Genomic DNA, 55,858 nt, shown 5'->3' on the forward strand with positions numbered 1-55,858 from the left:
CCGGCACGGTCATCGCCTACTCGGGCAACACCGGCAACACCACGGGCCCGCACCTCCACCTCGAGGTGCGCCCGCACGGAGGGTCACCGATCGACCCGCTGCCCTGGCTGCTCTCCCACGGGCTGGACCCGCGCTAGGAGTACTGACCCGCAGGGTCGTTGACGCGGGTCAGTACGGCTGGGACCTCAGAGCTTCTCGACCGGGGCGTAGCGCAGCAGGAGTTGCTTGGGGCGCTCGTCACCGAAGTCGATGGTGGCCTTCTCGTCGCCCGGGCGGCCGGTGACCGCGACCACGGTGCCGAGGCCGAACTGGTCGTGGGTGACCCGGTCGCCGACGGCGAGCGAGATCACCGGACGGTCCCCGGTGGAGCGCCGGGTGGCGAACCCGCCGGTCCCCGAGCGCCCGCGCGCGGCGATCGACGAGGAGAGCGAGGCCGCGGCCTTGGATCCCGAGCCACCGCCGGGCTGCCCGGTCCGCTTCCACTCTATGAGCGCGTCGGGGATCTCCTCCAGGAACCGGGAGGGCGGGTTGTAGGCGGGCTGTCCCCAGGCGCTGCGCATCATCGACCGGGTGACGTAGAGCCGCTGGCGGGCACGGGTGATGCCCACGTAGGCGAGCCGGCGCTCCTCCTCCAGCTCCTTGACCTGGCCGAGGGCCCGCATGTGCGGGAAGACGCCGTCCTCCATGCCGGTGAGGAACACCACGGGGAACTCCAGGCCCTTGGCGGTGTGCAGCGTCATCAGGGTGATCACGCCCCCGGTGTCCTCCTCGCCGTCGGGCGAGTCGGGGATCTGGTCGGAGTCGGCGACGAGGGCGACGCGCTCCAGGAACTCGGCGAGCGAACCGGTCTCCTCCCCTTCCCGCTCCTGCTCGAACTCCAGGGCGACGGCTGCGAGTTCCTGGAGGTTCTCGACCCGGGTCTCGTCCTGCGGGTCGGTGGACGCCTGCAACTCCGCGAGGTAGCCGGTGCGTTCGAGCACCGCCTCCAGGACGACGGCGGGTCCCGCGCCGGACTCCACGACGGTGCGCAGGTCGTCCATGAGCGTGTTGAAGCGCTTGACCGCGTTCGCCGAACGCGCCGCCATGCCGTACGCCTCGTCGACGCGGCGCAGGGCCTGCGGGAAGGAGATCCGCTCGCGCTGGCCGAGGGCGTCGATCATCGCCTCGGCGCGCTCACCGATGCCGCGCTTGGGCACGTTGAGGATGCGGCGCAGCGGCACGGCGTCCTCGGGGTTGGCCAGGACGCGCAGGTAGGCGAGGACGTCACGGACCTCGCGACGCTCGTAGAAGCGGACGCCGCCGACGACCTTGTAGGGCAGGCCGACCCGGATGAAGACCTCTTCGAAGACACGGGACTGGGCGTTGGTGCGGTAGAAGACCGCGACGTCACCGGGACGGGCGTCGCCGGCGTCGGTGAGCCGGTCGATCTCGTCGGCGACGAACTGCGCCTCGTCGTGCTCCTGGTCGGCGACGTAGCCGGTGATGACCGGGCCCTGGCCGGACTCGGTCCACAGGTTCTTCGCGCGGCGGCCGGCGTTGCGCTCGATGACGGCGTTGGCGGCGTTGAGGATGTTCTGGGTGGAGCGGTAGTTCTGCTCCAGCAGGATGGTGCGGGCCTGCGGGTAGTCCTCCTCGAACTGGAGGATGTTGCGGATCGTCGCGCCGCGGAAGGCGTAGATCGACTGGTCGGCGTCGCCGACGACGCAGAGTTCGGCGGTGGGGACGGCGTCCGGGGCGGATTCCTCGGAGGGGTCCGCGGCGGGGTCCTCGGTGCCGACCAGCTCGCGCACCAGGGTGTACTGGGCGTGGTTGGTGTCCTGGTACTCGTCGACCAGGACGTGCCGGAAGCGCCGCCGGTAGTGCGCGGCGACCTCGGGGAACGCCTGCAGCAGGTTGACCGTGGTCATGATGATGTCGTCGAAGTCCAGCGCGTTGGCGTCGCGCAGCCGGGCCTGGTAGAGCGCGTACGCCTCGGCGAGCTTCTTCTCGAAGCCGTTCTCCGCCTTCGCGGCGAACGTCTCGTGGTCGACCAGCTCGTTCTTGAGGTTGGAGACCTGGGCGCTGAACGACTTCGGCGGGTACTGCTTGGGGTCGAGGTCCAGGTCGCGGCAGACCAGGGCCATCAGCCGGCGCGAGTCGGTCGCGTCGTAGATCGAGAACGACGAGGTGAAGCCGAGCGTCTTGGACTCGCGGCGCAGGATGCGCACGCACGCGCTGTGGAAGGTCGACACCCACATCACGTTGGCCCGCGGCCCGACCAGCTCCTCGACGCGCTCCTTCATCTCGCCCGCGGCCTTGTTGGTGAAGGTGATGGCGAGGATGGAGCCCGGGTGGACGTCGCGGGCGCCGAGCAGGTAGGCGATGCGGTGGGTGAGCACGCGGGTCTTGCCGGAGCCGGCGCCCGCGACGATGAGCAGCGGCCCGCCGTGGTGCTCGACGGCGGCGCGCTGCTGCTCGTTGAGACCCACGAGGAGCTGGGCGGGGTCGGCGACGGGACGCGCCGCGCCGTTGCGGTACTGCGCGTCGTGGGCCGGCGGGCCGTCGTACCGGCCGTGGAACAGGTCGTGCGGGACGTCCTCGCCGCCGGGGCCGTCCTCCGGGGGCGGGGGCTGCTCACCGTCGGAGGGGCCGTGGGCCGCGTCCATACCGGCCAGGAAGCTGTCGTCAAAGAGGCTGCTCATCGCCTCCCGAGTCTAGGCGCCCGCGGGGACACTCCACCGCCGTCCGCGGAAGTCGCCGCGTGGGTAGCCCGGATACCACGCTGGGTGACGATGCGGCCGCTTCGGCAAAACATTACGAAAAGGTATCGGGCCTATCGGACATCGCCCTTCCCAGCCGTACCAGGCATTGGCTAGCGTGCCGCACCAGCCGGATCCGGCAGCGTCCGAGAGGAGTCCGTCCGCCATGGCGACGCACCGTAAGGCCCGTACCGCGATACTCAGCACGCCCGGCCCCCGCGCGGCCGTCGGGATCACCACGGCCGCGCTGGCGACCGTGACACTGCTCAGCGAGAGCGCGAGCGCCACTCCCGCCTCCCCCAAGCCCAAGCAGCCGTCGATCAGCACGGTCAAGAAGCAGGTCGACTCCCTCAACCAGCAGGCCGAGGCGGCGACGCAGCGGTTCGACCAGGCGCAGGAGCAGACCGACCAGCAGAACACCAAGGTCAACAAGCTGCTCACGCAGGTCGCCCAGAAGACGCAGAAGCTCAACGACTCGCGGCGCGTGCTCGGCGAGTTCGCGGCGGCGCAGTACCGCAGCGGCGGCGACCTCACCACCAGCCGCTACCTGCTGTCGAACAACCCGCAGGACCTCGCCGACGAGGTGCACCTCACCGACGTGATGGGCAAGCGGGAGCAGGCGGCGGTCGAGAGCTACCGGACCCAGCAGGCCGCGGTCACCCAGCAGCGGATCGAGGCGGCCAAGAGCCTGGCCACGCTGACCACCAAGCAGGGCGAGCTCAAGTCCGCCAAGCAGGACGTCCAGACCAAGCTCGGCGCCGCGCAGAAGCTGCTCAACGGCCTCAACGCGCAGGAGAAGAAGCGGCTGGCGGAACTCCAGGCCAAGCAGGAGGCCGAGGCGAAGGCGAAGGCGAAGAAGCTCGCCGAGCAGGAGCAGGCCAAGCAGGCCGCCGCCGCGAAGACCGCGGCCAAGGGCGCCGACGCGCCCGTCGTGGCGTCCAACTCCTCGGCCGCCGAACAGGCCATCGCCTTCGCGCGGAACCAGATCGGCAAGCCGTACGTGTGGGGCGCGACCGGCCCGGACTCCTACGACTGCTCGGGGCTGACCCAGGCCGCGTACAAGGCCGCCGGGATCGACCTGCCGCGCACCACCTACGACCAGGTGAACGTCGGCACCCGGGTCTCCGAGGCCGACCTCCAGCCGGGCGACCTGATCTTCTTCTACAGCGACGTCAGCCACGTCGGGCTGTACATCGGCGACGGCGAGATGATCCACGCCCCGCACACCGGCACCGTGGTCAAGATCGCCCCGATCACCGAGATGCCCTTCTACGGGGCGGTCCGTCCGTAATGATGCCGCCTGCCCGTGTCGCCACCACACGGGCCTTTTCCACCGTTAAAGCGCACGGCAAAACCCCAGGTCACAAAGCGATTTCGGTCACATTGCAATCCAAACTTCCCATCACTCGGCGAAGTTGACTACGGTAGCCCGCTAGGTGGTACGCCTCCCGTCGGCAACGGTCCGGCAGCGCACCACCTCTGCCTAATCCGGCCGGCGGCCGGAGCCGGGGACCCACAGGCACATCGGGGTGAATCGGGACAGACGCACCCGCGTCCGTCCGGTAGGGCGACCTTTCCCGCCCGAACCCGTCAGCTAACCCGGTCGGCGGTCCACGGAAGGAGCGCCTCCTTGGCGTCGCACCGCAAGCCGCGTACCCGGATACTCGCGATGACCGCCCCGCGGGCGGCCGTCGGTATCACCACCGCGGCCCTGGCGTCGGTCACCCTGATGAGCGAGACCGCGAACGCGGCACCTGCCAAGCCCTCGATCAGCGAGGTCAAGAAGCAGGTCGACTCCCTCAACCAGCAGGCCGAGGTCGCCACGCAGCAGTACGACCAGGCCAAGGAGAAGACGGCGACGCAGCGCACCAAGACCAACCAGCTGCTCGCCGACGTCGCCGACAAGACCGAGAAGATGAACGAGTCCCGCCGCGTGCTGGGCCAGTTCGCCGCCGAGCAGTACCGCACCGGCGGTTTCGGTGCCACCACGCAGCTGCTGTTCTCCAACGACCCGCAGAGCTTCCTGTCGCAGAACCACCTGCTGGACCGGATGACCGCCACGCAGGAGCAGGCGCTCAAGTCGTTCAAGATCCAGCAGGAGCAGGCGTCGGTCCAGCGCGCCCAGGCCACCGCGAGCCTCCAGCAGCTGACCAGCTCGCAGAGCAAGCTCGCCACCCAGAAGAAGAACGCGCAGACCAAGCTCGCCGCCGCGCAGAAGCTGCTCAACAGCCTCAACGCCGAGCAGAAGAAGAAGCTCGCGGCGCTGCAGCCCAAGGCGCCGGCCTCCAGCGCGACGTACAAGTACAGCGGGCCCGCCTCCGGCCGCGTCGCCACCGCGATCCAGTTCGCCCTCGCCCAGCGCGGCAAGCCGTACGTCTCCGGCGCCACCGGCCCCAACTCGTACGACTGCTCGGGGCTGACCCAGGCCGCCTACCGCGCGGCCGGCATCACCATCGGCCGCACCACCTGGGACCAGGTCAAGGACGGCACGGCCGTGTCCGAGTCCGACCTCCAGCCGGGCGACCTGGTCTTCTTCTACTCCGGCATCAGCCACGTCGGCATCTACATCGGCAACGGCAACGTCGTGCACGCCCCACACACGGGCGCGTCGGTGGAGATCGCACCGATGGACTGGATGCCGTTCGCCGCGGCCCGCCGCATCGCCTGACGCCCTGAACGCCTGACGGCGAGCCCGCGCCTGGGCGCCCGGGCCCGGGCGCTCAGGCCCGGGCGCTCAGGCCCGGGGCCACGTGCTCAGGCGCTCAAGCGCTCAAGCCAGGACCAGCAGGTCCATCCAGCTGACCGCGGGCTCCGCCGGGTCTGCCGCGCGCAGCCGCGCCATGCCGCGTGCGAACTCCTCGTCGCTCAGCGCGCGCAGCTTCGTGTCGGTGTCCCGGCGCAGCAGGTCCGCGTACTGCCCGAGGCCCGGCGCGCTCTCCTGCGGTATGGCGGCCAGCTCGCGCGGTTCGAATCCGGCGGTCGCGAAGTCGGCGCAGACACGGTCCACCGTCGGGTAGCCGTCGACCACCGCCGCCGTCTCGGGGAAGAAGCGCACCCTCAGGTCGCGTTCGGCCCGGCCGGGGAAGAGGTTGCGGATCAGCACGGGTGCGCCCGGCTTCAGGGCGCGGCGCAACTCCCGTGCGGCGGCGGGCAGATCCGGGATGTGGTGCAGCACGGAGCCGAGCCAGGCCGCGTCGGCGCTCCCGTCCGGCACCGGCAGTGCGTCGGCACGGCCGTCCAGGGCCTCGATCCCGGATCCGCCGGCGGTCACGGGAACGACCGGGATCAGCGCGCGCATCGCCTCGGCGGGTTCGACCGCGACGACGTGGACGCCGAACCAGTCGTGCAGCGCGGCCGCGAATCCGCCGGTACCGGCGCCCACGTCGAGGACGGTCGTGCCGGGCGCGAGTCCGGCCGCCTCCTCGATCGCCGCCTGCCATGCGGCCAGCCCCGCGCGCGGGACCTCGCGGGCGAGTCGGTACTGCTCGGCGGTGGCGCGGTCGTACGAGATGCCGGTCATCGCGGTTCTCCCTGCGGACGGGGTGGGTGACGGGGGTGGGGTGGGTTCAGGTGCGTGCGGCCGCGCTCAGGTCCACAGCACCGCGATGAAGATGTTCACGGCGGTCAGGCCGCCCACCGCGCCGAAGGACACCGCGTCGACCTTCTCCTCGTCGCGCTTGACGTAGACCAGGCCCAGGATCACCAGCAGCACCACCAGCTTGATGCCGAGCTTCACGTTGCTCGGGTGCCGGCCGTCGGCGTGCGAGAGGCCGACCAGGGTCACGCCAGTGACCAGCATCGTCGCGGCGCCGTAGAGCATGCCGGGGACGAACCTGGGCTCGGCGCTGCCGCGGCCCATCGCCTTGAGCTGGGTGAGGAAGCCGCCCAGCAGCGCCGCGATGCCGATGATGTGCAGCCCGACAAACACATTGATGAGGGTGTCCATGGGCGGGACCCTACGGCGCGTAGCACACAGGACCCCGGGCGGGGTGCCCGATCGCGGGCATCGGTCGGCCGGCGCCGCGATGCGGGCGGGTCACCCGTCGAACGGCGGTCGGATCCGGTCGGTCACGGCGGAAAGGGGTCAGTCCCGAACACCCGGCCCGTGCGCCCCCGGGCGCAGGTTTAGCGTCCTTGGCGGTGGCCGATCCCATCGCCGTCGACACGCTCGCGGCGCGGTCGCCTCCACCGAAGTCCGGTGGCGCCGCGTCCCCCCGTGCGCGGTGCCGCCGGGCCTCCCTGCCGAAGGAGTGTCGGCCGCATGGCCTCGCACAGTCGCCACAGTCGCCGCCCGGCCGATCGCATCACCCGGCCGCCCCTCACCTCCCGGACCACCGCCCGCGCGGCGCTGTCGCTGGCCCTCGTCTCGGCCGCCTCCGTCAGCCTGCTCGGCAGGACCGCGCAGGCCGAGCCGGGACCGGCCGCCCCCGCCGACTCCGCGGACACGGCCGGCTCCGACGGCGCGCCCGGCGCGCCCGGATCGGTCGCGCAGGTCAGGGCCGAGGTCGACGCGCTGTACCGGAAGGCGGAGGCCGCCACGCAGCAGTACGACGGCGCGCGGCAGAAGGCCGACGCGGCCCGCTCGGCGGTCACCGACCTCCAGGCCGAACTCGCCCGCAAGACCGCCGGGATGAACGCGACCCGCGACGAACTGGGCGGGATCGCGGCCGCGCAGTACCGCTCGGGCACGCTGGACCCGACCCTCCAACTCGCCCTGAGCTCCTCCCCCGAGACATATCTCGACCAGATCGGCGCGCTCGACCGGATCGGCGACCGGCAGGCGGCAGCACTCGCGCGGCTCGCCGGGCAGCGGCGCGACATCGAGCAGACCCGCGCCGAGGCGGACGGCAAGCTGGCCTCGCTCAAGGCCGCGCAGACCACGCTCGCCTCCCGGAAGCACACCGTGCAGTCCGAACTGCGGCGGGCCCAGGCGCTGCTGGCCTCCCTCACCCCTGCGCAGCGCGCCACCGTCGACCCCCCGGACGGCACGGACATCGCGCTCAGCGACGCGGCCGCCACCCGCGGCACGTCCCGCACCCCGCTCGGCACCGACGCCGCGCCCTCCGCACGCGCCGCCCGTGCCGTCGCCTTCGCCTACCGGGCCATCGGCCTGCCCTACGTCTGGGGCGCCACCGGTCCTGGCGCGTACGACTGCTCCGGGCTCACCCAGGCGGCGTGGAAGGCCGCGGGGGTCTCGCTGCCGCGCACCACCTACACCCAGATCAACGCCGGCACGCGGGTCGGAGAGTCCGAACTGCGCCCGGGCGACCTGGTCTTCTTCTACTCCGGCATCTCCCACGTCGGCCTCTACATCGGCCACGGCGAGATGATCCACGCCCCGCACCCGGGCGCCCCGGTCCAGATCGCCCCCGTCTCGGAGATGCCCTTCGCGGGCGCGACCCGCCCGGCCTGAGACCGCCCTTCGATCCGGCTCGGCCCGCACCCGGGCGGCACCTGGGCACGGCCACGTCGTACCGCTCCGCCACGGGGCGGAGCAGGTCAGCGCAGGGTGACGCGGGTGGGGCCGTTGAAGCTCGACAGGGACATCACCGTGGCCGGGGTGCGCAGGCCGTCGTGGGACGCGAAGAGGGCGCGGGCCTCGTCGAACGGCACGTCGCCGCAGGTGGCGCGGGCGGCGAGGTCGTAGAGGTCGCGGATGTCGTCGGTCATCGCTCCGTCGTCGCCCGCCCCGATGCCCCAGACGTCCCAGAGCAGGGTCTCGACCTTGTTCAGGGCCGCCAGGTCGAGCCGGATGTTGCCGGCCACGAAGAACTCCCCCACCATCGGCCCCTCCGGCAGGTGCAGCCCGAAGGACTTCGGGTCGGCCTTGCCCGCGCGGATGAGCTGCCACGCCTCGCTCGCGACCAGGAACCGGTCCCTGGGCACGTCGGTCGGCTCGAACGGCATCGGGTACCACGCGGTGTCCGCTATCTGCGCGTCGGCCAGCAGCCAGCCGCGCTCGTCGTCCCAGTACTCGGTGACGACATGGTCGAAGTGGAAGCCGTCGTTCCCGAAGTAGGAGGCGAACCCGGAGCGGAGCCGGGCCGGGATGCCGACGTGGCGCAGCAGGGAGACGTGCAGGAGGGTGAAGTCGCGGCAGATGCCGACGAAACGGTCCGCGAACTCCCGCCGCTCCACCAGCGGGGCGCCGTCGCGCTCCACCACGAGCCGCAGGATGTCGTCGACGTAGCGGGTCTCCGCGTCGCCGCGCATCCGGTCCTCGGCGATCGGCACCCCGAACTGCCCGCCCTCGACCCGGTGGATCATCACGTCCCGCACCACCCGGGCGAGCGCGCCGACGTCCCTGGGCAGATCGGTGTACCAGCCGACGAGCTCGCCGGGGTCGGAGAAGGTGCTCTGCGAGGTGTAGAAGCCGGCCACTTCGGGGGCGAGACGGTGTGCGGTCATGGTGGGGTCCCCTGCCTGCCGCACTCGGCCACCGCGTCGGCGGCCGGCGACGTAAGCGAACTGCGCGTCGGAGCACCCCACCGTGCCAAAACCCGGCCCGCACTGTCCAGGGTTTTGCGCGCGCCGGCCGCCAGGACCGAACACGGCGGGGCCGCCCGTGCGTTGCCCGCTGTCGCGAGTGCACGGGCGGCCCCGGTCGTACGGGCCGGCCGGTGGCGGGCCCCCCCGTCTCCGCAGGGAGCTCAGGACGGCTCGCGCGGACCGGATTCAGCCCGGTCCGGGCTCACTTGACGTCGACGTAGTCCCCCGCCGCGGTGGCGGCCGGGGTGGTCGAGGTGCCGGCGAACGTGTAGCGCCAGTAGCCGTCGACCGACGCCTTGTACGTGGTCTTCAGGTTGCCGTGGCTGTCCGTCTTCAGCGTCTTGAGCGTGGTGTAGGTGCTGCTGGTCTTCTTGCGGAACTGCAGCTTGACCGACTGGCCGGTGTAGCCCGCGTAGACGTGGGTGTCCCAGTTGGCGCGGCTGAGCTTGCCGGTGATGGTCACCGTCGCGCCCTTCTTCACCGGCTCGGGTGCCGCGTTCACGGTCAGCGTCGAGTAGCGCTGGAGGGCGGGTGCGGCCAGGCCGGTGTGGTCGGCCTCGCCGATCTTGCTCTCGTCCGGGTTGTCACCGTCCTGCCCGTTGAGCGCGACCGCCCAGGCCACCGAGTGCCAGCCCGTGCCCGGGTCGCTCAGGGTCAGGTCCTCACGCGGGTAGATGTCGATGGTCCCCTTGCAGCTCTCCACCGTGACCACACCGGTCGACGAGCTGGTGGAGGAGGTGACCGTGCAGGTCGGCGCGTTGTCGCCGTACAGGTCGTTGGCGGGGTCGGTCGCCGAGCCGCGGTAGAGGTCCACACCGGCGATGAAGTCGTCCGCGCTGACGTCGACGTCGGTGGCGGTGAGGGTGAAGCTGTAAGGGACGTGCACCGTGTTCGTCGTGCCGACGACCACGGCGGGCTTGCCGCTGTCGACCTTCACGTTCGAGAAGGCCACGGCGAGCTGGTACGGCTGGCCCGAGGCCGGCTCGGCGGCCGTGCCGCTGGTCCGGGCGCCGAACGTGGTCGCCGCCGATCGCGCGGTGCCTGCCGCCAGGCGGTGGGCGGCCGCCCAACCGTCCTGGGCAGAGGAGGTGCCGGTCGCCTGCGCGGCCGGGATCACGGCGGCAGTCAGGGCCAGGGCCCCCGAGACGACTGCGACAGCCGCGGTTGCGCGTATACGCATGGATTCTCCGCTTGAGCAGCGTCGGGGCGGCCGGCTGACCGGTCGCCGCGACGAGAGGAATCATGAGCCTGCTGGCTCGCCTCCCTTGACGGTCGAAAGAGGCCGCACGTTGCACATCCTGTGAAATTTCTGTGCGCGATCTGCGCCACAGTGACCCCGCCGCGTGATCCGCGGGAGGAGAAGGTCACGGTTCGGGGCATTCCGGCCACCGGCCGCCCCGCGGCGGCGTATTGTCGACGCTCGCCCGATGAGCCGAACCGACGGGAGTACGGCGATGCACGCCCTGACGGCGAGTTGGGAAGGCTGGATGGCGGCCTTCCAGCAGCACTACGACCGGTTGCCGGACACGGCGCCCGACGTGCGCTGCCCCAACTGCGGTGCCCGCAAGCTGAACCTGGCCTTCCAGGGCCTCTTCCCGGACCGGGTCGGCTACGCGTCCTTCTGGTGCGAGACCTGCCTGACCGGTATCCACCTCTCCCGCTGCCTGGTCCCCGAGGACGTCCCCATGGACTCCGTCCACACCCCGGTCGACCAGCGCACCGCCCGCGTCCCCAACTACAGCCTGGTCTGGCCGGCCGACGAGGACGGGTAGGGGCGCCGCCGGCCCCGGCAACGACCCGACCAGGCGCGTCGGACCAGGCGCGTCAGACCAGGCGGCGGGCGGTCGCCCAGCGGGTCAGCTCGTGGCGGTTGGACAGCTGGAGCTTGCGCAGCACCGCCGAGACGTGGGACTCGACGGTCTTCACCGAGATGAACAGCTGCTTGGCGATCTCCTTGTAGGCGTAGCCGCGGGCGATCAGCCGCAGCACCTCGCGCTCGCGCTGCGTGAGCCGGTCGAGGTCCTCGTCGACCGGCGGGGCGTCGGTGGAGGCGAACGCGTCGAGGACGAAGCCGGCCAGGCGGGGTGAGAACACCGCGTCGCCGTCGCGCACCCGGAAGATGGAGTTGACCAGGTCCGGCCCGGTGATGGTCTTGGTGACGTAGCCGCGCGCACCGCCGCGGATCACGCCGATCACGTCCTCGGCCGCGTCGGAGACCGACAGGGCGAGGAAGCGCACCGGCCGGTCCGGGTCGGCGCTGAGCGCGGCGCACCGCCGCAGCACCTCGACCCCGCCGCCGCCGGGCAGGTGGACGTCGAGCAGCACGACCTCCGGACGGGTGGCGGTGACCACGGCGACCGCCTGGTCGACGTCGGCCGCCTCGCCGACCACCTCGACCCCGGTCTCGTCGGTGGCGCCGATCTCCGCCTGCACCCCGGTGCGGAACATGCGGTGGTCGTCGACGAGGACCACCCGGACCCGTCGTTCGTCTCCCGTGGGCGTAGTCATGCCGCCGCCACCCTCTCCATCTCGAGTTCGACTTCCGTGCCGCCGCCGGGCGCGGCCCGCAGCCGGGCCTCACCGCCGTTGCGCCGCATCCGTCCGATGATCGATTCTCTTACGCCCATGCGGTCGTCGGGAACCTGGTCGAGGTCGAAACCCGCGCCGTGGTCGCGGACCGAGACGAACACCTTCGCCTCCTCGACCTCGGCGTAGACCTGGACCGCGCCCCCGTCGCCGCCGTACTTCGCCGCGTTGACCATCGCCTCGCGGGCGGCCTGCATCTGCGCGACCAGCCGGTCGTCGAGCGGGCAGTCCCCCACGCAGACCACCTCGACGGGCACGCCGTGCGCGTCCTCCACCTCCGCGGCGGCGGCGCGCACCGCGTCGGCGAGCGTGGTCGGCTCGTCGTCGCGGCCGGTGCCCTCGGGGCGGTACAGCCACGCGCGCAGCTCGCGCTCCTGGGCCCGGGCCAGCCGGGCCACCTCGCGCGGCTCCTCGGCGTGCCGCTGGATCAGCGTGAGGGTGTGCAGCACCGAGTCGTGCACGTGGGCGGCGACCTCGGCGCGCTCCTGGGCGCGGATGCGCATCAGGCGCTCCGCGGACAGGTCCTGCGTCATCCGCACCAGATACGGTCCGGCGATCAGCGCGACCCCGACGAGCACGGCGAGCGCGGCCTGGAGGATGCCGCCGACGTGGCTGCCCGAACCGCGCACCACGATGAAGCCGGTGACCCCCGCGATCACGAGAAAGATGCCGCCCGCGGCCCGTACCAGCGGCCAGAACCGCTTGCCGTGGCTCATCTCGACCCAGCGCGCCTTGCGGGCGTTGTCGGCCTGCCGCCACACCAGCGAGACGCCCAGGCCGATCACCAGCAGCGGCCACACCGCGCGGTTGGCGGCGCCGAGGTTGAAGTTGTCGACGAGGATGCCGGTGCCGGCCGCCAGCGCGATCAGGGCCATGATCTGGCCCTTGTCCGGACGCTTGCCCGCCAGCCAGGAACGGGCGTCCCGCGGCTCCTTCGCCTCGGAGACGCCGCCGACGCCGAGCGGCACGAAGAACCAGAACACCGCGTAGAGCAGGATGCCGATGCCGTTGAAGACCGCGAGCAGCACGAACAGCGCGCGCACCCACAGCACGGGCAGTCCGAGGTGGCCGGCCAGCCCGCGCGCCACGCCGCCGATCATCCGGCCCTCGGAACTGCGGTAGAGCTTGCGCACACCGGACGCGGCGGGGTCGGGCGGCGCGAGGAAGGACGCTCCGGTGACGCCGCCGGACGGTCCGGGGGGCGGGGGGCTGGCTGACATACACCGATCGTCACACAGGCGCGACCCCGGGGGCATCAGGGTGAACCCCCGAGGATCCGCGAGCGGACCCCCAGGGGGCCTCCGGGGCGGGATCAGGGTCGTACCAGGGTCCAGGCGGGTGCCGGTACCGCGGCGGACACGCGACCATGGTGGCTATGACCGACGAGCCCACCGACACGAGTGCGCCCCGGGACCGGGACCGCGACGAGGGCAGCCAGGCGACGCGGCCCCGGGACCGGGACCGCGACGAGGGCAGCCAGGCGACGCTGCCGCCCCCGCTCCCGACCGCGGCCGAGGTGCCGGGGCCGGCCGGCGCCCCCGGGAGCGACCGCGGTGCCGGTTCCGGCGCCGGATGGACCAAGGACGCGGGCCGGGCACGGGGCGACGCGAAGGGCAGCGCGAGGGACGGCGCGAAGGACGGCGACGGCGCCGAGACCGAGGGAAGCGCGGACGGCGGGCACCCCCCGCTCCGGCGCGGCCGCGGCAAGGACAAGGTGCTGGCCGGCGTCTGCCACAGCGCGGGCCGCTGGTTCGGCGTCGACCCGGTGATCTTCCGCATCGTGCTCGCGGTGCTCGCGCTGACCGGCGGCATCGGCCTGATCGTCTACGGCATGGGCTGGCTGGTCATCCCGCAGGAGGGCGAGGAGGAGAGCGAGGCGCACCGCCTGCTGTCCGGACGGATCGAGGGCGCGCCGCTGACCGCCGTCCTCATGACGCTGGTCGGCTGCGGCCTGTACGCGTCGATGCTCGACAACGGCGCCAACCAGGCGTTCTCGCTGATCCTGCTGGGCGCGACGGCCGCCGCCGTGTACTGGTCTCAGCAGCGCGGCCGGATACAGGCGGCCGGCGAGACCCCGCTGGTGGCCGCGAGCGCGGTCGCGGACGCCCCGCCGGCCGCGCAGGCCCCGCCGGAGCCCGGCAGCACCCCGTCCTGGTGGCGCGACTCGCTGACGAAGCCGGCGTACCTGTGGGGCCCGGACGACGGGCCGTACCAGGAGGCGGATCGGCAGGCCTGGCGGGAGCGGAAGCGGGCCACCCGCAAGGAGCGGCTGTGGCCGTTCGGGCTGGTGGCCTTCCTGCTGGCGGCGACGGCCGCGGCGGTGGGCACCTCGGTGTCCTTCCACCGGACGTCGGTGGGCGCGAGCGTGGAGATCGGGCTGTCCTCGGCGCTGGGCGTCTTCGGCGTGGCCTACCTGGTCGCGTCCTTCGCGGGACGGCCGCGCGGCGCCACCGCGTTCTGGTCGCTGCTGACCATCGCCGGGCTGATCGCCACCGCCTCGCTGCCCAAGAACCCGGAGGGCTGGACCAGCCACTGGACCCCGGCCACCGCGGCCGCGATCCAGCCGCTGTACGTCCGGGGCGTGGGCGACGGCGACCTCGACCTGCGGAGGACGGCCCTGCACGACCGCACCGTGAGCAGCCGGGTCAAGGTGAACCTGGGCGAGGCGGTGGTCCGGCTGCCACCGGACGCCACGGTCGTCCTGAACTACCACATCGGCGTCGGCGACGTGCTGCTGCCGGGACGGAGCGACAGCGGAGTGAACATCAAGGGCGGAGCGCACGACACCGAGGTCTACGGCCCGAAGCCGGGCATCCGGTCCACCGGGACGATCGAACTCACGGTCCGGGTCGGCGTCGGGGATCTGCGGGTGGTCCGGTGAAGCGGCACCGTTTCGAGCCGGCGGCCCTGGTGATGGGCCTGGTCCTGATCGGCCTGTCCGTGTCCTTCCTGCTGGACGCGACCGGGGTGTGGGACCTGTCCGACCGGAACGCCACGATCACCGCGGCGAGCTGCGGGCTCGGCCTGGTCCTGGTGACCGCGAGCCTCACGCAGGTGGTGCGGATCGTACGGGACGTCCGGAGGCGGCGGACTCCTCGACCGTAGCCGCGCCCGGACCGCCGCCGGACGCCGGAGCACCCGCGCCGACGTCGGCACCGGCCCGCCACTTCTTCACCAGCACGTCGAGCGACAGGTAGGGCGTGCCCGCCAGCACCATCGGCAGCCAGGCCATCAGGTAGGCCAGGTCGTTGCCGTAGTAGTAGGGCGTCGTGGACCAGCTCACCGTCAGCCACAGGCTCAGCGAGATCAGCGCGCCGCCGAGCGCGGCCACCCGGCCGAGCAGCCCGAAGAACACCCCGAGGCCGACCGCGAGTTCACCGAGGGCGATCGCGTACCCGAAGCCGTGCGGCGCCTTCAGGGCGAGGTCGACCATGGCCGGTATCGCCGCCGAGTCCCGGACGCCGTGCAGGGTCTGGAGCAGCGAGCCGTTCGCCGAGTCGGTGAAGAAGGTGTTGCTGGTCAGCTTGTCGATCCCGGCGTAGGTGAAGGTCACGCCGAGGAAGATCCGCAACGGCAGCAGCGCGTAGCGGCGTGCGGTGTCCCGCCACGTCTCGAGCATCGTGTCCCCGCTCTCCCGCCGCGCTTGGTGGGGTGGAAGTGGTCTTCCGATGCAGCGGCGTCACGCCGTCATACGTACACCAGGGCACTTCGACTCAACGCGGCGGGGTTTTCGCGGGACGGCCGCGCGGGAGGGCGGGCGGCGGGACGTGACCACCCCGCCGCCCGCGCGGCCGGCGCCCGCTCACTCCCACTCGATGGTGCCCGGCGGCTTGCTGGTGACGTCCAGCACGACCCGGTTGACCTCGGCGACCTCGTTGGTGATCCGGGTGGAGATCCGGGCGAGCACGTCGTACGGCAGCCGGGACCAGTCGGCGGTCATGGCGTCCTCGGAGGAGACCGGCCGCAGCACCACCGGGTGGCCGTAGGTGCGGCCGTCGCCCTGGACGCCGACCGAGCGGACGTCGGCGAGCAGCACCACCGGGCACTGCCAGATGTCGCGGTCGAGGCCGGCCGCGGTCAGCTCCTCGCGGGCGATGGCGTCGGCCTCGCGCAGCAGGTCGAGGCGCTCCTTGGTGACCTCGCCGACGATGCGGATGCCGAGGCCGGGACCGGGGAACGGCTGGCGCTGGACGATCTCGTCGGGCAGGCCGAGCTCCTGGCCGACCATCCGCACCTCGTCCTTGAAGAGCTTGCGCAGCGGCTCGACCAGGGCGAACTCGAGGTCCTCGGGCAGGCCGCCGACGTTGTGGTGCGACTTGATGTTGGCGGTGCCGGTGCCGCCGCCGGACTCCACCACGTCCGGGTAGAGGGTGCCCTGGACCAGGAACTCCACGGGCTGGTCGCCCGGCGCCTCGGCGACGATCTCGGCCTGCGCCTGCTCGAAGACCCGGATGAACTCCCGGCCGATGGTCTTGCGCTTCTGCTCCGGGTCGGACACCCCGGCGAGCGCGGTGAGGAACCGCTCGGAGGCGTCGACGACCTTCAGCCGGACCCCGGTCGCGGCCACGAAGTCCTTCTCGACCTGCTCGGTCTCGCCCTTGCGCATCAGGCCGTGGTCGACGTACACGCAGGTCAGCCGGTCGCCGATGGCGCGCTGCACCAGTGCGGCGGCGACCGCGGAGTCCACCCCGCCGGACAGCCCGCAGATCGCCCGCCGGTCGCCGACCTGCGCGCGGATCGCGGCGATCTGCTCGTCCACCACGTTGCTGGTGGTCCACGACGGTTGGATGCCGGCGCCGCGGTAGAGGAAGTGCTCCAGGATCTGCTGGCCGTGCGTGGTGTGCAGCACCTCGGGGTGGTACTGGACGCCGTACAGCCGCTTCTCGTCGTCCTCGAACGCGGCGACCGGCACGACGTCGGTGCTCGCGGTGACGGTGAAGCCGTCGGGGGCGGCCGAGCAGGCGTCGCCGTGCGACATCCAGACCGACTGCTGGGCGGGGGTGCCTTCGAACAGGGTGGAGCCGGGCTTGGACACGTCCAGGGCGGTCCGGCCGTACTCGCGGGCGCCGGAGTTGTCGACGGTGCCGCCGAGGGTGGTGGCCATCAGCTGGAAGCCGTAGCACATCCCGAACACCGGCACCCCGGCCTCGAAGATCGAGCGGTCCAGGCCGGGCGCGCCCGGCGCGTAGACGGACGACGGGCCGCCGGACAGGATGATCGCCCTCGGCCGCTTCGCCAGCATCTCGGCGACCGGCATGGAGGAGGGCACGATCTCGCTGTAGACCCGCGCCTCGCGCACCCGGCGGGCGATGAGCTGGGCGTACTGGGCGCCGAAGTCGACGACCAGGACGGTGTCGGTCTCGGGAGCGGGGTCGGCTGGGGTCGCTGAGGACACGGGCGGCCTTCCGGCGAGGGTTACGGGAGTATGCCGCCAGTCTACCCAGGGCGGCGGAACCTCCCGACCCTGCTCGGGCGCCCCCGGCACCGCGCTGGATACGGCCTTGCGCCCGCACCCGGTGGGTGGTCCATACTGGCGCCATGCACCAGTACACCTTCGCGTTTACCTATGGCACCGGCCGGTCCGGCTGCCATGGTCGCGTCGTGTGAGCTGACGCAAGCGACCTCCAGGCGCCCCGGGCCACTCGGCCCGGGGCGCCTGTCGCTTCCGGACCGGTGCCCGGGTCGTGACCGACGTGCCACCGACCCGAGGAGCAGACCGTGACCGACGCCCACCCCGAGCCCGTCCGCGCCCTTCCCGCCGACGCCCTGCCGGCAGCCGCAGCCGTTCCCGCCCCGGCCGCGCCGGACGACGCACCGCTGCCCTCCGCCGCCGAGCAGGTGATCGCCGAGGCACGGCAGCGTATCGACGCTCTCGACGGGCAGATCATCGAACTGGTCCGGCGCCGGGTCGAGATCTCCGGGGAGGTGCAGCGGGCCCGGATGGGAGCGGGCGGGCGGCGGCTGCACCTGGCCCGCGAGATGGAGGTGCTGCGGGTGTACGGCGATGCGCTCGGCCGGCCCGGTACCGCGCTGGCCATGACCCTGCTGGAGCTGGGGCGCGGCCGGGTGTGACGGTATGACCGGCCGCCGCACGCTTCCCCTTTCGAGGGGGATCACCCGAACGGCACGTGACCGGCCGACGGGCCCTTCGTTGGAGGAGGTGTCCGTGCCAGCCAGGGGCGGTAACCCAACACCACGCGTGGAAATGGACACCGCCTAGACGCAGCTGGGCGGGGTGTGAACCGGTGCGATGAGGCGGCCGCAGTGATGCGGCCGCCGTGGGACCTCGCATCGGCCCGAGTGGCCGGACGGCAGGGGACAGCAGCCCGGTCACGACTCTAAAGAGGCGGTCGGCTCCCGGGGACGCCCGGGACCGGCCGCTCTGCGAGTGACACATTACAGCGTGTTCAGGGCGTTTTGGGCACCTGCGGTGCCTCTTCCACCCGAGGCACGCGGGGTATCGGCAGCAGCGGAAGCCGCAGCGCGCCGAACGCGTCCGCCGGCACGGCCGGGGCGACGGGCTCGACCGCGGTGATCCTGCGGTACGCCTCGTCCTGGGCCGGCCGCGGGTCCGACTCCCCCTTGTTCGGCCACAGCGACATCGCCCGCTCGGCCTGCGCGGTGATCGTCAGCGAGGGGTTGACCCCCAGGTTCGCCGAGACCGCGGCACCGTCGACCACATGGATGCCCGGGTACCCGAACAGCCGGTGGTACGGGTCGATCACGCCGTGCTCGGCGTCCGCGCCGATCGGGCAGCCGCCCAGGAAGTGCGCGGTCATCGGCCGGTCGGTGGCCTCACCGATGTTGCTGCCCGCGAAGCCGTGGATCTCCTCGGCGATCAGCTCGGCGGCCCGCGCGCCCTCGGGGATGTGCACCGGGTTGGGGGCGCCGTGCCCCTGACGGGCGGTCAGCAGCCCTTTGCCCAGGCCCTTGTCCTTGCGGTAGGTGGTCAGCGAGTTGTCGCTGGTCTGCATCACCAGCCCGATGATCGTCCGTTCCGACCAGCGGAAGTTCGACAGCGAGCGCAGCCCGACCGCCGGGTGGCGCAGGTAGTTGACCGCGAACTCCGCCCAGCGCGGCAGCTTCCCGCGGTGCGGCGCGGCCATGATGGACAGGTTGCCCATCGCGTTCGAGCCGCGGCCGTAGCGGACCGGCTCGATGTGGGTGTGGTCGTTCGGGTGCACCGAGCTGGTGATGGCCACGCCCCGGGTGAAGTCCAGCGGGCGGTCCGGGTGGCGCTTGCGGTAGCGCGACGCGCTGGTCTGCGCGCCGACCAGCGCCTCGGAGTTGGTCCGGGTCAGCTCGCCCAGCCGGGGCGAGATCCGCGGCAGCCGGCCCGCGTCCCGCATGGTGTGCAGCAGGGTCTGCGTCCCGTAGGTGCCGGCCGCGACCACCACCTGGCGGGCGCGCAGCACGCCGCGGCCGCCCTTGCGGCGCCGGTCGGTGGGCACGGTCGTGACCCGGTAGCCCCCGGCGGGGTCGTCGGCCAGCTCGACGACGGTCGTCATCGCCCGGATCTCCGCGCCGGCCCGCTCCGCGAGGTGCAGGTAGTTCTCGTTGAGGGTGTTCTTCGCGCCGTGCCGGCAGCCCGTCATGCACTCCCCGCACTCGGTGCAGGCCCGCCGGGACGGCCCGGCCCCGCCGAAGTACGGGTCGGCGACCTCCTCGCCGGGCGCGGCGGTCGGCCCTGCGGCGCCCGCCTCCGGGTCCGCGCAGGCGTCCCGCCCGTCCCCGAAGAACACGCCGACCGGTGCCAGGTGGAAGCTGTCCCCCACCCCCATCTTCTCGGCGGCCGCCTTGAGATGGACGTCCGACGGTGTCGTGGTCGGGTTGAGCCGCACCCCCAGCATCCGCCTGGCCTGGTCGTAGTAGGGCGCCAGTTCCTGCTGCCAGTCGGTGATCGCGCCCCACTGCCGGTCCTGGAAGAACGCGGGCGGCGGGACGTACAGCGTGTTCGCGTAGTTCAGCGAGCCGCCGCCGACCCCCGCGCCGGCCAGCACCAGCACCTTGCCCAGTACGTGGATGCGCTGGATGCCGTAGAGGCCCAGCGAGGGTGCCCACAGGTAGTTGCGCACGTCCCACGAGTTCTTCGGCAGTTCCTCCCGGGCGAAGCGGCGGCCCGCCTCCAGCACGCCGACCCGGTAGCCCTTCTCGGTCAGCCGCAGCGCGGACACCGCCCCGCCGAAGCCCGATCCGACGACGATGACGTCGTAGTCGTAGCCGTCTTCCTGTGCCACCTGGTCCTCCGGGAGTCGCTGGTCGGGGGTGGGTCAGCGGATGCGCAGGCCCTTCATCAGCCGCAGCGACCGGTTGAGCAGGGTCGCGTAGCTCTCGTCGCTCAGGCCGAACGCCGGGCCCATCGGCAGCAGCCGCTGCGTCGCGACGGTCTGCGCCTCGGTGTACTTGAGGATGCCCTCCGAGCCGTGCCGGCGGCCGAGCCCGGAGTCCTTCATGCCTCCCATCGGCGCCCGCACGCTGCCGTAGGCCGCCGCGTACGCCTCGTTGACGTTGACGGTGCCGGAGCGCAGCCGGGCCGCGAGCGCGGTGCCGCGGCGGACGTCGCGGGTCCACACGCTGGCGTTGAGCCCGTACGCGCTGGCGTTGGCGCGCGCGACCGCCTCGTCCTCGTCGCGGAAGCGGTAGACGGACACCACCGGGCCGAAGGTCTCCTCGGCGCACACCGCCATCGGCGCCTCGACGCCCTCCAGCACCGTCGGCTCGTAGACGTACGGGCCGACGTCGGGGCGCGGGCGGCCACCGGTGAGCACCGTGGCGCCCTTCTCCCGGGCCTCCTCCACGTGCCGGGTGACCAGGGCGAGTTGGCGTTCGCCGACCAGCGAGCCCATGCCCGCCCCGTAGGCCAGCGCGGTGCCGAGCCGGATCTCCCGGGTCAGCGCGACGAACTTCGCGGTGAAGGCGTCGGCGACCGACTCGTGCACGAACACCCGCTCGATGGAGATGCACAGCTGCCCGGCCGAGGCGAAGCAGGCCCGCACCGCACCGGCCGCGGCGCGGTCCAGGTCGGCGTCGCGCAGCACCAGCAGGGCGTTCTTGCCACCGAGTTCGAGCGAGGCGCCGACCAGCCGGGCGGCCGCGCGCTGGGCGACCTCGCGGCCGGTGCGGGTGGAGCCGGTGAAGGAGACGTAGTCGGCGTGCTCGACCACGGCGGGGCCGACCACCGGGCCGTCCCCGATGACGATCTGCCAGACGTCCTCGGGCAGCCCGGCCTCGATGAACTGCCGGCGGGCCCACAGCGCGGTGAGCGCGGTCTCGGTGTCGGGCTTCATCACCACCGCGTTGCCGGCCGCGAAGGCGGGCAGGGCGTCGCCGACCGACAGCTCCAGCGGGTAGTTCCAGGGCGCGATCTGCCCGACCACCCCGCGCGGCTGGCGCAGTTCGAGCGCCTTGGTGAGGGTGGGCACGGCGCCGGTGTGCCGCTTCGGCCTGAGGTAGGAGGGCGCCTTGAAGCCGTAGTGCCGGGCGGACATCGCGACCACCTGGACCTCTTCGTGGGCGTGCAGCCTGGCCTTGCCGGTCTCCAGCTGGATGAGGTCCAGCACCTCGGCCTGCCGGGCGAGCACCAGGTCGTGGAAGCGCAGCAGCACCTTCGCGCGCTGCCGTGCGGGCGTCGCGGCCCAGCCGGCCTGCGCGGCGCGGGCCCGGCGGTACGCCTCGGCGACCTCGTCCGGGGTGGCCTCCGGCAGCTCGGCCAGCTGCTCGCCGGTCAGCGGGGTGTGGCTCGCGGTCCGGCCGGAGCCCACCACGCCCTGGGTCAGCCGGGCGACGAGTTCGGGGGTGACGACGTCCTGCGGACCGCGCGAGGTCGCGGGGCGCGGCGCGACGGGGTTGTCGGTGCTGCCGTCGACCAGGGAGGCACTGGGTGTCACGCTTTCCGGCGAATCCGTCATGCCGGTGAGGGTACGGCGGCCGGACCGCCGTGGATACCCATCAGTAGCCTTTTTCTCCATGACTTCTGCAACTACGCCAGCGTGCGGTGGCATCGTGACGGTTCGTGCAGGTCAGATCAGTCGAACAGGCGGCTGATTCGCCGGGCGGAGCGGATCGCGGGGTCAGCCCGCGCTGTAGGTCTGGACGGCCTTGTCGAACGCCTGCTGGACCGCGGCGCGTTGGCTGTCCAGGCCGGTGACCAGCACGATGTGGTACTTGCCGCCGATCAGGATGGCGAGGTTGCGCGCGTACACGCCCTGACCGCTGGAGTCGCGGTAGGTGTACTCGCCCTCGGCGGCCGGGTGGCCGTCGAGGGTCAGGGACTGCAGGCCCGACGCCGAGGACCAGGACGAGGCGCGGAAGTCGGCGAGTTCCGGCTCGTTGAGCTGGTAGGCGACCGGGTCGGTGCCGCGCGCGGACGACCTGTCCCGGCCGGGGACCACGGTGAGCTGGAGGTCGTCGCCGGCGTAGGTGACCTCGTCCTTCGAGTTGGCACCCGAGCGCTGCCAGCCCGTGTGCACCGCCACCGAGAAGCCCGCGGCGTCGCGCCGCAGCACGAAGTCGGGGCCGAGTGCCGGGCCGGACGGCGAGGTGGGCGGCTTGCTCGCCGGCTTGCCGGACGAACCGGCGGGCGGCTTGCTCGCGGTGGACGCCCCGGTGCTCGGTGCGGTCGAGGCGCCTGCGGACTTGCCGCCGCCGTTCTTGCCGTCGCCGGGGTGCGGCATCCCGGCCGGGAGGGTGCGGTCGGCGTGCGCGCCGTCGGAGGAGTCCTTGCGCTGCGGCAGGAACAGCAGGGCGTACGCCACCACGGCCGCGAGGATCACCAGCACCGCGATCAGCAGCCGCAGGCCGAGCCGGCGCGGCGAGTCCGAACTCCCGTCGGGACGCCGGTAGACGACGTCCTCCTCGTGGATGTGCGGGCGGGTGGCGGTGCGCGGGCCGCTGTGGGTGACGGTGGTCTGGTCGGGCACGGCGGGGCGGGCCGACTTGGCGGCCTTCGCCGGGCGGGCCGGCCTGGCGGGCAGGATCTGCTCCGTCGGCGCGTCCGGTGCGGCCACCGCCGAGGACATGCCGACGGCCTTACCCGGACCGGCCGGCCGAGCCTGCTTGGGCAGGCGGCCGGCCCTGGCCTGCTTGCCCCGGGCGTGCCGGCGATGCTGGGCGCCCGCGTCGGACTCGGCAGCGGCCTTCTTCCTGCGCCGCCGCACGAGTTCGCCCCGGCGCCGCTTGACCGGCAGCTTCGCCGGATCGGTGGGCACCTGCACGGTGCTGACGCCGAGGTCCGGCTCGGGCGCGGACCGGATCAGGGAGCGCAGCCAGCCGCCCAACTCCTCCGCCTCGGGCCGCTCCTCGGGATCCGGGCGCAGCAGCGACTCGACGATCGGGCGCAGCGGGCCGCACTCCTCGGCGAAGGCGGGCGGCTCGGCGCAGACCAGCTGGACGAGCTCGGCGGCGCTCTCCTCGGGGTAGGGCGGGTGGCCCTGCACGCTGCGGAACAGCAGGGAGCCGAGCGCCCACAGGTCGGCCGCCGGGCCGACCGGCGGGGACAGCCGCCAGTTCTCGTGGACTTCGTGCGCCTGCTCGGGCGCCCAGCGCTCGGTGACGGCGCCGACCACGGTGATGCGGTTCTGCCGGGCCCGCTCCTGTTCGAGCGCGGAGCGCGGGCCGTGCCAGTCGTCCCCTTCGCCGCCGCCGGCGAGCACCTGCTCGGGCAGCGGGTCGTACCCGCACAGCGCCTCCTGGGCGGCGCCCGCGGCCAGGCCGGCGAGCATCGCCCGGCCGTCGTCGCAGACCAGGACGGTACTCGCCGTGACGTTGCGGTGGGTCCAGCCGGTGGCGTGCAGGGCGCGCAGCGCGGTCAGCACGTCGGAGGCGACCTCGGCGGCGCGGTAGGCGTCCAGCGGCCGCTCGGCGAGTAACGCGGCCAGCGACCGGGCGGACACCAGTTCGCTCGCGATCCACAGGCTGCCGTCCTCGACGAATATGTCGAAGACCTGGACCAGGCGCGGGTGGTCGGGGATGGCCGCGGCGCTGCGGGCCGCCTCCAGGGCGCGCCGGGCGCTCTCGTCCAGCCCGTCGTCGCCGTCGCCCGAGGGCCTGCGCGACCCGTCGGACGCCTCGGACCCCTCGGCCGGCTCGGCACTGACCACCTCGGGCAGCAGCACCTGGTGGACCAGGACCTCCTGGCCGCTGTAGGTATCGAAGGCGCGGCTCTCGACGAGTTCGAACTCGTCGGCGGGCGGCCGGGGCAGCCGGTAGCGCTCAGCGAGCACGCGTCCCGCGTACTCCTCCACGGCGCCCCCCTTCCGGCCCGCCTGGTCGCTCATCCGCCGCACACCCCGAAACGGTCAGGCCCGTTCGGGTCCGGACACTTCCGACGGGAAGTCGGTCCGCATCCGGCTGCGGACAGTCCACACGTACTCACCTTACGTGCTCCGGCCCGCCTACTTGGCCGGTTTGAAGGTACTGAAGAACGTCGCGAGGTTGAGGCGGTTCGCTGCACTGGCCCACTCGCCGGCCGGAGTGGTGTACAGCAGCGCGTAGCCGTGCCCGGGGCCCGTCACCATGCCGCGGTTCAGGACATGTACCGCCTTACCCTGCTGCTGCCGGGTGTATTCCCAGTCGGCCGCGTCGTAGCCGCGGTACTGCGCCTTCGCGACCTTGATCTGGTGATAGCCGGGCATCTGCCCGGGCGCGGCGGCGGAGTCCTTCTGCCAGGTGCCGAGGGCGCTCTTGCCCGGGGAGTGCGTCCAGTCCACCAGCAAGGTCGCGGCGCCCGGGCCCTTGAAGCGCGAGCCGACGCCGTAGCCGTCGTCGCCGATCCGCCGCCAGCCCTTGGGAAGCGCTATCGAGAAGCCCTCGGAGTCCTTGTGGACGCTCCAGCCCGCCGGGAGCGCGGTCCCGGCGCCGGCCGCGGGGCGGGAGGCCGGCGCGGACGGCGCGGTGGCGGTACCGCCGGTGGCGGGCGAACTCCCCGCGTCCCCGGAGTTCTTGGCCTGCCCGGTGCCCCGGCCCTTGCCGGTGTCGTGCGTGGCGGTGCTCGGCGTGCTCCCCGCGGGGGTGCCGCCCTTCCCGTCGCCGCCCCCGCCGCCGGACTCGGCGATCGCGACGCCTATCACGGTGCCCAGCAGTGCCAGCACCACCGCGGCCACCACCAGCACCAGGGTGCGGCGCTGCAGCACGTCGTTCAGCGAGGCCCGCCGCGCGCCCGCCGGGGCACCCGGACCCGATCCGGCCCCGTCCTTGTCCCGCGGGTCGGCGGCCTTGCGCAGCGCCCGCAGCGCCTCGCGCGCCCTGGCCTGGTCGATAGCGGCCTTGCGGGCGGCCGGCGGCGCGTCGGTCGGGACGGGCTGGGGGTCGACCGGGCCCGTATCGGCGTGCGGGCCGCCGACCGTGGGCGGCATGCTCGGGATCGGCAGGGCGCGGGTCGGGTCGGGGGCCGGCTCGACCGGCACGTCCGGGGCGTCCACCACAGCGGTGAGCAGCCGGCGGGCGCCCGCGTCGTCCAGCCGCCGGTCCGGGTCCTTGTCCAGCAGCCCGGAGATCGCCTCGGCGAGCGGCCCGGAGACGCGCATCGGGCCGACCGGCTCGGTCATCACCGCGGTGAGGGTGGCGATCGCGGAGCCCTTGTCGTAGGGCGGGTGGCCCTCGACGGAGGCGAACAGCAGGGCGCCGAGCGACCACAGGTCCGCGGGTGGGCCGGGCTTCTGCCCGCGGGCCCGCTCGGGCGAGATGTACGACGGCGCGCCGACGAGCATGCCGGTGGAGGTCACCGACGGGTCGCCGTCGATCTGGGCGATGCCGAAGTCGCCGAGGACGACCCGCCCGCCCCCGGTCGCCGGCTCCTCGTCGTCACGGGCCCCGGCGTCCGCGAGCAGCACGTTGGACGGCTTCACATCGCGATGCAGGATGCCCTCCGCGTGGGCGGCCTTGAGCACGTCGAGCAGCACCAGGCCGACCTCGGCGGCTCGCCGGGGGGTGAGCGGGCCGTCCTCGCGGATCGCGTCGGCGAGCGACCGGCCCTCGACCAGTTCCATGACGATCCATGGCCGGTCGTCCTCCTTGACGACGTCGAAGACCGTGATCGCGCCGGTGTTCCGGATGCGCGCGGTGGCCTTGGCCTCGCGCAGCGTCCGGGTCACCAGGCGGCGCTTCTCGTCGTCGTCGACGTTGCCGGGGAAGCGCAGTTCCTTCACGGCGACGCTGCGGCCCAGCGTCTCGTCGACGGCGCGCCACACGGTTCCCATGCCGCCCTTGCCGAGCACGCTTTCGAGGCGGTACCGGTCGGCGAGCACGCGTCCGTCGGTACCTTCGACCTCGCTCATGGAATTCCTCTGTCGTGTCTTCCGGGTGTGTCTGCCGGCTGCCGGGGAGTGCGGGCGCGCGTCTGTGCCGGTGCGGCCCGCGCCCGGCAGGCCGCCAACGGCGGTGCCGGCGGCGGTTGTCGGGCGGTTCCGCTACCCATCATCCCCGAACGGGGAAGGTGGTTGCGAATTCGACCGGTCAGGGGTTGAGCCGGAATCCGGCGACGGCGTTGTCGAACACCGGCAGCCACTGCTCCCACTGTTCCAGCGGGGCCGACAGGTAGATGGCGTACTCGGTGCCGCCGGGCCGGCCGAAGCCGAGGTCGATGGCCCGCCAGCTGCGGACCTTGCCCTTGAAGGTGAACCTCCACAGCGCGGCCTTCTCGCCGAAGGCCGTCGTCCGGTCCATCCGCTCGCGGTGGTAACTGGGACCGACCTGTTGCTCGGTCTGCGGCTCCAGTTCCTCGAAGTGTTCGAGCGGGTCGGTGCTGGCGAAGTCCAGCGCGTCGACCTGAAGATCCACCAGTCCGCTGGGATCGACCCAGTCGACCATGTCGCCGCCCTGGGACACCTTCCGGTTCCAGCCCTTGGGCACCGGCACCGCGTACTTCTCCTTGGCCCGCTCGTCCAGCACGTAGCCGTCGGGGAGCGGCGGCGGGGAGGACGGCGCGGTGCTCGGGGTGGTGGGTGAGGGGTCGGCCGTGGCGCTGGGCGGCGGGGTGGTCCCGGTCGGACCGCCGGTGGGCCCGCCGTCGGAGGCGGAGTCGTCGTGGCTGCCGAGGTCGTGGGCGGCGAACAGCGCGCCGGCGGCGAGCACGGCCAGGCCCACCACGGCGGCGATCCAGGGCCCCACCCGGCGCCGGCGTCCACCGGCGTCACGGTGCGGCGCGGCGTGCGTACCGGCCGGCACGGGGTGCGAGCCGCCCGGTGCGCCGGGCCCGCCGTCCGGCGAGACCTGGCCGTATCCGGCGGCCTCACCCGGGCCGCCTGCGCCCTGGCCGGGCTCGGCCGGCGTGCCGCCGTAGGGCGGGACCCGGGTGGTGGTGGTCCGGCCGGGCGGTGACTCGAAGCGGCTGCGGTCCACCGCCGCGGTGTCCAGCTCCGAGGCCGGCAGCCGCAGCATCCGCTCGGCGTCCTCGGCGGACAGCCGCTCCGCCGGTTCCTTGGCGAGCAGCCCGCCGATCACGTCGGCGATCGCCCCGGCGTGGGCGGGCGGCCGGACGGGCTCCTCGGCGATCGCGTACGCGGTCTCGATCGCGGTGGGGCGGCGGAAGGGCGAGGCGCCCTCGACCGCCTGGTACAGGGTCGCGCCCAGCGCCCACAGGTCCGACTCGGGCCCGGGCAGGGCGCCCCGTATCCGCTCCGGACTCAGGAAGTCGATGGAGCCGATGAGTTCGCCGGTGCGGGTCAGCGTCGAGGTGCCGGACGCCTGCGCGATACCGAAGTCGGTGAGGACGATCCGGGAGTCCTCGCCGAGCAGCACGTTGCCGGGCTTGACGTCCCGGTGCAGCACCCCGGCGCGGTGCGCGGCGCGCAGCGCGGCGACCATGCCGCGGCCGACCCGGGCGGCCTCGGCCGGGTCCAAGGGGCCCTGCTGCTTGAGGCGTTCGCCGAGGGTGACCGAGGGGACGTACTCCATCACGATGGAGGGCAGCCCGGCGTCGTCGACCACGTCGTGCACCACCACCACGTTGGGGTGGCTGATCCGCGCGGCGGCCCGGGCCTCGCGCCGGGTGCGCTCGAAGAGGGTGGCGAGTTCCTCGTCGTCCATGTGCGGCTGCGGTGGGTGCAACTTCTTCACGGCGACCTGGCGGCCGAGGAGTTCGTCCTCGGCCAGCCACACCGTGCCCATCCCACCCCGGCCGACGCGTTCGAGCAGCCGGTAGCGGCCTGCGACGAGCCGCCCTTCGTCGCTGTGTCCCGCCCCGTCCATTTCGTGCCCTTCCGATCCCCCGCCGGCGCGTCAGGTGTCGCCCCAAGGCGACGGCGCCTAGAGGGGAACGATATCCGGAGCGCCCAACCGGGCTGCGTCCGCGGTCTGGTCATCGGGCTGGAGCTGCGATTCGCGCTCGGCCTCCACCCGCTTCTCGTAGTACTCGACCTCCTTGTCGATCTGCCCCTGGTCCCAGCCCAGGACCGGTGCGATCAGTTCCGCGGCCAGCCGCGCGGAGCGGGAGCCGCGGTCGAAGGTCTCGATGGAGATGCGCGTCCTGCGGGTCAGCACGTCCTCCAGGTGACGCGCCCCCTCGCTCTTCGCCGCGTAGACGATCTCGGCGCGCAGGTAGTCGTCGGCGGCCGGCAGCGGCTCGCCGAGCGAGGGGTCCTCGGCGATCAGCGCCAGTACCTCCTCGGCGAGGGTGCCGTACCGGTTGAGCAGGTGCTCGATCCGTGCGACGTGCACGCCGGTACGGGCCGAGGTGGCGGCCCGGCCGTTCCACAGCGCCTGGTAGCCCTCGGCGCCCAGCAGCGGCACGTCCTCGGTGCAGCACGGGGCGACCTTGCGGTCCAGGCCGTGCACGGCCTCGTCGACGGCGTCCTTGGCCATCACCCGGTAGGTGGTGTACTTGCCGCCGGCGACCACCACGAGGCCCGGCAGCGGGTGGGCCACGGTGTGCTCGCGGGACAGCTTGCTGGTCGCGTCGGACTCGCCGGCCAGCAGCGGCCGCAGCCCCGCGTACACACCTTGGACGTCGTCCCTGGTCAGCGGGGTGGTCAGCACCGAGTTCACATGTTCGAGGACGTAGTCGATGTCGGCGCTGGACGCGGCCGGGTGCGACTTGTCGAGGTCCCAGTCGGTGTCGGTGGTGCCGACGATCCAGTGCCGGCCCCAGGGGATGACGAACAGCACGCTCTTCTCGGTGCGCAGGATCAGCCCGGTGGTGGAGTGGATGCGGTCCTTCGGCACGACCAGGTGGATGCCCTTGGAGGCGCGGACGTGGAACTGGCCGCGCTCGCCGATCAGGGACTGCGTGTCGTCGGTGAACACGCCGGTGGAGTTGACCACTTGGCGGGCCCTGATCTCGTACTCGCCGCCCGCCTCCAGGTCCTCCACCGTGGCGCCGACCACCCGCTCGCCCTCGCGCAGGAAGCCGGTGACGCGGGCCTGGTTGGCCACCACGGCGCCGTAGGAGGCCGCGGTGCGCACCAGCGTCATCACCAGCCGGGCGTCGTCGACCTGGGCGTCGTAGTACTGCAGGGCGCCGACCAGGGCGTCCTTGCGCAGCGCGGGGGCGACCCGCAGCGCGTGCTTGCGGCTGAGGTGGCGGTGCAGGGGCAGGCCGCGGCCGTGCCCGGAGGAGAACGACATCGCGTCGTAGAGCGCCACGCCGGAGCCCACGTAGAGCCGCTCCCAGCCCTTGTGCTCCAGCGGGTAGAGGAACGGCACCGGCTTGACCAGGTGCGGCGCCAGCCGGTCCAGCAGCAGGCCGCGCTCCTTCAACGCCTCCCTGACCAGGGCGAAGTCCAGCATCTCCAGATAGCGCAGGCCGCCGTGGATGAGTTTGCTCGACCGGCTCGACGTGCCGGAGGCCCAGTCGCGGGCCTCGACCAGACCGACGGTCAGGCCGCGGGTGGCGGCGTCCAGCGCGGTGCCCGCGCCGACCACGCCGCCGCCCACGACCAGGATGTCCAGTTCGTGCTCGGCCATTCGGGCGAGGGCCTGGGCCCTTTCTTCCGGGCCGAGTGATGTCGTACGCATCCGTGCCTCCGTAACCGCGTCGATACGGTGCTGATCGGTGGAGCTCGGTGTCGCCTGGGCGGCGGTCGCTCGGTCGTCGTTCCGGGGTGCGGTGACGCCCCCTCCCTCGCGCTCCTCCCTCTCGATAGTGACCGCACCGGCGCCGACCGGCCAGTGCTGCCCGGCGCGCCGAGTGGTCATATCAGTCAATTGTCTGGTTAGCCTGTTTTAAAGCCATCTGTGAGCCCATTCGTGCGACTCACCGAGGTCGGCTCCAGGGAGAGGACCCGCCACCATGCCCGCAGACCTCGCCGTACTCGGACTGGGCCACGCCGGTCTCCCCCTCGCGCAGGCGGCCACCGCCGCCGGCATCGGCACCATCGGATACGACCCCGATCCGGCCGCCGCGGCGGACATCAACGCCGGCCGGGTGCCGCCGGGCACCCTGGCCGCGGCGGAACTGCGCCGGATGCTGGCCGGCGGCTTCCGCGCGACCAGTGACCCGGCGGTGCTCGGCCGGGTCAGGACCGCTGTGATCTGCGCGCCTACCCCGCTCGGCGAGGACCACGCGCTCGACCTGACGGCGGTCGGCACCGCCGCCCGCGCGCTCGCCCGGCACCTGCGCCCGCACACCACCGTCGTCCTGGAGTCGGCGGTGCACCCGGGGACCACCGAGGAGTACCTGCGGCCGCTGATCGAGGCCGGCGGGCTGCGGGCCGGCCGCGACTTCCACCTCGCCTACTCCCCCGGCCGGCTCGACCCCGGCAACCGCGACTTCGGCCCGGCCCAGATCCCCAAGGTGGTCGGCGGCCTCACCCCCGCCTGCACCGAGGCCGCCGCCGCCTTCTACGGCCGGTTCAGCGAGCGGGTGGTCCGGGCCCGCGGCCCGCGCGAGGCCGAGGCGGTCAAGCTGCTGGAGACCAACTACCGGCACGTCAACATCGCCTTCGCCAACGAGATGGCGGTCTACTGCCACGACCTCGGCGTGGACCTGTGGGACGTGATCCGCTGCGCGGAGACCAAGCCGTTCGGCTTCCAGGCGTTCCGCCCCGGTCCCGGCGTCGGCGGCCACGCGGTGCCCCTCGACCCCAACGCCGCCCCGCACTTCCCCACCCGCACCGGCAGCGGCCGCCCGCGCACCCCGGGCCACCCGCTGCGCATGGTCGAACTCGCCCAGGAGGTCAACGGCCGGATGCCGCGCTACGTGGTGCAGCGTGCCGCGGCCCTGCTCAACGAGCACGGCAAGTCGCTGCGCGGCGCCCGGGTGCTGCTGCTGGGGGTCACCTACAAGGCGGACGTCGCCGACCAGGAGGGGGCGCCGGCCCGGGAGATCGGCACCCGGCTGATGGAGCTGGGCGCCCAACTCGGCTACCACGACCCGTACGTGCCGCAATGGCGCGTTCTCGACCATCCGGTGCCGCGCGCGGACTCGCTCTGGGAGGCGGCGGCCGACGCCGACCTGACGCTGCTTCTGCAGCACCACCGCACGTACGACCTCCAGGGCCTGGCGGTCAAGGCCCAACTCCTGCTGGACACCCGGGGTGCGACCCCCGCGGGAGCAGCGGCACGGCTCTGAGGGGGACCAACGGGCCCGGTGGGGCAGGGGTTGTGTGCGCGTGTCGTGGTCCTGTAACGAGCAGATGAAGCATCTTGTCCGATTGTCGTTCCCCCCTGCTAGATTTCGGCGTCACCTCTTCGCACGGACGCAACCTTGTGCGATACCCATTTCCGTCCCCGGGGGAACTTCATGAGCGCCAACTTCCCACCACCCCAACAGCCTTCCGGCCAGAACCCGTTCGCCCAGCAGCCGGCTGGAACCCCGTACGGCTACGGCCAGCCGCAGAACCCCTACGGCGCTCCCCAGGCCGCACCGGCCTTCAACCCGAACGCCTACCCGCCGCCGGCGGCCGCCCAGTACCGCGACAACGTGGGCCTGGGCATCGTGGCCGGCGTGGTCGTCGCCATCGTCGCGGCCCTCGCCTACGGCGGCCTGCTGCGCGCCATGGCCAAGAGCGACGGCACCACCACCGAGTTCCGCTACGCCGCGCTCGCGGTCGGCGCGCTGATCGGTGTCGTGATGGGCAAGGTCGGCGGGCGCAACATCGCGCTGCCCTGCGTGGCGATCGTGCTCGCCCTGCTCTCGGTGATGTTCGGCGAGATCTTCGGCGGCGCGCTGATCATCAGTCACTTCGTGAGCCAGCAGGGCGGGGACCTCTCCGTCAGCCAGCTGATGTTCCACCACTTCGGCACGCTGTTCAAGGCGTGGAAGTCGGACTTCGGCGCGATGCGGGTCTTCTTCCTGGTGTTCGCGGGGATCGCCGCGTTCGGCCTGGCGAAGCGCCTCGGCGAGAGCTGAGCCGCGCACCCGAGCACACGACGAAGGGGCCCGTACCGCAGTTCCCTGCGGTACGGGCCCCTTCGCGCGGGCTGCGGGCTCTCCGCTCAGCGGTGGTGGGTCGGCGAGACCGTGACCTCGACGCGCTGGAACTCCTTCAGGTCCGAGTAGCCGGTGGTGGCCATCGAGCGGCGCAGGGCGCCGAAGAAGTTCATCGAGCCGTCGGGGGCGTGCGACGGGCCCAGCAGGATGTCCTGGGTGGTCCCGGCGGTGCCGAGGTTCATCCGCTTGCCGCGCGGCAGTTCGGTGTTGACCGCCTCCATGCCCCAGTGGAAGCCGCGGCCCGGCGCGTCGGTGGCGCGTGCCAGCGGCGAGCCCATCATCACCGCGTCCGCGCCGCACGCGATCGCCTTCGGCAGGTCGCCGCTGGCGCCGAAGCCGCCGTCCGCGATGACGTGCACGTACCGGCCGCCGGACTCGTCCATGTAGTCACGCCGGGCCGCCGACACGTCCGCGACGGCGGTCGCCATCGGCACCTGGATGCCCAGCACGTTCCGCGTGGTGTGCGCGGCGCCGCCGCCGAAGCCCACCAGCACGCCGGCGGCGCCGGTCCGCATCAGGTGCAGGGCCGCGGTGTACGTGGCGCAGCCGCCGACGATCACCGGCACGTCGAGTTCGTAGATGAACTGCTTCAGGTTCAGCGGCTCGTGCGACCCGCTGACGTGCTCGGCCGACACCGTGGTGCCGCGGATCACGAACAGGTCGACGCCCGCGTCCACCACGGCCTTGGAGAACTGCGCGGTGCGCTGCGGCGACAGCGCCGCCGCGGTGGTCACCCCGGCGTCGCGCACCTCCTTGATCCGCTGGCCGATCAGCTCCTCGCGGATCGGCGCGGCGTAGATCTCCTGCAGCCGGGCGGTGGCCCGCGAGTCGTCGACCTCGGCGATCTCCGCGAGCAGCGGCTCAGGGTCGTCGTACCGCGTCCACAGGCCCTCCAGGTTCAGCACCCCGAGGCCACCCAGGTTGCCGATCCTGATCGCCGTCTCCGGGGACACCACGGAGTCCATCGGCGCGGCCAGGAACGGCAGCTCGAACCGGTAGGCGTCGATCTGCCACGCGATCGAGACCTCCTTGGGATCGCGGGTCCGCCGGCTGGGCACCACGGCGATGTCGTCGAACGCATACGCCCTGCGGCCCCGCTTGCCCCGCCCGATCTCGATCTCAGTCACGTCTACGCCTCTCTGTCCGTCCTGCGCACACCAGTATGGCGGGTCCGTCCGGGGTGCCCCGTCACGTATGGACCCGGACCTTGCGGTCCGCCGTGGCTTGTCGCGCAGTTCCCCGCGCCCCTGGTTCGTGCCGCTCCTTCCGCGAAAAGAGGGTCACCAACCGAGACCAACCACGGCGGACCGCAAGGTCCGGGCACATCCGCAACCAGGCGACCCGGGCGGACCCGCGCGGCTCTAGCCGTGGTAGTTCGGGGCCTCGACCGTCATCTGGATGTCGTGCGGGTGGGACTCCTTGAGCCCAGCGGCAGTGATCCGCACGAACCGCCCCTTGGACTCCATCTCGGAGATGGTCCCCGCGCCCACGTACCCCATGGTCTGGCGCAGACCGCCGACGAGCTGGTGCAGGACCGCGGACAGCGGGCCGCGGTAGGCGACCTGACCCTCGACGCCCTCGGGAACGAGCTTGTCGTCGGAGGAGACCTCGGCCTGGAAGTAGCGGTCCTTGGAGTAGGAACGCCCCTGCCCCCGGGACTGCATCGCGCCGAGCGAACCCATCCCGCGGTAGGACTTGAACTGCTTGCCGTTGATGAAGAGCAGCTCGCCCGGGGACTCCTCGCACCCGGCCAGCAGGCTGCCGAGCATGACGCTGCTCGCACCCGCGGCCAGCGCCTTGCCGATGTCGCCGCTGTACTGGAGGCCGCCGTCGCCGATCACCGGGACCCCGGCGTCGATGCAGACCTGCGCGGCCTCGTAGATCGCCGTGACCTGGGGGACGCCGATGCCGGCGACCACCCTGGTGGTGCAGATGGAGCCGGGGCCGACCCCGACCTTGACGCCGTCGACGCCCGCGTCCAGCAGCGCCTTCGCACCGTCGCGGGTGGCGATGTTGCCACCGACCACGTCGACCTGGACGCTGGACTTGATCTTCGCCATCCAGTCCAGCGCGTTGCTGTTGTGCCCGTGGGAGGTGTCGACCACCAGGAAGTCGACGCCGGCGCCGGCCAGCGCCTGGGCCCGGTCGAGTGCCTCGGGGCTGGCGCCGACGGCCGCGCCGACCAGCAGCCGGCCCTCGGCGTCCTTCGCCGCGTTCGGGTACTGCTCGGCCTTGACGAAGTCCTTGACGGTGATCAGGCCCTGGAGCCGGCCCTCGTCGTCGACCAGCGGCAGCTTCTCGATCTTGTGCCGGCGCAGCAGCGCCATCGCGTCGGAGCCGGAGATGCCGACCTTGCCGGTGACCAGCGGCATCGGGGTCATGACCTCGCGGACCTGGCGGCCCCGGTCGGACTCGAAGGCCATGTCGCGGTTGGTGACGATACCGAGCAGGCGCCCGGCCTCGTCGGTGACCGGCACGCCGCTGATCCGGAACCGGGCGCACAGCGCGTCGGCCTCGCCGAGGGTCGCGTCGGGCCGGACCGTGATCGGGTCGGTGACCATGCCGGACTCGGAGCGCTTCACCAGGTCGACCTGGCTGACCTGGTCCTCGACCGAGAGGTTGCGGTGCAGCACGCCGACGCCGCCCTGGCGGGCCATCGCGATCGCCATCCGCGCCTCGGTGACCTTGTCCATGGCCGCGGAGAGCAGGGGGATGTTCACCCGGACGTTCCGCGAGATGAGGGACGAGGTGTCCACTTGGTGCGGCAGCACGGAGGACGCCCCCGGGAGCAGCAGCACATCGTCGTAGGTGAGCCCGAGCGTGGCGAACTTCTCGGCTACTCCGTCGGCGTTCAGCGACATGACACCTTCCCGAATGGTCTTGCCCGGCGAGTTTTTCAATGGTAGTGGCTTCGCCGCTATTCCCCCGACCGCCCGGAGGCGCCCGGACTGTCGGTTTCGCCACCACGACCCGCCGAGCCGTCGCACCCGCCGGCGGCACCCTCGGTGCCGCGGCGGCTACGCGCTCAGGCCGGGGGCGTTCTGCTCGGCGGAGACCGCGCCGGACTCCTCGGCGATCGCCCGCAGCCGGGTCAGCGCGCGGTGCTGGGCGACCCGGACGGCGCCCGGCGACATGCCCAGCACCTGCCCGGTCTCCTCCGCGCTCAGGCCCACCGCGACCCGCAGCAGGACCAGCTCGCGCAGGTGGTCGGGCAGCCGGGCCAGCAGCGTACGGGCCCACGCGGCATCGCTGTTGAGCAGCGCGCGCTCCTCGGGGCCCAGCGAGTCGTCGGGCTTCTCCGGCATCTCGTCGGAGGGCACCGCGGTGCTGCCGGGGCCGCGCATCGCGGCCCGCTGGAGATCGGCGATCTTGTGGGCGGCGATGGACACCACGAACGCCTCGAACGGGCGCCCCAGGTCGCGGTAGCGGGGCAGCGCGCACAGCACCGCGAGGCAGACCTCCTGGGCGAGGTCGTCCACGAAGTGCCGGGCGTCACCGGGCAGACGGGACAGCCTCGTGCGGCAGTAGCGCTCGGCGAGCGGATGGACGGCGGCGAGCAGATCGTGTGTGGCCCGCTGGTCCCCGTCGACCGCGCGACGAACGAGGGCACCGATCGCCGGGGGGTCGTCGTCACGCATCCACCCATGGTGCCTCGCCGCCGGACGATTCGCCGCATCGCGTCCGTACTTCTGCACCGAAGCGTTATGCGGCCCGCCCGGCTCGGCCCCCGCCGGAGCCGCCGCTGCCGCCGGCACCGCGGCCGGTGAAGTGCCCGACGCCACAACGGGCGCGGCATCCGGCGCGGCATCCGGGACGGCACCGCGGCCCGATCCGGCGCCCGTGCCGCGCGCCGCGGCCGGCGTGCCGGCACGCGTCGCGGGGCGGGCATCCCGCACCGCGTCGCGCCCGCCCTCCGCACCGGGCGCGGACGCGGACAACCGGGTCCGCGTGCCCACCGTCGTCATCTCGGCCATACCCGGCCCCCACCGATCCCCGAGGAAGTCCATACGTCAAGCATGCGTCCTCCCCCGGGAAACCGAGGACCCGTCGGCCACTTCGGGCCGCTCCCGCGGGAGTTCCGCGGGAGTCCGCCCTGGTCGGCCGGGGGTCGGGGCGCGCGGGTGGAACCAGCGGCGTGCACCGGGGAACGGTCCTAGCGGACCAGGCCCCAGCGGAAGCCGAGCGCGACCGCGTGCGCCCGGTCCGAGGCGCCGAGCTTCTTGAACAGCCGTCTGGCGTGCGTCTTGACGGTGTCCTCGGACAGGAACAGCTCGCGCCCGATCTCCGCGTTGGAGCGGCCGTGACTCATCCCCTCCAGCACCTGGATCTCGCGGGCGGTCAGGGTGGGCGCGGCGCCCATCTCGGCCGAGCGCAGCCGGCGCGGGGCGAGCCGCCAGGTCGGGTCGGCGAGCGCCTGGGTGACGGTGGCCCGCAGTTCGGCGCGCGAGGCGTCCTTGTGCAGGTACCCGCGGGCGCCGGCGGCGACGGCGAGTGCCACCCCGTCCAGGTCCTCGGCGACGGTGAGCATGATGATGCGGGCGCCGGGGTCGGCGGACAGCAGCCGCCGGACCGTCTCCACACCGCCGAGGCCGGGCATGCGGACATCCATCAGGATCAGGTCCGAGCGGTCGGCACCCCAGCGGCGGAGGACCTCCTCGCCGTTGGCCGCGGTGGTCACGCGCTCGACGCCGGGCACGGTCGCCACCGCACGGCGCAGGGCCTCTCGGGCGAGCGGGGAGTCGTCGCAGACGAGGACGGAAGTCATGACCGCCCCCCGGAGCTGAACCGCGTCACTTGTGCCTCCAGGCTGTACGAAGTACGAATCTTCACCGTTGGGGCTGACGGGCCGGGCATGTGCCCGCATCACGTGATCCCGCCAACCGCTTCCGCCACACTCAACGACCCTCACTCGAAAGAGTTACGACGTCGGATCGCAGACCTGCATACTCTACGTGATCGCACCGGTACGTACCGGTCAAGTCGCAGGTCAGACGGGCGAGCCGACCGCGAATTCCGAGGCCGCGCGGAGCCGGGTTGAGCCATTCGGGGGGTGGCGCGCCACATCCGCAGCACACCGACCCCCTTCGCGAACAGTGCCGAACGGGTCTTATGCCGGAGTTTGCACTGTTTGGCCGCTCTTTTCTGATGATGGGGGTATTCGTCGCTAGATTGGCGATGAGTCATATTTACATCTACTACGACAGTAGATGTACGGTCGGAACGTACGGTCGCGCGAGGCCGACCTCCCAGCCGTCACCCACGTTTCGAGGGGATGAGCAATGGCAGACTTCTCCCGCCTTCCCGGCCCCAACGCGGATCTATGGGACTGGCAGCTCGTGGCCGCCTGCCGCGGCGTCGACAGCTCGCTGTTCTTCCACCCCGAAGGCGAGCGCGGTGCGGCCCGGAGCGCGCGCGAGGCCGCCGCCAAGGAGGTGTGCATGCGCTGCCCGGTCCGCGCGGAGTGCGCCACCCACGCGCTGGCCGTGCGCGAACCCTACGGAGTGTGGGGCGGTCTGACCGAGGACGAGCGCGAGGCCATGATGGGCCGCTCCCGCCACCGGGGCACCGACCGGGACGACGACGACCGCGAACGCGAGCGGGACCGGCAGCGCAAACGGTACGAGCGCTATGCCGAGGCGGACTTGGACGACATCGACGCGGTGGACGCCGCGGGTGACGACGAGGACGACGACGCCGAGGTCCGCGGCCTGCACGACCACCGCGACGACTACGACCCGTACGACGACGAGGCCGAGGTCGAACTGGGGGTCGAGATGGAGGGCGACCGCGACTCGGAGCCGGCCCGGCTCTACTGACCGCCGCGCGGAGCGCGGCCACCGCAGAATCGATTCTTCACAGCCGGACCCTCAGTCACGGGGGGTACGCGCACGCAGGCCCGCTCGGGTGAGCCGGGCGAGCATCATGTCCACCGCCGGTACGTGGGCGAGGTCGGGGAGGGTGAGCGCCACGACCTCGCGCTCCACCGAGGGCGCCATCTCCAGGACGGCCACGCCGTCGGTGCGCACGGCCGCCAGCGCGAGTTCGGGCAGCACCGCGACGCCCAGGCCGGCGGCGACCAGGCCCACCACGGCCGGATAGTCGTCGGTCGCGAAGTCGATCCGCGGGGTGAAACCCGCCCGCTCGCACACCTCGACGAGATGCCGCCGGCAGCGCGGGCAGCCGGCAATCCACTGCTCGGCCGCCAGCGCGTCGTACGGCACGGAAGGCACGGAAGCGCGCCCGCCCTCCGAGCCCTCACCCTTCGAGCCCGCACCCTCGGAGCCGGCGCCGCCCGAGCCCGCGGCCAGCGGGTGGTCCGCGGGGACGAGGCCGACCAGCCGGTCGGTGAGCAGGGGCCGGACCACCAGGTCCGACCAGGACTCCTCCGCGGGCGTCGGCAGATCCACGTAGCGGAACGCGAGGGTGATGTCGCAGTCGCCCGCGCGCAGCATCTCCACCGACCGGGGCGGTTCCGCCTCGACCAGTGAGACGCGGGTGTCCGGATGGTGGGCGCGCAGATCCGCCACCGCGCTCGGCACGAGGGTCGAGCTGCCGGACGGGAAGGAGGCGAGCCGGACCCGCCCGGCGCGCAGCCCGGCGATCGCGGCGACCTCCTCCTCGGCGGCCGTGAGCCCCGAGAGGATGCCCGCCGCGTGCCGCACCAGCACCTCGCCGGCCTCGGTGAGCCGCATCTCGCGGGCGCCGCGGACCAGCAGCGGGGTGCCCGCCGAGCCCTCCAGCGCCTTCATCTGCTGGCTCACCGCCGGCTGGGTGCAGCCCAGTTCGCGGGCCGCGGCGGAGAACGAACCGGTACGGGCCACCGCCCGGAGCACCCGCAGGTGTCGTGCCTCGATCATCCGACAACCATAAGCAGAACTTGGGCTCAACCGACAGACATCGTTGATGGACTTTGAGGCGGCCGGCCGTCAGGCTCGGGAGGCATGGACGCCAACGCCTCCCGTTTCCAGGAACTCGTCAGCGCCGAGTACGCCGGTGTCGCACCGGGGTACCTCAACACGGCCACGCACGGGCTGCCCCCGGCGCGTACCGCCGCCGCCCTGCGGTCCGCCCTCGACGCATGGGCCGCCGGCCGGCCCGACGTCGACGGCTACGAGGCGGCCGTGACCGCCGCCCGGGCCGCCTACGCCGGGCTGGTCGGCGTCGCGGTCGACCGGGTGGCACTGGCCAGTACGGTCGCCGGTGCGGTCGGCCTGGTCGCCTCGGCCCTGCCGCCCGGCTCCGAAGTCGTCGCGTACGAAGGGGACTTCAGTTCGCTGGTGCATCCCTTCGCGGCCCGGGGTGACCTGCGGCTGCGGCTGGTGCCGCTGGAGGGTGTCGCCGAAGCGGTACGGCCCTCCACCGCGCTGGTCGCGGTCAGCGGCGCGCAGTCCGCCGACGGGCGGGTGGCGGACCTCGCGGCGATCCGCTCCGCCGCGGCGGCGGCCGGGGCCCGGGTGCTCATCGACGGCACCCAGTCCGTGGGCTGGCTGCCGATCCGCGCCGGCGACTACGACTACGTGGTGGCCCACGGCTACAAGTGGCTGGTGAGCCCGCACGGCGCGTGCTTCCTCACGGTGCGGGAGGGGGCCGAGGGCAGCCTGTCGCCCGCCTTCGCCGGGTGGTACTCCGCGCTGGACCCGTGGGGGTCCTGCTACGGGCCGGTCGAACACCTCGCGCCCGGCGCCCGGGCGTTCGACGCCCGGCCGGCGTACCTGTCCTTCGTCGGCGCCGCCGCCTCACTCTCGCTGCTCACCGAACTGGGGGTGGCGGCCGTCCACGCCCACGACGTCGCGCTGGCCGGGCGGCTGCGGGCCGGGTTCGAGGCCCTCGGCCACCCCGCCGTCCCCGGGGACTCCGCGATCGTCTCCGTGGCCCGGCCGCCCTCCTCCTTCGCCGACCGCCTCTCCGCCGCCGGGGTGCGCTTCTCGACGCCGCTCGGCACGCTCCGGTTCGCGGTCCACCTCCACAACACCGCCGCCGACGTCGACCGGGTCCTGAACGCCCTCGCGTAGCGCGGCGACAGGATTCCCGCAGTTCCCGCAGGCCAAAAACCAGGCGGCCCGCGGCGGGCGTGCGCCGTAGGGTGCGCGGATGGACATCGGGCAGGTACGGGAGACGTTCGACACGCAGATGCGGCGCGGCGCCGGGGAGCTCACCCCGGAGGGCGTGGTGCGGCTGGTGGAGGGCGAGCCGCCGGGGTGGGCCGCCGTGGTCTGGTCGGGGTTCACCCAGGACGAGGGCGAGCGGGCGGATCGGGCGATCGCCGCACAGCGGGACTGGCTGGCCTCGCCCGAGGGCAAGGGCAGGGAGTTCGAGTGGAAGCTGTACTCCTACGACGGCCCGGCCGACCTGGGCGAGCGGCTCGTGGCCGCCGGCTTCACCGCCGAACCGCCCGAGACGCTGATGGTCGCGGAGGTGGCCGCGCTGCCGAAGGAGCCCCGGCTGCCGGAGGGGGTCCGGCTGGAGACGGTGACGGACGCGGCGGGTGTCGAGCGGGTCGCGTCCGTGCACGAGCAGGCGTTCGGCAGGAGCGCCGACCGGCTCAGGAAGGGGCTGCTGGCGCACCTGGGCGACCCGGGGATGCGGATCACCGTCGCGATGGCGGGCGATCGCCCGGTGTGCGGCGCCCGGATGGAGTTCCACCCGGGCACGGAGTTCGCGAGCCTGTGGGGCGGCGGCACCCTGGAGGAGTGGCGGGGCCGCGGCATCTACCGGGCGCTGGTGGCGCACCGCGCCGGAGTAGCGGCCGCCCGCGGCTGCCGCTACCTCCAGGTGGACGCCTCGGACCAGAGCCGGCCGATCCTGGAACGGCTCGGCTTCGCGGCACTGGCCGTCACCACCCCATACGTGCTCCCATCGGAGCGTTGACAGGTGGAGAGCGGCCGGCAGGAAGCGGGCGAGCGATGGACATGAGGGTACTGACCGTCAACGTGGGGCGGCCGCGGCCGAATCCGTGGAAGCGGCTGCCGGCGACCGGCATCGACAAGCAGCCGGTCGAGGGTCCGGTGGCCGTGGCGGCGCCGGGCCCGAAGGGAACCGGCGCGGTCGGGCTGGCCGGTGACCGGGTCTACGACCTGAAGCACCACGGCGGGGACGACCAGGCCGTGTACGCCTACGCCCGCGAGGATCTGGACCGCTGGCAGGAGGAGTTGGGACGCGACCTGCCCAACGGCTGCTTCGGGGAGAACCTCACCACGGCCGGCATCGACGTCAACGCGGCACTGATCGGCGAGCGCTGGCGGATCGGCTCGGCGCTGCTGGAGGTGTCGTGCCCGCGCATCCCGTGCGCGACCTTCGCCGGCTGGCTGGACGAGGGCGGGTGGATGCGGCGGTTCACGCAGGCCGCGCTGCCCGGGCCGTACCTGCGGGTGGTCGAGACCGGCGAGGTGAGCGCGGGCGACGCGGTGGAGGTGGTGATCCGGCCGGAGCACGGCATGACGGTCGCGAGGGCGTTCCGGGCGGTGACGACGGAGCCGGAACTGCTCCCCCAACTGGTCGACGTGGCCGCCTTCCCGGCCGAGGACCGCGCGGCGATCCGGCGCCGGCTGGCCCGCTGAGGGCACACCGGGAGGAGCGCGGCGCGTACCGGCGGCAGCAGGCGCGGCCGGCGCCGCAGGACACGGAGCGGCATCCACGGGCATCACGGGCAACGCGGCAGCACCAGGCGCGCCGCCCTCCTAGGGTGGCGGCATGACGACTTCTCTGGTGACCGGGGCGACCGCCGGGCTCGGCGCCGCCTTCGCCCGCCGGCTGGCCGCCGATGCCCACGACCTGGTGCTGGTCTCCCGCGACGCCGACCGGCTCGACCGGCTCGCGGCGGCCCTGCGCGCCGCGCACGGCGTGGAGGTGGAGGTACTCGCCGCCGACCTCGCCACCGACGCCGGCATCTCGGCGGTCGAGGCGCGGCTGCACGACCCCGCCCGCCCGGTGGACGTCCTGGTCAACAACGCGGGTTTCGGTAACCGCGGCACCTTCCTCGACGTGCCCGTGGCGGACGAGGTGCGGATGATCAAGGTGCACTGCGAGGCGGTGCTGCGGCTGACCGCCGCGGCGGTGGACGGGATGCGGGAGCGGCGGCGCGGCTTCGTGGTGAACGTCGCCTCGGTCGCCGCCTACATGCCGCGCGGCACCTACGGGGCGAGCAAGGCGTGGGTGGTGCGGTTCACCGAGGGGCTGGTGCACGAGCTGCGCGGCTCGGGGATCCGCTTCCTCGCCCTGTGCCCGGGCTTCGTGCGCACCGAGTTCCACGCGCGGGCGGGCATGGACGCCTCCCGGCTGCCGTCGTGGGCCTGGCTCGACGCGGACGCGGTCGTCGCCGCCGCGCTGCGCGACCTCGCCCGCGGGCGCACCGTCAGCGTCCCTTCGGCCCGCTACAAGGTGGCCGTCGCGCTGGCCCGGCACGTCCCGCCGGCCGTCTTCGGCGCTGCCTCCACCCGGACCGGGCGGCGCTACGACCCCAAACGGTGAGGCCCCGGCGGGGAGTTGCGCCCCCCGCCGGGGGCGGGCCCGCCCGGGAGCCCCTGCCCCCGAAACGACCGGGGCCCGCCACTCCGCGGGACGGAGTGGCGGGCCCTCGGGGCCGAACGGCCTCAGGCGCGCGATGCGTCAGTGGCTGTGGCCGTGCCCGCCGGCGGCGGCCTCCGACTCCTCTTCCTTCTTCTCGACGACCAGGGTCTCGGTCGTGAGCAGCAGGGAGGCGATGGACGCCGCGTTCTCCAGGGCGGAGCGGGTGACCTTCACCGGGTCGATGACGCCGGCCTTGACCAGGTCGCCGTACTCGCCGGTGGCCGCGTTGAAGCCGTGGCCCTTGTCGAGCTCGGCGACCTTGGCGGTGATGACGTAGCCCTCCAGGCCGGCGTTCTCGGCGATCCAGCGCAGCGGCTCCACCGCGGCGCGGCGCACGACCGCGACACCGGTCGCCTCGTCGCCGGACTTGCCCAGGTTGTCGCCGAGCACCTTGACCGCGTGCACGAGCGAGGAGCCACCGCCGGAGACGATGCCCTCCTCGACGGCCGCGCGGGTCGCGGAGATCGCGTCCTCCAGGCGGTGCTTCTTCTCCTTCAGCTCGACCTCGGTGGCCGCGCCGACCTTGATGACGCAGACGCCGCCGGCCAGCTTCGCGAGGCGCTCCTGGAGCTTCTCGCGGTCCCAGTCGGAGTCGGTGGTGGAGATCTCGGCCTTGATCTGGTTGACCCGGCCGTCGATCTCGGCCTTGTCGCCGGAGCCGTCGACGATGGTGGTCTCGTCCTTGGTGACGGTGACCCGGCGGGCGGAGCCCAGCAGGTCCAGACCGGCCTGGTCGAGCTTGAGGCCGACCTCCTCGGCGATGACGGTGGCGCCGGTCAGCGTGGCGATGTCGCCCAGCATGGCCTTGCGGCGGTCACCGAAGCCGGGGGCCTTCACCGCGACCGCGTTGAAGGTGCCGCGGATCTTGTTGACGACGAGGGTGGACAGCGCCTCGCCCTCGACGTCCTCGGCGATGATCAGCAGCGGCTTGGAGGAGTTGGCCTGGATGACCTTCTCCAGCAGCGGCAGCAGGTCCTGGATCGAGCCGATCTTGCCCTGGTGGATGAGGATGTACGGGTCGTCGAGGACGGCCTCCATCCGCTCCTGGTCGGTGACGAAGTACGGCGACAGGTAGCCCTTGTCGAACGCCATGCCCTCGGTGAAGTCCAGCTCCAGACCGAAGGTGTTGGACTCCTCGACGGTGATGACGCCGTCCTTGCCGACCTTGTCCATCGCCTCGGCGATCAGGTCGCCGACCTGGGTGTCCTGCGCGGACAGCGCGGCGACGGCGGCGATGTCCTCCTTGCCCTCGATCGCGCGGGCGGTGGAGAGCAGCTCGTCGGAGACCGCCTTGACGGCCGCGTCGATGCCCTTCTTCAGGGCGGCGGGGGAGGCGCCGGCGGCGACGTTGCGCAGGCCCTCGCGGACCAGCGCCTGGGCGAGCACGGTCGCGGTGGTGGTGCCGTCACCCGCGATGTCGTTGGTCTTGGTCGCCACCTCCTTGACGAGCTGGGCACCCAGGTTCTCGTACGGGTCCTCGACCTCGACCTCGCGGGCGATGGTCACACCGTCGTTGGTGATGGTCGGGGCGCCGAACTTCTTGTCGATGACGACATTGCGGCCCTTGGGGCCGATGGTCACCTTCACGGTGTCGGCGAGCTTGTTGACACCACGCTCAAGGGCGCGACGGGCGTCCTCGTCGAACTTCAGAATCTTGGCCATGCCTGCGAACTACCTCGTCTACTCGTATGTCGTCGTCAAGGACGGTCAACGAAACCGCCCCGGGTCCCGGCCGGAAGAGGCGGGGAATCCGGGGCGGGATCACGGCTGGTGGTGAAGCCGGGAACTACTTCTCGACGATCGCGAGAACATCGCGGGCCGAGAGGACGAGGTACTCCTCGCCGTTGTACTTCACCTCGGTGCCGCCGTACTTGCTGTAGAGCACGACGTCGCCGACGGCGACGTCGAGCGGCAGCCGGTTGCCGTCCTCGAAGCGGCCCGGGCCCACGGCCAGGACGACGCCCTCCTGGGGCTTCTCCTTGGCGGTGTCCGGAATGACCAGGCCCGAGGCCGTGGTCTGCTCGGCGTCGAGCGGCTGGACCACGATGCGGTCCTCGAGCGGCTTGATGGCAACCTTGGTGCTGGCGGTCGTCACGATCCGACCTCCCCCTTCAGGGCTCACGGGAGTGTCTGTCTGGGTCGGCGACCTGGTAGGCCCGTCGTCGCGGGTGCCGGACCTGCCCGTCGCTGAGTATTGGCACTCAGCGGTGCCGAGTGCCAGAACCGAGACTAGGACGCGCTTAGCACTCGGTCAAGCGGAGTGCCAGCGGTGCGCACTTACGGGTGGCTCCGCCCCACCCGGGTGCGACCCCGGCGGAACGGCGCGTTCCGGTCGCGTCCCGGTTGCGGTCGGATCACCGCACCGGCGCACCAGGCAACGGACCCCCCGTCCCGTGGCACCGTGCTGCCATGAGCCCGCCCCGCGACGCCGCCCGCAGGCCCGAGGTCACCGAGAGGCGACGCCGGTACACCGAGGAGGAGTTGCGGCCGCGACCGCCGCATCCCGCCGCGGACTTCATGATCGGCGTGGTCGTGCTGATCATCGACGGCGCCATGTGCCTGGGCTGCGCGTTCGTCTTCGCGATGCGCGACTGGGGCGGCGCCGGCCGCGCCACCGCATCCCGAGCGGTACGCGCGGGAGCCGGCCCGGTCCGCCCGACGGCCGCCCCGGTCGCCGCCCACGACTGGACGCCGACCATCACCTTCGGCGTGATCACCGCGCTCGCCGTGCTGAGCGCCATCGGTTGCGCCCGTGCCAAGCGCCCGATCACGGCGGCGTTCCAGGCCGTGGCCGCGGTGGTGCTGCTGGTCATCACCTGCTCCGCCGGGCACGGCGGCTGAGACGGACGCGGCGGGGGCGCCGGGTAGGGCGGGGACAATGGACGGGTGAAGCCCGAGGACCTGTCCCATCTGCTCGGCCCCGCCGGGCAGGAGCTGCTCGCCGAACTGCGCGACCACGACCCCGCCGACGAACTGGCGGCGGCCACCCGTTTGCGGCGGGCTCATCCGGCGGAACTGGTGTCGGCCGCGCTCGGCCAGGCCCGCCTGCGGCAGCGCGCGGCGGCCAAGTTCGCGGCCGAGGACGCCGGGCGGATGTACTTCACGCCCAACGGCGTCGAGCAGGCCACCCGCGCTTCGGTCGCCGCGCACCGCGCGGAGCGGTTCCGCGCGCTGGGGGTCGGGCGGCTCGCCGACCTGTGCGGCGGCATCGGCGGTGACGCGATCGCGCTGGCCCGCGCGGGCATCGAGGTGCTCGCCGTCGACCGCGATCCGCTCACCTGCGCGGTGGCCCGGGCGAACGCCGAGGCGCTGGGTCTGGCCGACCGGATCGAGGTGCGCTGCGCGGACGTCGCGGACGTCGACATCACCGGGTACGACGCGGTGTTCGTGGACCCGGCGCGCCGCTCGGGCCGGGGCCGCACGTTCGACCCGGAGGCGTACTCCCCGCCGCTGTCCTGGGCGTTGGCGGCCGCGCGCACCGTCCCCTGCGCGGCGGTGAAGGTGGCGCCCGGCATCCCGCACGACGCGGTGCCCCGGGACGCTGAGGCGGAGTGGGTCTCGGACCGGGGCGACGTGAAGGAGGCCGCGCTGTGGTTCGGCACCCGGCCCGGCAGCGTGCGCGCCACGCTGCTGCCCGGCGGGGCCGCGCTGGCCGCGGGGGGTCTGCCGCCGGACCCGGCGGTGCGGCCGGTGGGGCGGTACCTGTACGAGCCGGACGGCGCGGTGATCCGCGCCCACCTGGTCGCCCTGGTCGCGGACGAGGTGGGCGGCGGGCTGATCGACCCGACCATCGCCTACGTCACCGGCGACACGCCGCATCCGACGCCGTACGCGACGGCGTACGAGATCCAGGACGCGCTGCCCTTCCACCTCAAGCGGCTCAAGGCGCTGCTGCGGGAGCGCGGGGTGGGGCGGTTGACGGTGAAGAAGCGCGGCTTCGCCATGGAGCCGGAGGAGCTGCGGCGGAAGGTACGCCCTGAGGGACCGCACGAGGCGACGGTGTTCCTCACCCGGATGGCGGGGGCGCCGGCGATGCTCGTCGGCGGCCCGGTGGCGTCGGCCGGCCGGGCCGCGGTCTGACGGCCGAACGGAATGGACGGCGGGTCAGGATCTGACGGCGACCGACACGAACCGCCAGCGGTGCACCTGGCGGCGGACCAGGTCGGGCGGCGGGTCGGGCAGTTCGGGCAGCTCCGCGCCGTAGGGGGCGTCCCACCAGGTGATGACCAGGACCCGGTCACCGGGCGCGGTCAGGTACTCCACCCGCTCGGGCGCGCCCGCCAGGTCCTGGCGCCGTGCCCAGTCCAGGAGTTCGGCGCCCTGGTCGTCGGCCGCGGCGGCCTCCCACATCAGCGTGACGGTCATCCGTACAGGTTGTCCTTGCTCAACTCGTGCACGTGGTCGTGCCCGTGGGGGTGGTCGTGCCCGTGGGGGTGTCCCTCGTGGCCTTCGTGGCCGCCCGCCTCGCCGGGCACCGAGACCTCGGTCACCGGCAGCGAGGAGTCGGCGGCCAGGTCGAGGGTGGAGGTGGAACGGCCGCGGGCGACCATCTCGGCGCCGAGCGCGGCGACCATCGCGCCATTGTCCGTGCACAGCCCGGGCCGCGGCACCCGCAGCAGGATGCCCGCGTCCTCGCAGCGCTGCAACGCGAGCGCGCGCAGCCGGGAGTTGGCGGCCACTCCCCCGCCGATCATCAGGTGGTCGACGCCGTGGTCCTTGCAGGCGCGCACCGCCTTGCGGGTCAGCACGTCGACCACGGCCTCCTGGAAGGACGCGGCCACGTCGGCGATCGGCACGTGCTCGCCGTCCCTGCGGCGCGCCTCGACCCAGCGCGCGACCGCGGTCTTCAGGCCGGAGAAGGAGAAGTCGTAGACCGGGTCGCGGCCTCCGGTCAGGCCGCGCGGGAAGGCGATCGACTTCGGGTCGCCGTCGCGTGCGTGCCGGTCGATCACCGGGCCGCCGGGGAAGCCGAGGCCGAGCACCCGGGCGACCTTGTCGAACGCCTCGCCCGCCGCGTCGTCGATGGTCGCGCCGAGCGGGCGGACGTCGCCGGTGATGTCGGGGGCGAGCAGCAGCGAGGAGTGGCCGCCGGAGACCAGCAGCGCCATCGTCGGCTCGGGCAGCGCGCCGTGTTCGAGCTGGTCGACGCAGATGTGCGAGGCGAGGTGGTTGACGCCGTACAGCGGCTTGCCGAGCGCGTAGGCGTACGCCTTGGCGGCGGAGACGCCGACCAGCAGCGCGCCGGCCAGGCCCGGGCCCGCGGTGACGGCGATGCCGTCGAGGTCGCCCGCCGCGACCCCGGCGTCCTTCAGCGCGCGCTGGATGGTGGGGACCATCGCCTCCAGGTGCGCGCGGCTGGCGACTTCGGGCACCACCCCGCCGTAGCGGGCGTGCTCCTCGACGCTGGAGGCGACCGCGTCGGCGAGCAGCGTGTGGCCCCGGACGATCCCGACGCCGGTCTCGTCGCAGGAGGTCTCGATGCCCAGGACCAGGGGTTCGTCAGCCATCAGTTCCTCAGAGTTCGTCAGCGGGGGTCGGCGTCGATGGACTGCGCGGGGTCGGCCAGCCGCATCACCAGCGCGTCCACGTTGCCGGGTTGGTAGTAGCCCCGGCGCACGCCGATGGGCTCGAAGCCGAAGCGCTGGTAGAGCCGCTGGGCGCGGGGGTTGTCCACCCGCACCTCCAGCAGCACCTCGTGGCACTCGGCGGCGGTCGCGGCCCGCAGCAACTCGGTGAGCAGCCGGCTGCCGAGACCGGTGCCCCACTGGTCGCGGGCGGTGGCGATGGTCTGCACGTCCCCGGTGCCGGAGACGGCGGCGAAGCCGGCGTAGCCGACGAGGCGGGGGGCGGCGCCGGCGGAACCGGCCGCGGCGGCCGGCGCGGCCTCCGCGACGACATAGGTGCGGCTGGCCGCCGGGTGCCGGGCGTCGGCGAGTTCGGACCAGAACATGCCGCGCGACCACGCGTCCTCGGGGAAGAGCTCGTGTTCGAGGGCGAGCACCGCGCCCAGGTCCCACCAGCGCATGTCCCGCAGGGTGACGCCGCCCGCCAGGGCGGCGCCGGTCGGCTCGGTCACTTCGGCAGGACCGCCTTGTAGCCGGCCGGTACCTGGGCGTCGGGGCGGCGCAGGTACAGCGGTCGGGCGGGCGGGAACGTCTCGCCCGCGGCCAGCCGGGCGGCGGCGACCGCGGCGAGCGCACCCGCCGACTGGTGCGCGGGGTCGGGGCGGTGGTCGGTGAAGACCTCGGGGTAGAGCGCGGCGCCGGGGCCGACCGCGGGCAGCCCGGCGACCTCGGCGGCGATGTCCGCGGGGCGACCGACCGCGGGCTCGCCGACCCGGTGCGAGGGGCCGTCGTACCGGGCCCAGTAGACCTCCTTGCGGCGGGCGTCGGTGGCGACGGCGAACGGCCCGTCCAGGCCCGCCTCGCCGGCCGCCCAGGCCAGCCCGTCGAGCGTGCAGACGCCGTGCACCGGCACGCCGAGGACGTCGGCGAAGGAGGCCGCGGTGACCAGGCCGACCCGCAGCCCGGTGTACGGGCCCGGTCCGGTGCCGACCACCAGGCCGGTGACGTCGGCGAGGGTACGGCCGGCGGTGCCGAGCACCCGGTCGACGGCGGGCACCAGCAGTTCGCCGTGCCGGCGCGCGTCGATGACGGTGGATTCGGCGAGCACCCGCTCCCCGTCGTGCACGGCGGCGGTGACGGCGGGCGTGGCGGTGTCGAAGGCAAGCAGCAGCACGCCCCCAGCCTACGGCGCAGGCCGGGCGCGGCGGGGCTGCAGGGGCGAGCGCGGACCGGCTGATATCGTCATTTCCGACAAAAGCCCCATAACGCATGTATGACATTCGCTTCGGCGGGAGGACGGCGACCGTGGTGCGGATCAGGTCGGGGGTCGCGGTGGCCGGGTTCCTCGCGACGGCGATCGCGACGGTGGGCATGCTCACGGCGCAGGCCGCCGACGCGCCCCTGCGGCACCGGAGTACCGCGCACGACGGCCGCGCAACCCCCGCCGGGGCCGCCTCGCCCACCGCGCTGCCCGGCGGCTCCGGGCAGGGCCCGCGGGTCGTCTACAGCCTCGGACGGCACCACGTGTGGCTCGTCGACGCCCACGAGCACGTGCTGCGCGGCTACGACGTGCAGGCGCCCGGCGTCTCGCCCGCGACCGGCACGCACCGCGTCTTCGCCCGCGCGGCGGGCAACGCGGTCCTCTTCGCGTCCACCGACGGGGTGAACGTCGGATTCACCGGCGACCCGGAGATCTCCACCTCGGCGATCCGCGAGGCACCCTCCGACGCGGCCGTGCTCTGGCAGCACGCCCCGATGGGTTCGCTCGTGGTCGTGGTCCCCTAGGGCCTGGAGTCCCGCATCCGCCGCGGCCGCCCGAGTCCCTTGCGGGGTACGGCCCGCTCCCGTGTACGAACCGCCGGGCCGCCGGTCGCGGCGACCCGGAACCACCGGCGCCTACCGGGAGGACGCGGGGCGGGCGGGCCGCTCGTCGTCGGAGGGCGGGGTCGAGACGGTGCGCGCGGCGGCACACGAAGCGAGCAGATCGCGCACCGTGGGCGCCGGCGGCGGAGCCGGCGCCTTCGGCGCGGGCGCCGGCGGGGTCTTCGCGGCAGCGTCGTCGTCGGCCGTCATGCACGCCTCCCCGGGAAGAGAAGTTAGGCAACCCTAAGGAGGTGCCCGCTACCAGCACACCACGGCCACCCACCCTCACGCAACATCTTCCCGACAGCCTGTCGGCGTAACCCGGTCCGGCCCGGGGGACGACTCAGAGAACCAGCGGTGCGAGGTCCTGCCCGGCCCAGCGCGGCCCGATCCCGATCACGGTGACCTCGCGCGTGTCGTCGGTGACGTCCGCTTCCCGCTCGGCGCCGTCCGAGCCGTCCTCCGGGCCGGGGCCGTTCCCCTCGCCGGCCGCCGCGCGGTCGCGCTCCTCGCCGATCGTGCGGCCGATCACCACCTGGAGCCGCGCGTCCGACAGGTCCTCGACCTTGCCCTCGCCCCACTCCACGACCACCACGGACTCCGGCAGGGAGACGTCGAGGTCGAGGTCCTCCATCTCGTCGAGACCGCCGCCGAGGCGGTAGGCGTCGACGTGGACCAGCGCGGGCCCACCGGTGAGCGAGGGATGCACCCGGGCGATGACGAAGGTCGGCGAGGTGACCGCGCCGCGCACGCCGAGCGCCTCGCCCAGCCCGCGGGTGAGCGTCGTCTTGCCGGCACCCAACTCGCCGGTCAGCAGCACCAGATCGCCGGGAACCAGCAACGCGGCGAGCCGTCTGCCCAGCTCACGCATGTGTTCGGCGGTGGGTACGGTGATCCGGACCGCGTGTGCGTCCTCGGCGGTACCCGCGGTCGCGGCATAAGGGTCGTGCGGTTTGCCCATGAAGGCGAATGCTACGCGTCGAGGGGGACCGTCAGGTCGCGCAGCCGCTGCGGTACGGGCGCGCGCACGCCGTCCGCGGCCTTCGCGATCAGCGTCGCCAGCGCCGGGCCGACCACCTCGGGCCGCTCGAACAGCACCAGGTGGCCGGCCCCGGGCACCAGCACCAGCTCGGCGCCCGGCAGCCGTTCGGCGATGTCCGCGCTGTGCGCGCTGGGCGTCAGCAGGTCCTTCTCCCCGGCCAGCACCAGCACCGGTGAGCCGTCCAGCACGGCGAGCGCGTCGGCCTTCTCGTGCTCGGTGAAGGCCGGGTAGAACTCGGCCACCACGTCGATCGGCGTGGCCTCGATCAGCCGCTCCGCGAAGCGGGCCACGGCGGGGTCGACGTCGTCGGCGCCGAAGCTGTAGCGCTTGATGACGCCGGTGAACAGCTCGGCGGTGGCCCGCCGGCCGCGCTCCACCAGATCCGCCTGGCGGCCCATCACCCGCAGCACGCCCGGCGCGAGCACCCGGAAGGCCCGGGCGCCGAACGCGGGCAGCCCCAGCGTCACCGCCGCCAGCTTGCCGGCCGAGGTGGAGATCAGCGCCGCCCCGGCCACCCGCTCGCGGACGTACTCCGGGAACTGGTCCGCGAAGGCCATCACGGTCATCCCGCCCATGGAGTGGCCGACCAGCACCACCGGGCCCTGCGGTGCCGCCGCGTCCAGCACCGCCTTCAAATCGCGCCCCAACTGGTCGATGGTGGCGGGCTTCCCGGCGAGCTGGTCCCGGCCGCGCTCGCTGCGGCCGTGGCTGCGCTGGTCCCAGTACACCGCCCGCACCGTGCCGCGCAGCAGGGCCCGCTGGAAGTGCCAGGAGTCCTGGCTGAGGCAGTAGCCGTGCGAGAAGACCACGGTGACCGGCGGCCGGGGCGCCCCGTCGGCCTCCTGCCCCGCGCCGGGCCCGGGTTCGGCGCGCCGCCCGCGCAGCCAGCCGCGCCGGGCGGGTCGGGTGGGCGGCGCGGGCGGCTGGTCGTCGGGCTCCGGCACGGGCGGCGGCTCGTCCGTCTCGTAGTACAGCTCCGTGCCGTCCTCGGCCAGGACCGTGCCCGGGGTGCCGCGCAGGCTTCCGTAGGGGCCCGCGGCGTCCAGCGCGAGCTGTGCGCGGCGGCGCATCCCGCGTCCCACCGTGGCGCGTTCGATCGCCACGCCCGCGGCCGCGCCCGCCGCCACCACACCGATCGCGGCGCCGACCAGCCCGGCCCGTTCCCACTTCATGCTCGCTCCCTCGGCCACGGGTCAGCGACTCCCGGCCGGACGGTACGCGGGTCCCGCGGGCACTGCGCAGACGGTCCGCGGGGCCGCCGCGGTCCGCACCCTCACGCCTGCTCGCCCACGTACACCCGCGGGACCCGCGGCCCGACCCGCGTGACGATCTCGTAGGCGATGGTGCCGCAGGCCCGCGCCCAGTCCTCGGCGGTGGGCTCGCCGGAGTCGCCGGGGCCGAAGAGCACCGCCTCGTCGCCCGGCGCCGCGACGTCGCCGCCGAGGTCCACCACGAACTGGTCCATCGCCACCCGTCCCGCCACCGTCCGCCACTTCCCGGCCACCAGCACCGGGCCGGTTCCCGACGCGTGCCGCGGCACACCGTCTGCGTACCCCAGTGGGACCAGCGCAAGCGTGGTCTCACCCGGGGTGACGTACGTGTGGCCGTAGCTGACGCCGTGGTTGCCCGGGACCCGCTTGACCGACGCCAGCGCGGCCGCGAGCGTCATCACGGGGCGCAGCCCGAAGCTCTCCGGCCCGCCGATCTGCGGCACCGGCGAGATCCCGTACATCGCCACGCCCGGCCGCACCAGGTCGAAGTGGGCCTCCGGCAGGGTGAGGGTGCCCGGGGAGTTGGCCAGGTGCCGGACCTCCGGGGCCAGCCCGGCGTCGTCCGCCTGGTCGAGGGCGGTGCGGAAGACCGCGAGCTCGCGGGCGATCGAGGGGTGGTCCGGTTCGTCGGCGCACGAGAAGTGGGACCACACGCCGGTCACGCGGATGGCCCCCGCCCGCTCGGCCGCGCGGGCCGCCCGGGTCAGGTCCGGCCAGTCGGCGGGCTGCGCGCCATTGCGGCCGAGACCGGCGTCGATCTTGAGCTGCACCCGCGCGGTGCGGCCCGCCGCCCGCGCTGCCGCGACCACCGCGTCCAGGGCCCACCGCGCGCTGACCGTGACGTCGATGTCGGCCTCGACGCACTCCTGCCAGGGGCCGCCGGGCGTCCACAGCCAGCACAGCACCCGCCCGCCGAGGCCCGCCGCGCGCAAGGCCAGCGCCTCCTGCGGGGTGGCCACGCCCAGCCATTCGGCCCCGGCCTGCCGCGCGGCCCGGGCGCAGGGGACCATGCCGTGGCCGTAGCCGTCGGCCTTCAGCACGGCCATGAAGGCGGCGCCCGGCGCGTGGGCGCGCAGCGCCGCGACATTGGACCGCAGCGCGTCGAGGTCGATCCGGGCGTGCGCGCGGAGCGCGGGTTCGGCGACGGGGTCGACGACGGCGTCGGCCGGAACTGCGCGGTCGGTGTCCATGGCGGCGATCCTTGCGGTGACTCGTGGTGCGGTCCTGGGCGAAGACGGGCTCACGTGCGCCCGAGCCCGCACGGACGCACGCGGCAAGTCTCTCAGGCCCGGCCGGGGCGCCGCGCGGGCTGTCCGCCGCGGACGAGGCGATCGAAAGGCGCCGAAGACCCTCAGGGCGTGAGGGTCACCGCGTGCGCGCGGATGATTGCCGCCCCACCGCCGCCGGTGGCAGGGTGAACGCCATGAGCCGATCTTCCGGGGGCGGGGTGGACGGGGACACCGGGTCCGGGCCGGACGACGCGCTCGGCTCCTTCACGCGGGACCGGGGGCTGCTGTTCGCGACGGCGTACCGGATGCTCGGCAGCGTCGCCGACGCCGAGGACGTGCTCCAGGACGCGTGGCTTAAGTGGGCGGCCGCGGACCGCGCGCGGGTCGAGCGCCCGACCGCCTACCTGGTGCGCACGGTCACCAACCTGTGCCTCAACCGCCTCACCTCCGCCCGCGCCACCCGGGAGACCTACGTCGGGCCGTGGCTGCCGGAGCCGCTGCTCACCGGCCTGGCGAGCCCGGACGCGGCCGAGCACGCGGAACGCGCGGACTCGGTGTCGATGGCCATGCTGGTGGTCCTGGAGTCGCTGAGCCCGCTGGAGCGGGCGGTGTTCGTGCTGCACGACGCCTTCGGCTACGGCTACGCCGAGATCGCCGGCTTCCTGGACCGTACCGAGCCCGCCGTACGCCAGACCGCCCACCGCGCCAGGGGCCACGTCCAGGCCGGCCGGGCCCGCTACGCCACCGAGGACGTCGACCTCGCGGCACGGCGCGAGCTGACCGAGCGGTTCCTCGCGGCCAGTGCGGGCGGCGACCTCAACGCGCTGATGGAACTGCTCGCGCCCGACGTCACCGCCTGGTCCGACGGCGGCGGCAAGGTCACCGCGGCCACCCGGCCACTGCACCGCCCCGAGCCCGTCGCCCGCTGGGTGCTCGGGGTGCTCGCCAAGCCGCAGGTGGCGGGCATCACCGCGGAGCCGGCCGGCATCAACGGCCGGCCGGGCGTGCTGTTCACCTTCGGCGGCCGGCCCGCCGGCGCGCTGACCTTCGAGGTCGCCGGCGGCCTCATCGCCGAACTGCGCTTCCAGGTCAACCCGGACAAGCTGCGCGGCCTGGCGCCCCCGGCCGACACCCTGCCGGGGGCCTAGCGCGGGACTTCGCGGGCCGCCCTACTCCGACACGTTCCGCCAGGCGCGGGGCAGCGCGTCGGCGAGGTCGAGCGCGGTCAGCGGCACCTCGCTCAACCGGGCGGCCAGGCCGTGCAGATACGCGCCCACCGACGCGGCGTCCCGGGCCGCGAGCCCGGCGGCGAGCAGCGAACCGGTCAGGCCGGAGAGCACGTCTCCGCTGCCCGCCGTGGCCAGCCACGCGATGCCCGTCGCGTTGACCCGCACCGGGCGCTCCGGGTCCGGGTCGGCCACCAGGGTCGTGGAGCCCTTCAGCAGCACGGTCGCCCCGAACCGGGCGGCCAGCTCGCGCACCGCGCGCAGCCGCCCCGCCTCCACCTCCTCGCGGGCCCGGCCGAGCAGCGCCGCCGCCTCCCCGGCGTGCGGCGTCAGCACGGTGGGCGCGGTGCGCCGCCGGACCGCCTCGGGGGTGAGCAGCCGCAGCCCGTCCGCGTCGACCAGGACCGGCACGTCCGCGGCCAACGCGTCGTCCACGGCGGTGCGCGCCTCGGCGGTGTCGCCGAGGCCGGGCCCGACCACCCACGCCTGCACCCGCCCGGCGGAGTGCGGGGAGCCCGTCGAGACCAGCGTCTCCGGGTGCCGGGCGAGCACCGCCGCGCCGCCCGGACCGGCGTACCGCACCGCACCCGCGCCGCCGCGCAGCGCACCGGACACCGCGAGCACCGCCGCGCCCGGGTAGCGCCGCGAGCCGGCGGCCACACCGACCACGCCGCGCCGGTACTTGTCGCTCTCCCCGGTGGGGCGCGGCAGCAGCGCCGCCACGTCCGCGTGCTGCAGCGCCTCCAGCGCCGGGGTACCCAGTTCCGCGGGGTCCAGGCCGATGTCGACCAGGCGCAGCGCACCGGCGCGTTCGGCCGCGGGATCGATCAGCAACCCGGGCTTGTACGTGCCGAAGGTCACCGTCGCGTCGGCGTGCACCGCCGGGCCGTGCACCTCGCCGGTGTCGGCGTCCACCCCG

49 protein-coding genes, 1 pseudogene and 1 riboswitch (2 of these 51 running past the window's edge) are annotated in these 55,858 nt (G+C 73.5%); of the genes and pseudogenes, 19 read left to right on the forward strand and 31 right to left on the reverse strand.

Translation table 11 applies throughout. The annotated features are described in order from the left end of the window. On the forward strand, positions 1 to 137 hold the final stretch of the coding sequence (locus tag C4U44_RS17910; protein ID WP_235032167.1) for a M23 family metallopeptidase. Its footprint begins 1,396 nt before the window's first position; the window shows 137 of its 1,533 coding nt (coding positions 1,397-1,533); its start codon lies beyond the left edge, outside the window; its stop codon occupies positions 135 to 137. A 48-nt stretch (positions 138 to 185) separates the two neighbouring features. Here the strand turns inward: C4U44_RS17910 and pcrA are convergent, their stop codons facing one another. Then, positions 186 to 2,681 carry a DNA helicase PcrA gene (pcrA, locus tag C4U44_RS17915; protein WP_103886842.1) on the reverse strand — a complete coding sequence of 832 codons (2,496 nt, stop codon included), beginning with the start codon at positions 2,679 to 2,681 and terminating at the stop codon, positions 186 to 188. A gap of 223 nt (positions 2,682 to 2,904) precedes the next feature. Between pcrA and C4U44_RS17920 the strand changes: the two genes are divergently transcribed. Then, complete coding sequence (locus tag C4U44_RS17920; protein ID WP_103886843.1) at positions 2,905 to 4,029, forward strand: C40 family peptidase; 1,125 nt, start codon at positions 2,905 to 2,907, stop codon at positions 4,027 to 4,029. 179 nt (positions 4,030 to 4,208) lie between these two features. Continuing rightward, a riboswitch (cyclic di-AMP (ydaO/yuaA leader) is annotated at positions 4,209 to 4,362 on the forward strand. A 6-nt stretch (positions 4,363 to 4,368) separates the two neighbouring features. Then, positions 4,369 to 5,406, forward strand: coding sequence for a C40 family peptidase (locus C4U44_RS17925; protein ID WP_103886844.1), 1,038 nt, complete (start codon positions 4,369 to 4,371; stop codon positions 5,404 to 5,406). Positions 5,407 to 5,508: 102 nt separating this feature from the next. Here C4U44_RS17925 and C4U44_RS17930 read toward each other — a convergent pair whose 3' ends face one another. Together C4U44_RS17930 and C4U44_RS17935 are read right to left on the reverse strand one after the other, a co-directional pair. Further along, a complete protein-coding gene (locus C4U44_RS17930; protein WP_103886845.1) occupies positions 5,509 to 6,258 on the reverse strand; it encodes a class I SAM-dependent methyltransferase in 750 nt (249 codons plus the stop codon). Positions 6,259 to 6,324: 66 nt separating this feature from the next. Beyond that, positions 6,325 to 6,684, reverse strand: coding sequence for a hypothetical protein (locus tag C4U44_RS17935; protein ID WP_103886846.1), 360 nt, complete (start codon positions 6,682 to 6,684; stop codon positions 6,325 to 6,327). 315 nt (positions 6,685 to 6,999) lie between these two features. On the opposite strand from C4U44_RS17935, the gene C4U44_RS17940 reads away from it, so the two are divergent. Then, positions 7,000 to 8,151 carry a C40 family peptidase gene (locus tag C4U44_RS17940; RefSeq protein WP_103886847.1) on the forward strand — a complete coding sequence of 384 codons (1,152 nt, stop codon included), beginning with the start codon at positions 7,000 to 7,002 and terminating at the stop codon, positions 8,149 to 8,151. Between the two features lie 86 nt (positions 8,152 to 8,237). Here C4U44_RS17940 and C4U44_RS17945 read toward each other — a convergent pair whose 3' ends face one another. Together C4U44_RS17945 and C4U44_RS17950 are read right to left on the reverse strand one after the other, a co-directional pair. Further along, positions 8,238 to 9,146: a transglutaminase-like domain-containing protein gene (locus tag C4U44_RS17945; RefSeq protein WP_103886848.1), complete on the reverse strand. Its 909-nt coding sequence runs from the start codon at positions 9,144 to 9,146 to the stop codon at positions 8,238 to 8,240. A gap of 283 nt (positions 9,147 to 9,429) precedes the next feature. Further along, positions 9,430 to 10,407, reverse strand: a complete 978-nt coding sequence (locus C4U44_RS17950) for a hypothetical protein (RefSeq protein WP_103886849.1) — start codon at positions 10,405 to 10,407, stop codon at positions 9,430 to 9,432. Between the two features lie 247 nt (positions 10,408 to 10,654). Here C4U44_RS17950 and C4U44_RS17955 point away from each other — a divergent pair, with 247 nt between their 5' ends. Further along, complete coding sequence (locus C4U44_RS17955) at positions 10,655 to 10,999, forward strand: hypothetical protein (protein WP_146088287.1); 345 nt, start codon at positions 10,655 to 10,657, stop codon at positions 10,997 to 10,999. A gap of 52 nt (positions 11,000 to 11,051) precedes the next feature. Here C4U44_RS17955 and C4U44_RS17960 read toward each other — a convergent pair whose 3' ends face one another. After that, positions 11,052 to 11,735: a LuxR C-terminal-related transcriptional regulator gene (locus C4U44_RS17960; protein ID WP_103886851.1), complete on the reverse strand. Its 684-nt coding sequence runs from the start codon at positions 11,733 to 11,735 to the stop codon at positions 11,052 to 11,054. Then, positions 11,732 to 13,033, reverse strand: coding sequence for an ATP-binding protein (locus C4U44_RS17965; RefSeq protein WP_103886852.1), 1,302 nt, complete (start codon positions 13,031 to 13,033; stop codon positions 11,732 to 11,734). The genes C4U44_RS17960 and C4U44_RS17965 overlap by 4 nt, the downstream gene beginning before the upstream one ends. 155 nt (positions 13,034 to 13,188) lie before the next feature. Between C4U44_RS17965 and C4U44_RS17970 the strand changes: the two genes are divergently transcribed. Beyond that, positions 13,189 to 14,694: a PspC domain-containing protein gene (locus tag C4U44_RS17970; RefSeq protein ID WP_103886853.1), complete on the forward strand. Its 1,506-nt coding sequence runs from the start codon at positions 13,189 to 13,191 to the stop codon at positions 14,692 to 14,694. Beyond that, positions 14,691 to 14,918 carry a hypothetical protein gene (locus C4U44_RS17975; RefSeq protein ID WP_103886854.1) on the forward strand — a complete coding sequence of 76 codons (228 nt, stop codon included), beginning with the start codon at positions 14,691 to 14,693 and terminating at the stop codon, positions 14,916 to 14,918. Before C4U44_RS17970 ends, C4U44_RS17975 begins: the two co-directional genes overlap by 4 nt. Here the strand turns inward: C4U44_RS17975 and C4U44_RS17980 are convergent. Both C4U44_RS17980 and guaA read right to left on the reverse strand, forming a co-directional pair. Next, on the reverse strand, positions 14,860 to 15,432 hold the full coding sequence (locus tag C4U44_RS17980) for a DoxX family protein (protein ID WP_103886855.1): 573 nt from the start codon (positions 15,430 to 15,432) through the stop codon (positions 14,860 to 14,862). The two genes, C4U44_RS17975 and C4U44_RS17980, sit on opposite strands and share 59 nt — an antisense overlap. Positions 15,433 to 15,615: 183 nt before the next feature. After that, entirely contained in the window at positions 15,616 to 17,208 is a 1,593-nt protein-coding gene (gene guaA, locus C4U44_RS17985) for a glutamine-hydrolyzing GMP synthase (RefSeq protein ID WP_103886856.1), read from the reverse strand. Positions 17,209 to 17,531: 323 nt separating this feature from the next. Here guaA and C4U44_RS17990 point away from each other — a divergent pair, with 323 nt between their 5' ends. Next, positions 17,532 to 17,885, forward strand: a complete 354-nt coding sequence (locus C4U44_RS17990) for a chorismate mutase (protein WP_407642855.1) — start codon at positions 17,532 to 17,534, stop codon at positions 17,883 to 17,885. Between the two features lie 335 nt (positions 17,886 to 18,220). Here C4U44_RS17990 and C4U44_RS17995 read toward each other — a convergent pair whose 3' ends face one another. The 6 genes from C4U44_RS17995 to C4U44_RS18020 form a co-directional block, all read right to left on the reverse strand. Then, entirely contained in the window at positions 18,221 to 20,050 is a 1,830-nt protein-coding gene (locus C4U44_RS17995; protein ID WP_103886857.1) for a GMC oxidoreductase, read from the reverse strand. A 33-nt stretch (positions 20,051 to 20,083) separates the two neighbouring features. Beyond that, complete coding sequence (locus C4U44_RS18000; protein ID WP_103886858.1) at positions 20,084 to 21,721, reverse strand: succinic semialdehyde dehydrogenase; 1,638 nt, start codon at positions 21,719 to 21,721, stop codon at positions 20,084 to 20,086. 162 nt (positions 21,722 to 21,883) lie between these two features. Beyond that, positions 21,884 to 24,055: a protein kinase gene (locus C4U44_RS18005; RefSeq protein WP_103887099.1), complete on the reverse strand. Its 2,172-nt coding sequence runs from the start codon at positions 24,053 to 24,055 to the stop codon at positions 21,884 to 21,886. Positions 24,056 to 24,205: 150 nt separating this feature from the next. Next, positions 24,206 to 26,086 (reverse strand): serine/threonine-protein kinase, encoded by a 1,881-nt coding sequence (locus tag C4U44_RS18010; RefSeq protein WP_103886859.1) that lies wholly within the window; start codon positions 26,084 to 26,086, stop codon positions 24,206 to 24,208. Positions 26,087 to 26,264: 178 nt separating this feature from the next. Then, complete coding sequence (locus C4U44_RS18015) at positions 26,265 to 27,998, reverse strand: serine/threonine-protein kinase (protein WP_103886860.1); 1,734 nt, start codon at positions 27,996 to 27,998, stop codon at positions 26,265 to 26,267. A 57-nt stretch (positions 27,999 to 28,055) separates the two neighbouring features. Further along, a complete protein-coding gene (locus tag C4U44_RS18020; protein ID WP_103886861.1) occupies positions 28,056 to 29,762 on the reverse strand; it encodes a glycerol-3-phosphate dehydrogenase/oxidase in 1,707 nt (568 codons plus the stop codon). Between the two features lie 274 nt (positions 29,763 to 30,036). On the opposite strand from C4U44_RS18020, the gene C4U44_RS18025 reads away from it, so the two are divergent. After that, positions 30,037 to 31,317, forward strand: a complete 1,281-nt coding sequence (locus tag C4U44_RS18025; protein ID WP_103886862.1) for a nucleotide sugar dehydrogenase — start codon at positions 30,037 to 30,039, stop codon at positions 31,315 to 31,317. 171 nt (positions 31,318 to 31,488) lie between these two features. Continuing rightward, positions 31,489 to 32,097, forward strand: a complete 609-nt coding sequence (locus C4U44_RS18030) for a hypothetical protein (protein ID WP_103886863.1) — start codon at positions 31,489 to 31,491, stop codon at positions 32,095 to 32,097. Between the two features lie 86 nt (positions 32,098 to 32,183). Here the strand turns inward: C4U44_RS18030 and C4U44_RS18035 are convergent, their stop codons facing one another. The 4 genes from C4U44_RS18035 to C4U44_RS18050 all read right to left on the reverse strand — a co-directional run bounded on the left by C4U44_RS18035 (position 32,184) and on the right by C4U44_RS18050 (position 36,943). Further along, positions 32,184 to 33,305: a GuaB3 family IMP dehydrogenase-related protein gene (locus C4U44_RS18035; protein ID WP_103886864.1), complete on the reverse strand. Its 1,122-nt coding sequence runs from the start codon at positions 33,303 to 33,305 to the stop codon at positions 32,184 to 32,186. Positions 33,306 to 33,539: 234 nt separating this feature from the next. Then, positions 33,540 to 35,039, reverse strand: coding sequence for an IMP dehydrogenase (gene guaB, locus C4U44_RS18040; protein ID WP_103886865.1), 1,500 nt, complete (start codon positions 35,037 to 35,039; stop codon positions 33,540 to 33,542). A 156-nt stretch (positions 35,040 to 35,195) separates the two neighbouring features. Next, positions 35,196 to 35,816 (reverse strand): RNA polymerase sigma factor ShbA, encoded by a 621-nt coding sequence (shbA, locus tag C4U44_RS18045; RefSeq protein WP_235032168.1) that lies wholly within the window; start codon positions 35,814 to 35,816, stop codon positions 35,196 to 35,198. 515 nt (positions 35,817 to 36,331) lie between these two features. Then, positions 36,332 to 36,943: a response regulator transcription factor gene (locus tag C4U44_RS18050; protein WP_003948568.1), complete on the reverse strand. Its 612-nt coding sequence runs from the start codon at positions 36,941 to 36,943 to the stop codon at positions 36,332 to 36,334. A 514-nt stretch (positions 36,944 to 37,457) separates the two neighbouring features. Here C4U44_RS18050 and C4U44_RS18055 point away from each other — a divergent pair. Further along, positions 37,458 to 37,739 (forward strand): annotated as a pseudogene (locus C4U44_RS18055) (WhiB family transcriptional regulator); the annotation flags it as partial. A gap of 306 nt (positions 37,740 to 38,045) precedes the next feature. Here the strand turns inward: C4U44_RS18055 and C4U44_RS18060 are convergent. Next, on the reverse strand, positions 38,046 to 39,035 hold the full coding sequence (locus tag C4U44_RS18060; protein WP_103886866.1) for a LysR family transcriptional regulator: 990 nt from the start codon (positions 39,033 to 39,035) through the stop codon (positions 38,046 to 38,048). An 84-nt stretch (positions 39,036 to 39,119) separates the two neighbouring features. Here C4U44_RS18060 and C4U44_RS18065 point away from each other — a divergent pair, with 84 nt between their 5' ends. From C4U44_RS18065 to C4U44_RS18080, 4 genes are all read left to right on the forward strand, one after another. Further along, on the forward strand, positions 39,120 to 40,190 hold the full coding sequence (locus C4U44_RS18065; protein WP_103886867.1) for an aminotransferase class V-fold PLP-dependent enzyme: 1,071 nt from the start codon (positions 39,120 to 39,122) through the stop codon (positions 40,188 to 40,190). Positions 40,191 to 40,269: 79 nt separating this feature from the next. Further along, on the forward strand, positions 40,270 to 41,046 hold the full coding sequence (locus tag C4U44_RS18070) for a GNAT family N-acetyltransferase (protein ID WP_103886868.1): 777 nt from the start codon (positions 40,270 to 40,272) through the stop codon (positions 41,044 to 41,046). A 41-nt stretch (positions 41,047 to 41,087) separates the two neighbouring features. Continuing rightward, on the forward strand, positions 41,088 to 41,735 hold the full coding sequence (locus C4U44_RS18075; RefSeq protein ID WP_103887101.1) for an MOSC domain-containing protein: 648 nt from the start codon (positions 41,088 to 41,090) through the stop codon (positions 41,733 to 41,735). A 133-nt stretch (positions 41,736 to 41,868) separates the two neighbouring features. Then, positions 41,869 to 42,645, forward strand: a complete 777-nt coding sequence (locus tag C4U44_RS18080) for an SDR family NAD(P)-dependent oxidoreductase (RefSeq protein ID WP_103886869.1) — start codon at positions 41,869 to 41,871, stop codon at positions 42,643 to 42,645. Positions 42,646 to 42,783: 138 nt separating this feature from the next. On the opposite strand, the gene groL is transcribed toward C4U44_RS18080, so the two are convergent. Beyond that, complete coding sequence (gene groL / locus C4U44_RS18085; protein ID WP_103886870.1) at positions 42,784 to 44,406, reverse strand: chaperonin GroEL; 1,623 nt, start codon at positions 44,404 to 44,406, stop codon at positions 42,784 to 42,786. 124 nt (positions 44,407 to 44,530) lie between these two features. After that, positions 44,531 to 44,839, reverse strand: a complete 309-nt coding sequence (gene groES, locus C4U44_RS18090; protein ID WP_075017238.1) for a co-chaperone GroES — start codon at positions 44,837 to 44,839, stop codon at positions 44,531 to 44,533. A gap of 314 nt (positions 44,840 to 45,153) precedes the next feature. Here groES and C4U44_RS18095 point away from each other — a divergent pair, with 314 nt between their 5' ends. Both C4U44_RS18095 and C4U44_RS18100 read left to right on the forward strand, forming a co-directional pair. Beyond that, positions 45,154 to 45,585: a hypothetical protein gene (locus C4U44_RS18095; RefSeq protein WP_103886871.1), complete on the forward strand. Its 432-nt coding sequence runs from the start codon at positions 45,154 to 45,156 to the stop codon at positions 45,583 to 45,585. A gap of 45 nt (positions 45,586 to 45,630) precedes the next feature. Continuing rightward, the gene (locus C4U44_RS18100; RefSeq protein WP_103886872.1) at positions 45,631 to 46,824 is read left to right on the forward strand and encodes a class I SAM-dependent methyltransferase; all 1,194 of its coding nucleotides are present in this window, start codon (positions 45,631 to 45,633) and stop codon (positions 46,822 to 46,824) included. A 24-nt stretch (positions 46,825 to 46,848) separates the two neighbouring features. On the opposite strand, the gene C4U44_RS18105 is transcribed toward C4U44_RS18100, so the two are convergent. The 4 genes from C4U44_RS18105 to tsaB are packed head-to-tail and all read right to left on the reverse strand — an operon-like array spanning position 46,849 to position 49,482. Further along, the gene (locus C4U44_RS18105) at positions 46,849 to 47,109 is read right to left on the reverse strand and encodes a hypothetical protein (protein ID WP_103886873.1); all 261 of its coding nucleotides are present in this window, start codon (positions 47,107 to 47,109) and stop codon (positions 46,849 to 46,851) included. Continuing rightward, positions 47,106 to 48,251: a tRNA (adenosine(37)-N6)-threonylcarbamoyltransferase complex transferase subunit TsaD gene (gene tsaD, locus C4U44_RS18110; RefSeq protein ID WP_103886874.1), complete on the reverse strand. Its 1,146-nt coding sequence runs from the start codon at positions 48,249 to 48,251 to the stop codon at positions 47,106 to 47,108. The genes C4U44_RS18105 and tsaD overlap by 4 nt, the downstream gene beginning before the upstream one ends. A 17-nt stretch (positions 48,252 to 48,268) precedes the next feature. Then, the gene (gene rimI / locus C4U44_RS18115; RefSeq protein WP_103887102.1) at positions 48,269 to 48,769 is read right to left on the reverse strand and encodes a ribosomal protein S18-alanine N-acetyltransferase; all 501 of its coding nucleotides are present in this window, start codon (positions 48,767 to 48,769) and stop codon (positions 48,269 to 48,271) included. Positions 48,770 to 48,816: 47 nt separating this feature from the next. Further along, a complete protein-coding gene (gene tsaB / locus C4U44_RS18120; RefSeq protein ID WP_103886875.1) occupies positions 48,817 to 49,482 on the reverse strand; it encodes a tRNA (adenosine(37)-N6)-threonylcarbamoyltransferase complex dimerization subunit type 1 TsaB in 666 nt (221 codons plus the stop codon). Positions 49,483 to 49,577: 95 nt separating this feature from the next. Between tsaB and C4U44_RS18125 the strand changes: the two genes are divergently transcribed. Continuing rightward, entirely contained in the window at positions 49,578 to 50,093 is a 516-nt protein-coding gene (locus C4U44_RS18125) for a hypothetical protein (RefSeq protein WP_146088289.1), read from the forward strand. A gap of 111 nt (positions 50,094 to 50,204) precedes the next feature. Here C4U44_RS18125 and C4U44_RS41945 read toward each other — a convergent pair whose 3' ends face one another. From C4U44_RS41945 to alr, 4 genes are all read right to left on the reverse strand, one after another. Further along, complete coding sequence (locus C4U44_RS41945) at positions 50,205 to 50,381, reverse strand: hypothetical protein (RefSeq protein WP_200823303.1); 177 nt, start codon at positions 50,379 to 50,381, stop codon at positions 50,205 to 50,207. Between the two features lie 133 nt (positions 50,382 to 50,514). Further along, positions 50,515 to 51,132 carry a tRNA (adenosine(37)-N6)-threonylcarbamoyltransferase complex ATPase subunit type 1 TsaE gene (gene tsaE / locus C4U44_RS18130; protein ID WP_103886877.1) on the reverse strand — a complete coding sequence of 206 codons (618 nt, stop codon included), beginning with the start codon at positions 51,130 to 51,132 and terminating at the stop codon, positions 50,515 to 50,517. 11 nt (positions 51,133 to 51,143) lie between these two features. Further along, positions 51,144 to 52,385, reverse strand: coding sequence for an alpha/beta fold hydrolase (locus C4U44_RS18135; protein WP_103886878.1), 1,242 nt, complete (start codon positions 52,383 to 52,385; stop codon positions 51,144 to 51,146). Between the two features lie 101 nt (positions 52,386 to 52,486). After that, positions 52,487 to 53,674 carry an alanine racemase gene (gene alr / locus C4U44_RS18140; protein ID WP_103886879.1) on the reverse strand — a complete coding sequence of 396 codons (1,188 nt, stop codon included), beginning with the start codon at positions 53,672 to 53,674 and terminating at the stop codon, positions 52,487 to 52,489. 233 nt (positions 53,675 to 53,907) lie between these two features. On the opposite strand from alr, the gene C4U44_RS18145 reads away from it, so the two are divergent. Next, positions 53,908 to 54,861: an RNA polymerase sigma-70 factor gene (locus C4U44_RS18145; RefSeq protein ID WP_103886880.1), complete on the forward strand. Its 954-nt coding sequence runs from the start codon at positions 53,908 to 53,910 to the stop codon at positions 54,859 to 54,861. Positions 54,862 to 54,882: 21 nt separating this feature from the next. On the opposite strand, the gene C4U44_RS18150 is transcribed toward C4U44_RS18145, so the two are convergent. Next, a protein-coding gene (locus C4U44_RS18150) for an NAD(P)H-hydrate dehydratase (protein ID WP_103886881.1) crosses the window boundary here: on the reverse strand, positions 54,883 to 55,858 show its 3' portion. The gene runs 467 nt beyond the window's last position; 976 of the gene's 1,443 nt are visible here — the last part of the coding sequence; the start codon falls outside the window, past its right edge — the gene reads right to left on this strand; the stop codon is at positions 54,883 to 54,885.

Origin of the sequence: Actinacidiphila yanglinensis, from assembly GCF_900107965.1 — a bacterium.
Classification (GTDB): Bacteria; Actinomycetota; Actinomycetes; order Streptomycetales; family Streptomycetaceae; genus Actinacidiphila; species Actinacidiphila yanglinensis.

Excerpts from the sequence above, each read along its gene's own strand:
- pcrA (WP_103886842.1), bottom strand. The coding sequence starts at position 2,681 with ATGAGCAGCCTCTTTGACGACAGCTTCCTGGCCGGTATGGACGCGGCC.
- C4U44_RS17920 (WP_103886843.1), top strand. The coding sequence starts at position 2,905 with ATGGCGACGCACCGTAAGGCCCGTACCGCGATACTCAGCACGCCCGGC.
- C4U44_RS17930 (WP_103886845.1), bottom strand. The coding sequence starts at position 6,258 with ATGACCGGCATCTCGTACGACCGCGCCACCGCCGAGCAGTACCGACTC.
- C4U44_RS17935 (WP_103886846.1), bottom strand. The coding sequence starts at position 6,684 with ATGGACACCCTCATCAATGTGTTTGTCGGGCTGCACATCATCGGCATC.
- C4U44_RS17940 (WP_103886847.1), top strand. The coding sequence starts at position 7,000 with ATGGCCTCGCACAGTCGCCACAGTCGCCGCCCGGCCGATCGCATCACC.
- C4U44_RS17945 (WP_103886848.1), bottom strand. The coding sequence starts at position 9,146 with ATGACCGCACACCGTCTCGCCCCCGAAGTGGCCGGCTTCTACACCTCG.
- C4U44_RS17950 (WP_103886849.1), bottom strand. The coding sequence starts at position 10,407 with ATGCGTATACGCGCAACCGCGGCTGTCGCAGTCGTCTCGGGGGCCCTG.
- C4U44_RS17955 (WP_146088287.1), top strand. The coding sequence starts at position 10,655 with ATGAGCCGAACCGACGGGAGTACGGCGATGCACGCCCTGACGGCGAGT.
- C4U44_RS17960 (WP_103886851.1), bottom strand. The coding sequence starts at position 11,735 with ATGACTACGCCCACGGGAGACGAACGACGGGTCCGGGTGGTCCTCGTC.
- C4U44_RS17965 (WP_103886852.1), bottom strand. The coding sequence starts at position 13,033 with ATGTCAGCCAGCCCCCCGCCCCCCGGACCGTCCGGCGGCGTCACCGGA.
- C4U44_RS17970 (WP_103886853.1), top strand. The coding sequence starts at position 13,189 with ATGACCGACGAGCCCACCGACACGAGTGCGCCCCGGGACCGGGACCGC.
- C4U44_RS17980 (WP_103886855.1), bottom strand. The coding sequence starts at position 15,432 with ATGCTCGAGACGTGGCGGGACACCGCACGCCGCTACGCGCTGCTGCCG.
- C4U44_RS18000 (WP_103886858.1), bottom strand. The coding sequence starts at position 21,721 with ATGACGGATTCGCCGGAAAGCGTGACACCCAGTGCCTCCCTGGTCGAC.
- C4U44_RS18010 (WP_103886859.1), bottom strand. The coding sequence starts at position 26,086 with ATGAGCGAGGTCGAAGGTACCGACGGACGCGTGCTCGCCGACCGGTAC.
- C4U44_RS18015 (WP_103886860.1), bottom strand. The coding sequence starts at position 27,998 with ATGGACGGGGCGGGACACAGCGACGAAGGGCGGCTCGTCGCAGGCCGC.
- C4U44_RS18020 (WP_103886861.1), bottom strand. The coding sequence starts at position 29,762 with ATGCGTACGACATCACTCGGCCCGGAAGAAAGGGCCCAGGCCCTCGCC.
- C4U44_RS18025 (WP_103886862.1), top strand. The coding sequence starts at position 30,037 with ATGCCCGCAGACCTCGCCGTACTCGGACTGGGCCACGCCGGTCTCCCC.
- C4U44_RS18030 (WP_103886863.1), top strand. The coding sequence starts at position 31,489 with ATGAGCGCCAACTTCCCACCACCCCAACAGCCTTCCGGCCAGAACCCG.
- guaB (WP_103886865.1), bottom strand. The coding sequence starts at position 35,039 with ATGTCGCTGAACGCCGACGGAGTAGCCGAGAAGTTCGCCACGCTCGGG.
- shbA (WP_235032168.1), bottom strand. The coding sequence starts at position 35,816 with ATGCGTGACGACGACCCCCCGGCGATCGGTGCCCTCGTTCGTCGCGCG.
- C4U44_RS18050 (WP_003948568.1), bottom strand. The coding sequence starts at position 36,943 with ATGACTTCCGTCCTCGTCTGCGACGACTCCCCGCTCGCCCGAGAGGCC.
- C4U44_RS18060 (WP_103886866.1), bottom strand. The coding sequence starts at position 39,035 with ATGATCGAGGCACGACACCTGCGGGTGCTCCGGGCGGTGGCCCGTACC.
- C4U44_RS18065 (WP_103886867.1), top strand. The coding sequence starts at position 39,120 with ATGGACGCCAACGCCTCCCGTTTCCAGGAACTCGTCAGCGCCGAGTAC.
- C4U44_RS18070 (WP_103886868.1), top strand. The coding sequence starts at position 40,270 with ATGGACATCGGGCAGGTACGGGAGACGTTCGACACGCAGATGCGGCGC.
- C4U44_RS18075 (WP_103887101.1), top strand. The coding sequence starts at position 41,088 with ATGAGGGTACTGACCGTCAACGTGGGGCGGCCGCGGCCGAATCCGTGG.
- C4U44_RS18080 (WP_103886869.1), top strand. The coding sequence starts at position 41,869 with ATGACGACTTCTCTGGTGACCGGGGCGACCGCCGGGCTCGGCGCCGCC.
- groL (WP_103886870.1), bottom strand. The coding sequence starts at position 44,406 with ATGGCCAAGATTCTGAAGTTCGACGAGGACGCCCGTCGCGCCCTTGAG.
- C4U44_RS18095 (WP_103886871.1), top strand. The coding sequence starts at position 45,154 with ATGAGCCCGCCCCGCGACGCCGCCCGCAGGCCCGAGGTCACCGAGAGG.
- C4U44_RS18105 (WP_103886873.1), bottom strand. The coding sequence starts at position 47,109 with ATGACCGTCACGCTGATGTGGGAGGCCGCCGCGGCCGACGACCAGGGC.
- tsaD (WP_103886874.1), bottom strand. The coding sequence starts at position 48,251 with ATGGCTGACGAACCCCTGGTCCTGGGCATCGAGACCTCCTGCGACGAG.
- rimI (WP_103887102.1), bottom strand. The coding sequence starts at position 48,769 with ATGCGCTGGTGGGACCTGGGCGCGGTGCTCGCCCTCGAACACGAGCTC.
- C4U44_RS18125 (WP_146088289.1), top strand. The coding sequence starts at position 49,578 with ATGTATGACATTCGCTTCGGCGGGAGGACGGCGACCGTGGTGCGGATC.
- C4U44_RS41945 (WP_200823303.1), bottom strand. The coding sequence starts at position 50,381 with ATGACGGCCGACGACGACGCTGCCGCGAAGACCCCGCCGGCGCCCGCG.
- tsaE (WP_103886877.1), bottom strand. The coding sequence starts at position 51,132 with ATGGGCAAACCGCACGACCCTTATGCCGCGACCGCGGGTACCGCCGAG.
- C4U44_RS18135 (WP_103886878.1), bottom strand. The coding sequence starts at position 52,385 with ATGAAGTGGGAACGGGCCGGGCTGGTCGGCGCCGCGATCGGTGTGGTG.
- alr (WP_103886879.1), bottom strand. The coding sequence starts at position 53,674 with ATGGACACCGACCGCGCAGTTCCGGCCGACGCCGTCGTCGACCCCGTC.
- C4U44_RS18145 (WP_103886880.1), top strand. The coding sequence starts at position 53,908 with ATGAGCCGATCTTCCGGGGGCGGGGTGGACGGGGACACCGGGTCCGGG.